The 45,850-nt window shown below is 66.0% G+C and carries 42 protein-coding genes and 1 pseudogene; 26 read left to right on the top strand and 17 right to left on the bottom strand.

The features are described 5' to 3' along the window. Window positions 1-310 precede the first annotated feature (310 nt). Window positions 311-2,533: a sensor histidine kinase gene (locus CKO23_RS15770; RefSeq protein ID WP_200332775.1), complete on the bottom strand. Its 2,223-nt coding sequence runs from the start codon at window positions 2,531-2,533 to the stop codon at window positions 311-313. 46 nt (window positions 2,534-2,579) lie between these two features. After that, a complete protein-coding gene (locus CKO23_RS15765) occupies window positions 2,580-3,281 on the bottom strand; it encodes a response regulator transcription factor (RefSeq protein ID WP_200332774.1) in 702 nt (233 codons plus the stop codon). Window positions 3,282-3,734: 453 nt separating this feature from the next. Between CKO23_RS15765 and CKO23_RS15760 the strand changes: the two genes are divergently transcribed. The 3 genes from CKO23_RS15760 to CKO23_RS15750 are packed head-to-tail and all read left to right on the top strand — an operon-like array spanning window position 3,735 to window position 6,095. Further along, window positions 3,735-4,280, top strand: coding sequence for a PspA/IM30 family protein (locus CKO23_RS15760; RefSeq protein ID WP_200332773.1), 546 nt, complete (start codon window positions 3,735-3,737; stop codon window positions 4,278-4,280). Then, entirely contained in the window at window positions 4,277-4,834 is a 558-nt protein-coding gene (locus tag CKO23_RS15755) for a hypothetical protein (RefSeq protein WP_200332772.1), read from the top strand. Before CKO23_RS15760 ends, CKO23_RS15755 begins: the two co-directional genes overlap by 4 nt. Window positions 4,835-4,877: 43 nt before the next feature. Next, window positions 4,878-6,095 (top strand): vWA domain-containing protein, encoded by a 1,218-nt coding sequence (locus CKO23_RS15750; RefSeq protein WP_200332777.1) that lies wholly within the window; start codon window positions 4,878-4,880, stop codon window positions 6,093-6,095. 63 nt (window positions 6,096-6,158) lie between these two features. Here CKO23_RS15750 and CKO23_RS25715 read toward each other — a convergent pair whose 3' ends face one another. The 4 genes from CKO23_RS25715 to CKO23_RS15730 form a co-directional block, all read right to left on the bottom strand. Then, window positions 6,159-6,353: a Fe-S-cluster oxidoreductase gene (locus CKO23_RS25715; RefSeq protein ID WP_242482481.1), complete on the bottom strand. Its 195-nt coding sequence runs from the start codon at window positions 6,351-6,353 to the stop codon at window positions 6,159-6,161. 131 nt (window positions 6,354-6,484) lie between these two features. Beyond that, the gene (gene asd, locus CKO23_RS15740; protein WP_200332770.1) at window positions 6,485-7,369 is read right to left on the bottom strand and encodes an archaetidylserine decarboxylase; all 885 of its coding nucleotides are present in this window, start codon (window positions 7,367-7,369) and stop codon (window positions 6,485-6,487) included. Continuing rightward, window positions 7,366-7,983, bottom strand: a complete 618-nt coding sequence (locus tag CKO23_RS15735) for a hypothetical protein (protein WP_200332769.1) — start codon at window positions 7,981-7,983, stop codon at window positions 7,366-7,368. The genes asd and CKO23_RS15735 overlap by 4 nt, the downstream gene beginning before the upstream one ends. A 12-nt stretch (window positions 7,984-7,995) precedes the next feature. Next, window positions 7,996-9,192 carry a pyridoxal-phosphate-dependent aminotransferase family protein gene (locus tag CKO23_RS15730; RefSeq protein WP_200332768.1) on the bottom strand — a complete coding sequence of 399 codons (1,197 nt, stop codon included), beginning with the start codon at window positions 9,190-9,192 and terminating at the stop codon, window positions 7,996-7,998. Window positions 9,193-9,462: 270 nt separating this feature from the next. Between CKO23_RS15730 and msrB the strand changes: the two genes are divergently transcribed. Beyond that, window positions 9,463-9,864, top strand: a complete 402-nt coding sequence (msrB, locus tag CKO23_RS15725; protein WP_200332767.1) for a peptide-methionine (R)-S-oxide reductase MsrB — start codon at window positions 9,463-9,465, stop codon at window positions 9,862-9,864. Between the two features lie 153 nt (window positions 9,865-10,017). Here the strand turns inward: msrB and CKO23_RS15720 are convergent, their stop codons facing one another. Continuing rightward, on the bottom strand, window positions 10,018-10,671 hold the full coding sequence (locus CKO23_RS15720) for a hypothetical protein (RefSeq protein ID WP_242482480.1): 654 nt from the start codon (window positions 10,669-10,671) through the stop codon (window positions 10,018-10,020). Window positions 10,672-10,942: 271 nt separating this feature from the next. On the opposite strand from CKO23_RS15720, the gene CKO23_RS15715 reads away from it, so the two are divergent. From CKO23_RS15715 to CKO23_RS15700, 4 genes are all read left to right on the top strand, one after another. Further along, complete coding sequence (locus CKO23_RS15715; RefSeq protein WP_200332766.1) at window positions 10,943-11,791, top strand: LysR family transcriptional regulator; 849 nt, start codon at window positions 10,943-10,945, stop codon at window positions 11,789-11,791. Further along, window positions 11,788-12,288 carry an ATP-dependent zinc protease family protein gene (locus CKO23_RS15710; protein WP_200332765.1) on the top strand — a complete coding sequence of 167 codons (501 nt, stop codon included), beginning with the start codon at window positions 11,788-11,790 and terminating at the stop codon, window positions 12,286-12,288. The genes CKO23_RS15715 and CKO23_RS15710 overlap by 4 nt, the downstream gene beginning before the upstream one ends. 158 nt (window positions 12,289-12,446) lie before the next feature. Further along, complete coding sequence (locus tag CKO23_RS15705) at window positions 12,447-13,913, top strand: circularly permuted type 2 ATP-grasp protein (RefSeq protein WP_200332764.1); 1,467 nt, start codon at window positions 12,447-12,449, stop codon at window positions 13,911-13,913. 12 nt (window positions 13,914-13,925) lie between these two features. After that, window positions 13,926-14,888: an alpha-E domain-containing protein gene (locus tag CKO23_RS15700; protein ID WP_200332763.1), complete on the top strand. Its 963-nt coding sequence runs from the start codon at window positions 13,926-13,928 to the stop codon at window positions 14,886-14,888. 233 nt (window positions 14,889-15,121) lie between these two features. Here CKO23_RS15700 and CKO23_RS15695 read toward each other — a convergent pair whose 3' ends face one another. After that, window positions 15,122-16,480, bottom strand: coding sequence for a YihY/virulence factor BrkB family protein (locus tag CKO23_RS15695; RefSeq protein WP_200332762.1), 1,359 nt, complete (start codon window positions 16,478-16,480; stop codon window positions 15,122-15,124). A gap of 274 nt (window positions 16,481-16,754) precedes the next feature. Between CKO23_RS15695 and CKO23_RS15690 the strand changes: the two genes are divergently transcribed. From CKO23_RS15690 to CKO23_RS15670, 5 genes are all read left to right on the top strand, one after another. Further along, window positions 16,755-17,219 carry a hypothetical protein gene (locus CKO23_RS15690; RefSeq protein ID WP_200332761.1) on the top strand — a complete coding sequence of 155 codons (465 nt, stop codon included), beginning with the start codon at window positions 16,755-16,757 and terminating at the stop codon, window positions 17,217-17,219. A 602-nt stretch (window positions 17,220-17,821) separates the two neighbouring features. Next, a complete protein-coding gene (gene dnaE / locus CKO23_RS15685; RefSeq protein ID WP_200332760.1) occupies window positions 17,822-21,400 on the top strand; it encodes a DNA polymerase III subunit alpha in 3,579 nt (1,192 codons plus the stop codon). A 36-nt stretch (window positions 21,401-21,436) separates the two neighbouring features. After that, the gene (gene arfB, locus CKO23_RS15680) at window positions 21,437-21,859 is read left to right on the top strand and encodes an alternative ribosome rescue aminoacyl-tRNA hydrolase ArfB (protein WP_200332759.1); all 423 of its coding nucleotides are present in this window, start codon (window positions 21,437-21,439) and stop codon (window positions 21,857-21,859) included. Between the two features lie 183 nt (window positions 21,860-22,042). Next, a complete protein-coding gene (locus CKO23_RS15675) occupies window positions 22,043-25,900 on the top strand; it encodes a DUF3683 domain-containing protein (protein ID WP_200332758.1) in 3,858 nt (1,285 codons plus the stop codon). 37 nt (window positions 25,901-25,937) lie between these two features. Then, window positions 25,938-26,291 (top strand): cupin domain-containing protein, encoded by a 354-nt coding sequence (locus tag CKO23_RS15670; protein ID WP_200332757.1) that lies wholly within the window; start codon window positions 25,938-25,940, stop codon window positions 26,289-26,291. Between the two features lie 104 nt (window positions 26,292-26,395). On the opposite strand, the gene CKO23_RS15665 is transcribed toward CKO23_RS15670, so the two are convergent. The 8 genes from CKO23_RS15665 to flgA all read right to left on the bottom strand — a co-directional run bounded on the left by CKO23_RS15665 (window position 26,396) and on the right by flgA (window position 32,235). Beyond that, window positions 26,396-26,830 (bottom strand): hypothetical protein, encoded by a 435-nt coding sequence (locus CKO23_RS15665; RefSeq protein WP_200332756.1) that lies wholly within the window; start codon window positions 26,828-26,830, stop codon window positions 26,396-26,398. 136 nt (window positions 26,831-26,966) lie between these two features. After that, a complete protein-coding gene (locus CKO23_RS15660; protein WP_200332755.1) occupies window positions 26,967-27,317 on the bottom strand; it encodes a DUF1640 domain-containing protein in 351 nt (116 codons plus the stop codon). Between the two features lie 104 nt (window positions 27,318-27,421). Then, window positions 27,422-27,742 carry an EscU/YscU/HrcU family type III secretion system export apparatus switch protein gene (locus CKO23_RS15655; protein ID WP_200332754.1) on the bottom strand — a complete coding sequence of 107 codons (321 nt, stop codon included), beginning with the start codon at window positions 27,740-27,742 and terminating at the stop codon, window positions 27,422-27,424. A 28-nt stretch (window positions 27,743-27,770) separates the two neighbouring features. Beyond that, window positions 27,771-29,264, bottom strand: a complete 1,494-nt coding sequence (gene fliK, locus CKO23_RS15650; RefSeq protein ID WP_200332753.1) for a flagellar hook-length control protein FliK — start codon at window positions 29,262-29,264, stop codon at window positions 27,771-27,773. A gap of 96 nt (window positions 29,265-29,360) precedes the next feature. Continuing rightward, entirely contained in the window at window positions 29,361-30,116 is a 756-nt protein-coding gene (locus tag CKO23_RS15645) for a flagellar brake protein (protein WP_200332752.1), read from the bottom strand. Window positions 30,117-30,487: 371 nt separating this feature from the next. Next, window positions 30,488-30,964 (bottom strand): flagella synthesis protein FlgN, encoded by a 477-nt coding sequence (locus CKO23_RS15640; RefSeq protein WP_200332751.1) that lies wholly within the window; start codon window positions 30,962-30,964, stop codon window positions 30,488-30,490. A gap of 123 nt (window positions 30,965-31,087) precedes the next feature. After that, window positions 31,088-31,393 carry a flagellar biosynthesis anti-sigma factor FlgM gene (gene flgM, locus CKO23_RS15635; protein WP_200332750.1) on the bottom strand — a complete coding sequence of 102 codons (306 nt, stop codon included), beginning with the start codon at window positions 31,391-31,393 and terminating at the stop codon, window positions 31,088-31,090. 101 nt (window positions 31,394-31,494) lie between these two features. Next, entirely contained in the window at window positions 31,495-32,235 is a 741-nt protein-coding gene (gene flgA / locus CKO23_RS15630; protein WP_200332749.1) for a flagellar basal body P-ring formation chaperone FlgA, read from the bottom strand. 311 nt (window positions 32,236-32,546) lie between these two features. Between flgA and CKO23_RS15625 the strand changes: the two genes are divergently transcribed. The 13 genes from CKO23_RS15625 to flgL all read left to right on the top strand — a co-directional run bounded on the left by CKO23_RS15625 (window position 32,547) and on the right by flgL (window position 45,551). Beyond that, the gene (locus CKO23_RS15625) at window positions 32,547-33,470 is read left to right on the top strand and encodes a chemotaxis protein (protein ID WP_200332748.1); all 924 of its coding nucleotides are present in this window, start codon (window positions 32,547-32,549) and stop codon (window positions 33,468-33,470) included. Between the two features lie 125 nt (window positions 33,471-33,595). Further along, window positions 33,596-34,408, top strand: coding sequence for a CheR family methyltransferase (locus tag CKO23_RS15620; RefSeq protein ID WP_200332747.1), 813 nt, complete (start codon window positions 33,596-33,598; stop codon window positions 34,406-34,408). A 172-nt stretch (window positions 34,409-34,580) separates the two neighbouring features. Beyond that, on the top strand, window positions 34,581-34,985 hold the full coding sequence (flgB, locus tag CKO23_RS15615; protein ID WP_200332746.1) for a flagellar basal body rod protein FlgB: 405 nt from the start codon (window positions 34,581-34,583) through the stop codon (window positions 34,983-34,985). 4 nt (window positions 34,986-34,989) lie between these two features. After that, on the top strand, window positions 34,990-35,409 hold the full coding sequence (gene flgC, locus CKO23_RS15610; protein ID WP_200332745.1) for a flagellar basal body rod protein FlgC: 420 nt from the start codon (window positions 34,990-34,992) through the stop codon (window positions 35,407-35,409). A gap of 20 nt (window positions 35,410-35,429) precedes the next feature. Beyond that, window positions 35,430-36,098, top strand: coding sequence for a flagellar hook assembly protein FlgD (locus CKO23_RS15605; protein ID WP_207168571.1), 669 nt, complete (start codon window positions 35,430-35,432; stop codon window positions 36,096-36,098). Between the two features lie 39 nt (window positions 36,099-36,137). Further along, window positions 36,138-37,490, top strand: a complete 1,353-nt coding sequence (gene flgE, locus CKO23_RS15600) for a flagellar hook protein FlgE (RefSeq protein WP_200332776.1) — start codon at window positions 36,138-36,140, stop codon at window positions 37,488-37,490. A gap of 28 nt (window positions 37,491-37,518) precedes the next feature. Further along, window positions 37,519-38,259, top strand: coding sequence for a flagellar basal-body rod protein FlgF (gene flgF / locus CKO23_RS15595; RefSeq protein WP_200332743.1), 741 nt, complete (start codon window positions 37,519-37,521; stop codon window positions 38,257-38,259). Window positions 38,260-38,288: 29 nt separating this feature from the next. Beyond that, window positions 38,289-39,077 carry a flagellar basal-body rod protein FlgG gene (flgG, locus tag CKO23_RS15590; protein ID WP_200332742.1) on the top strand — a complete coding sequence of 263 codons (789 nt, stop codon included), beginning with the start codon at window positions 38,289-38,291 and terminating at the stop codon, window positions 39,075-39,077. A gap of 27 nt (window positions 39,078-39,104) precedes the next feature. Further along, window positions 39,105-39,815: a flagellar basal body L-ring protein FlgH gene (gene flgH / locus CKO23_RS15585; protein WP_200332741.1), complete on the top strand. Its 711-nt coding sequence runs from the start codon at window positions 39,105-39,107 to the stop codon at window positions 39,813-39,815. Window positions 39,816-40,013: 198 nt separating this feature from the next. Beyond that, the gene (locus tag CKO23_RS15580; RefSeq protein ID WP_200332740.1) at window positions 40,014-41,192 is read left to right on the top strand and encodes a flagellar basal body P-ring protein FlgI; all 1,179 of its coding nucleotides are present in this window, start codon (window positions 40,014-40,016) and stop codon (window positions 41,190-41,192) included. 7 nt (window positions 41,193-41,199) lie between these two features. Beyond that, window positions 41,200-42,288: a flagellar assembly peptidoglycan hydrolase FlgJ gene (gene flgJ / locus CKO23_RS15575; RefSeq protein WP_200332739.1), complete on the top strand. Its 1,089-nt coding sequence runs from the start codon at window positions 41,200-41,202 to the stop codon at window positions 42,286-42,288. Window positions 42,289-42,370: 82 nt separating this feature from the next. Continuing rightward, complete coding sequence (flgK, locus tag CKO23_RS15570; RefSeq protein WP_200332738.1) at window positions 42,371-44,287, top strand: flagellar hook-associated protein FlgK; 1,917 nt, start codon at window positions 42,371-42,373, stop codon at window positions 44,285-44,287. Between the two features lie 16 nt (window positions 44,288-44,303). Beyond that, window positions 44,304-45,551: a flagellar hook-associated protein FlgL gene (gene flgL, locus CKO23_RS15565; protein ID WP_200332737.1), complete on the top strand. Its 1,248-nt coding sequence runs from the start codon at window positions 44,304-44,306 to the stop codon at window positions 45,549-45,551. Window positions 45,552-45,710: 159 nt separating this feature from the next. On the opposite strand, the pseudogene CKO23_RS25705 reads toward flgL, so the two are convergent. Next, window positions 45,711-45,850, bottom strand: a pseudogene (locus CKO23_RS25705) (PD-(D/E)XK nuclease domain-containing protein); the annotation flags it as partial.

The following is a 45,850-nucleotide window of genomic DNA, read 5'->3' as shown; positions in this document are numbered from 1 at the left end:
ATCAGATCGAGATGTGGTTCTCGATCCTGGCGCGCAAAGTCCTGCGCCGTGGCAACTTCACCTCCATCGACGACCTTCAGAAACGCATCAGCGATTTCATCGACTTCTTCAATCGCACGTTGGCCAAGCCCTTCCGCTGGACCTATGAGGGAAAGCCGCTCGCAGCATGAATGATTAAACAGTCTCGGGATTTCCACTCTGTTGCACTAGGTAGGTTGGTTGTTGGTAGGTTGGTTGTTGGTAGGTCGGTCATGGGAGCAGGGCGCAAGGATGCGCCGTTTTTCAGGGATCGCGTCTCGATGGATCTGTATCAGGCTTTTGGTCGTGTCTCCGGTGGTTGTGTCTCCGATCGTTGTGTCTCTAGTCGTTGTGTCTCTAGTCGTTGTGTCTCCAGACGAGGGCGCCGCCGCGGCGACGCCTTCGTGCTGGGTATCTCGATTCTGAATTCGGCGCCAGGGTCGCGCTGACTCACCTCGATCCGCCCACCCATGGCCTTGGTCAGGCGCTGCACCAGCGCCAGTCCGATACCCGTCCCGGAAATTGCCTCGGTCTTAGCCTCCGTCCCCCGATAGAAGAGTTCGAAGATGCGTTGGCGTTGGTCCTTGGGAATGCCGGGACCAAAATCGCGCACGCCGATGCGCACCCAACCGCCTTCCGTGAGGTCGCAGCCGATCTCCACGCGGCGGATCGGCGCGCGCGCGGTGAACTTGAGCGCGTTGTCCACCAGGTTGATGAGGATCTGAACGAAGGCGTCCGGATCGGCCAGGATCTCCGCCTCCAGATCACAGCGCATCCTCAGGGTGAAACCGGCGCGCTCCACCTGGCTTGCGACCCGCTCTTGCACCATCGCCATCAGCTCCCGAATCGTCATGGGCCTGGGCTCCAGCACCAGGGCGTCCCGTCCGATGCGGGCGAGCTGGAGCACGTTGGCGATCAGGCGCGACAGCCGCTCGCTCTCCTCGTGAATGAATCGGTAATAGGTCGCCTTGCGCTCCTCGGTGGCGAAGCCGGCGCGCAGCATTTCGGCGTACATGCGAATGGAGGTCAGGGGCGTCTTCAGCTCGTGGCTCACGGCCGAGACGAAGTCCTGCTGCTGGCGCACCAGCGCGAGCTGACTGCAGCCCAGGCGGTACATCAGCCACCCGCCGGCGAGGAGCACCAGGGCGAGCGCGGCCGCCATCCATCCGATCACGCCAGCACCCGGCGGGAGGGGCAGGCGGCTGACGCTGTAGATCAGCTCCAGCCCACCGAAGGGCTCCTGCATCCGGGTGCGGTAGAGCAGGGCGCCGCTCAGCGGGGGCGGCCCGCTCCTCAAGGGCGTGGAGCCGAGTCGGTAGTCGCCCTGAGGTTCGGCCCGGAAGCTCGCCAAAACCTCGCCGCGATAGGCGACGATGAGGTGTGTGGTGCGGGCCAGCACCGTGCTGCCCAGCGGCTGGGCGATCAGGGCCTCCAGGAAGGGCGCCTGCGCGATCAGCGCGCCCTGAATGATGCGCTCGCCCCCGCGCCAGACGCTGCGAAAGAGCAGCAGGTGCCCGGAGTCGAGCAGGCCCACCTCGAAGGGCTCGACCGCGTTCTCGAACAGCTGAACCGCTTTGCGCTCGCGCTGGGGCGCGGTCTGCTTCTCGATCCGGATCTCGTCCGCCGGCGCGATGGCCGCGGAGACGGCGTCAGAGGTTTCCGTTTCGACGAGCCCGCCCTTGTCGAGGCGCCCTGACCGCTGGCGCTGGCTGCGCACCGCCAGATCCTCGTCCAGCTTCAGCTCCTCGGTGCGGGCCGGACGTCGCGCCTTGAGTGCCTCCAGGCGCGGTTCCGCCTCCTTCGCCGCCAGCCGCTCGAAGGCCGCCTGGGAGAGGCGAGGATCGGTTTCGAGCTTGGGCCGAGCGGCCTGCTCCCGAGATTCGGCCATGTTGGCCGACGCGCGCGGCGCTTCCAGGTCGGCGACCGCTCCGAGCCGGTCAGACGCGAGGCGCGGCCCCGAGCCGCCGACGGCTGGCGCGGCCGGTAACGGCGCGGCGACCTCGGGGGCGAGTTCCCGGGTGCCGCGCTCGACCAGCCGATTGCCGACCAGGATGCCCTGAATCTGCTGTGCCCGTGCCTGGCGCATGGCCAAGTCCGCTGGGTCGACGCCATAGTCCGCCGGTGAGACTCCGGAGTCTGGCACCAGGGGTGAGCTGAAGCTGCCGTCGGGCGCCACCTCGAACCAGCCGATCAGCCCGGGGATGGTCGCGCCCACCGGCAGATCGGCCAGGGGCGAGCGCCTGGTGTAGGGGGTGCCTGGATCGCCCGAACTGACCAGAAAGCCGTAGTCCTCGATCGGCCGGGCATCCTCCGCCAGGATCAGCCGCGTGAGCGACTGGTCGATGCGGTCCGCGAGATCCTCGGCGATCAGCTGCTGTTGGCGGAAGGACTCCCACTTCATCTGATCGTAGGCCTTGTGGACCAGGAGCAGACTCGGGACCGCGAGGGCCAGGATGAAGAGGCCGATGCCGAGCCGCAGGCGGTTGCGCGCGCGATGGTGATCCGAGCCTTTCATGATGCAGGCTCTGGGTCGCGCGACGGGTCGCCGCAGATCCCGTCCATCAGGACTGACCCAGCAGGCGATAGCCGACGCCGCGCACCGTGACGAGCCATTGCGGCTCGGCCGGTTCGGGCTCGATCTTGCGCCTGAGCTTGGCGATGTGGATGTCGACCGTGCGGGTCTCCAGCCCGCAGTCCCTGGCGTAGCCCCAGACCTTGTTCAGCAGCTCCTCGCGCGAGACGGGCCGCTGCGCATTGGCCGCGAGGTATTTGAGGATGTCCACCTCGCGCTGGGTGAAGGGGATCTCCTTGGCGCCGCGTCGCCCGCTCAGGTTGCGCGTGTCGATCTCCAGGTCGCCGATGCGGATGCGATTCACCTCGACGTCCAGCGCGCCGCTGCGCCGCAGCACCGCCTGCACGCGCAGCACCAGCTCGGTCACCGAGAAGGGCTTGGCGACGTAGTCGTCCGCCCCGAGCCTCAGCCCCTGAATGATGTCGGCATCCGCGGTGCGGGCCGTGAGCATGATGATCGGCTGCGCCCGGTCGACCGCGCGCACCTGGTCGCAGATGGCGAAGCCGTCGAGTCCGGGCAGCATGATATCCAGCAGGATCAGATCGAAGGTGCCCGTGAGCGCCTTGGCGAGCCCGCCCGGACCCTCGGCCGCGGTCTCCACCTCGAAGCCGTGAAAGACGAAGAGATCCTCCAGCCCGACCCGGATCGGTTCTTCGTCCTCGATGATGAGTAGGCGTGATTTGCGGGACATTTCGGAAGTTTTCAGTTGTCAGTTGTCAGTTGTCAGTTGTCAGTTGTCAGTTGTCAGTTGTCAGTTGTCAGTTGTCAGTTGTCAGTTGTCAGGGTCATTCTCGTGATACCGCTCCGTGGTGTCACGTTTGCTGTGGCGCTCTGCGCCGAGCAGGTCACGCCGACGATCGCCGCCCACAGGGCGCCTCTCGATAACCGATAAAACGCGCGGACTGAGCCGCTCAAGAAATGCTTCACAGCCCAAGAGCTGGCTACAAGCTCTTGCTGCCACCTGCCACCTGCCACCTGCCACCTGCCACCTGCCACCTGCCACCCTATCTCCCCCGTCCTCGCCCCTTCGTAAATTCCTCGTAAAACATCGCCTCTCGCTTTTACCAAGCCCTGTCTACGACTCCTGGCGACGGCTCCCTAGACTGAATGCGTCAGTCAACGAAGTCCCGAGGAGGTCACGAAGATGGCATTCATCACCCGGTTGTCGCGTCTCATGCGCGCCGATCTTCACGCCATGCTGGATCGCCTGGAGGCGCCGGATCTAGTGCTGGCCCAGGCCGTGCGCGAGATGGAGCAGACCCAGGATCAGGATAGACGCAGCCTCACTCGGCTGGAGCGCGAGCGTGCCCGGCTGCGGGATCGCGAGGCGGAGCTGGGCCGCATCCTGCGCCAGACGGCGGAGGCGCTGGACGACTGCCTCGCGGCCGATCACGACGACCTGGCCCGGCCCGTCATTCGGCGCCGACTGGAGACCGAGCGCCAGGTCGGGGCACTGCAGCAGCGTCTGCGGGCACTGGACGCGGAGTGCGAGGCGCGCCATCGACAGCTCGCCGAGCAGGAGGCGCGGCTCCTGGATCTGCGCGCCCGCGCGGCGCTCCATGACGAAGGCCGCGACGCCGACGAGGGGAGGGTGAGCGACTCCTGGTCCTCACCCGGCGAGACGGTCCGCGAGGCGGATGTCGAGGTGGCCCTGCTGCAGGCCAAGCGCCAGCGGGGGACAGGGGCATGAGCAGACCCGGATTCGCCGAGGGTGTCGTGGTCGCCCTCATCGCCGCCTTGGGGGCGACGATCGTGCAGGCCGGCCTTGGCCTCTTCCTGCCGCGCGCGGACCTCGCCCAGGTGCTGTGTATCGGCCTGGGTCTCGGCTACGGCCTCTATCTGATGGGTCGCAGCGGTGAGCGGGTCGGGCGGGTCGTGCTGGTGGTCGCCTGGGTCGCCATCAGCCTCTTCGTCGGAGCCCTCTTCGCGGGACTTTGGCCGCAGATCCTCACCCAGCTGGCACTGGTCTGGCTCACGCGCACCCTTTACTACCACGCCGCGCCGACGGCCGCCTTGCTGGACGCCGGACTCCTGCTGCTGGGATGCGCCGCGGCGGTCTGGGCGCTCCAGCGCACCGGGAGCCCCTTCCTGATGGTCTGGACGCTCCTGCTGGTGCAGGCCCTCTTCACCATGATCCCGACAGGCGTCGGCTCGGTTGCGGGCGAGCGTCAAGCCCCCGACCCCTTCGCATCCGCCGAGCGCGCCGCCGAGCGTGCGCTACGCCGGCTCTCCGCCCGCCGCTGACGACGAGCAAAACCCGATCCACATCCAACCCGAGGAAGACATGATGAACATCCGGTCAAGAACCACGCTCGCCGCCCTGACGCTCATGGGCGTGACCGCTGGTGCCGTGTTCTATTACCCCAGCCTCCAATCCGCCGAGCCGACGCCACCGCCCGTCGTCGTCGACCCGGCGCAGCTGCCGCAGATCGGGCAGCATCCGGTCATCGAGGCTGTCTTCGTCCTGGACACCACCGGCAGCATGGGTGGGCTCATCCAGGCCGCCAAGGACAAGATCTGGTCGATCGCCTCCACCATGGCGATGGCGCAGCCCGCGCCCGAGATCCGCATGGGCCTGGTCGCCTATCGGGACCGTGGCGACGACTATGTGACCCGGGTCGTCGACCTCTCCAAGGATCTCGATGGCGTGCATAGCGAGCTGATGCAGTTCCAGGCCCAGGGTGGCGGCGACGGTCCGGAGAGCGTCAATCAGGCGCTGCACGATGCCCTGTACCGGATCGGCTGGAGCCAGGACCCGAGTGTCTACCGCGTCATCTTCCTGGTCGGCGATGCCCCTGCACACATGGATTATCAGGACGACGTGCCCTATCCGCAGACCCTGGCGGCGGCCAAGCAGCGCGGTATCCGGGTGAACGCCATTCAGTGCGGGACCCTGGGACAGACGGCCACGGAATGGCAGCGCATCGCCCAGCTCGGCTTTGGCAGTTACTTCCAGGTCGAGCAGGGCGGCAGCGCCGTCGCCATGACGACGCCCTACGACGCCAAGCTCGCGGCGCTGTCGGCCGAGCTCGACGAGACGCGCATCTACTACGGCAAGACCGAGGAGCGTGCCAAGCGGCGCGCGAAGCTGGATTCGGAGAAGGCTGCCAAGGCCGCCGCATCGCCCGCCGCCCTGGCCAGCCGGGCGGGCTTCGTCACCTCGGAGAGCGGCAAAGCCAGCCTGCTGGGTGAGCGAGAGCTGGTGGACGAGGTCGCGAGCGGTCGCGTCGACGTCGCCGATCTGCCGGCGGAAGAGCTCCCCTCGTCCCTGGCGGATATGGATGTCGGCGCGCAACGTGCCGTCATCGCCGAGAAGGCCGAGACGCGGAACGCGCTGCGCGAAGAGATCCAGGTGTTGTCCAAGCAGCGCTCCGAGTACCTCAACGCCCAGGTCGAGGCGAAGGGCGGTGCCAAGGACTCACTGGACCACAAGATCTTCAGCGCCGTGCGTGAGCAGGCCGCCGATAAGGGGCTGAGCTACGACAAGGCCGCGCCTGTCTACTGAGCGGTTGCGTGGGAACCCCCGACCGACGATCGACGGGGGTGGTGTTGCCCGAAGCGCCTAAGTCTAGGCGCTCGGGCAGGTGAGGCGTTCGAGCTCGGTCAGGGTGGCGAAGGCTTGCTCCCGGTTCAGGCCGCACATGTCCAAGGTCGGCGCCAAGGATGCGCAGACGCTGGGTCGCTGCGTGGAGCCGAACAGTCCGCAGGAGAGGTCCGCCGTGAGCTGGACGCAAGGGACGCCCGCGGCTTTGCCATCCGGCATGCCCGGAATCGGGCTGCTGATCGAGGGCGCAATGCAGCAGGCGGCGCATCCGGGGCGACACGCGATGGCGTCTTGGCGAGGGCCGGCGTGTCCGCCCGGGCCGGCTGAAGCGTCCATCGGCCCGCCTGCCCTCAGCGTCGCACGCCCAGCCGTTGGCCGAGCTGGACCTTGTGTCCGGCCTCCAGCCCCTGCTCCCACTGCACGCGATCCGGCGGGAAGAGCAGGATGACGGTGGAGCCGAGGTTGAAGCGGCCCATCTCGTCGCCGGCCTCGAGGCGGATGTGCTGGCAGTCGTCGGAGTAGTCCCAGCGCTGGATGTCGCGGCCGCGGTGGGGCGGGGTGATCTCGCCGGCCCAGACGGTCTCCATGCCGCCGACGAAGATGGCGCCGACCAGGATCAGCCCCAGACTGCCGGCCTCGGTGTCGAAACGGCAGACGACGCGCTCGTTGCGGGCGAAGAGTCCGGGGACGAGCCGCGCGGTGGTGCCGTTCACGCTGAACAGCTGGCCCGGTACATGGATCATCTGCGTGAGATCGCCGCGCAGCGGCATGTGGATGCGGTGATAGTCGTTCGGCGAGAGGTAGATGGTCGCGAACTGACCGCCGTCGAAGGGGTGCGTCTCATCCGCCCCGAGACCGAGCAGATCCCGCACGCTGTAGTGGTGGCCCTTGGCCTGAATGAGCCTGCCGTCGGTGATCGGGCCGATCTGGCTGATGGCACCGTCGACCGGGCAGAGGATGGCGCGTGGATGCGGATCCAGCTGGCGCGCGTCCGCCCTGAGCGCGCGGGTGAAGAAGGCGTTGAAGTGCGGATAGGCCGCAAGATCCGGCTCCAGCGCCAGACGCATGTCGATGCGGTAGAGCCGCGCGAAGACCCGGATGATGAGTGACTTGAGTGGCCGCCAGCGCACGCGCGCCAGCCGATACATCTGCTCGGAGAGCCAGCGTTGGGGGATGAGGTGCTGGAGCGCGACGAAGAGGCGCTCACCGAGTCCAGGCGTGGTGGATGCTGTCATGGCTGCTCTGCAAGCAAGGTGGCGGCGTCGGCGAAGATGGCCTTGAGATCCTCGGCGACCGCGCCGCCGGTCTCGGTCGCCGGGAGGAGTGCGATCAGCTGGGCGCCGGGACCGAAGACGAAGAGCGTCGGCTCTTCATCCTCGCCGAGGCCGAGTGCCGCTCGGAGTCGGGCGATCTCCTCGGCCCCGCCGCCGAGGATGCGCAGGGCCGGCGAGAGCCGGGCGAAGTCGCGCGCAAGCGCGGGTGCATCCCGCGTCTCGACCAGCACGAGCTGCAGCGCGCGTCTGAGGTCGGCCTGATCCGCGACCCGATTGGAGGCATCGACCAGTCGTTGCACCGCGCGCTGTCCAGACGCCTGCGCCAGATCGCCGAAGGCCATCAGCGTCCAGTGCTCGGCAAGATGGCCCTGGTCGAACGCTTGGCCGAAGGGATCGCGCAGCGCGAAGTTGGGGATGGCCCCCGACGGGCGGACGAGCACACCGTTGATGCGGGTGGGCTCGCCGCCATCGCGCTGATGCTGGTTGCCCCACTGATAGCCGAACACGAAGAGGGCCATGGCCCCCAGGGCGAAGACCAGGCGCAGCCAGAGGTTGTGGCGATTGCGTAGCAACATCCCTGGTGCCGCCTAGGGTGCGTCGAAGCCCTGGTCGAGCACGGCGCGCGCCGCCGCGAGGGCGGCGCCCGCGTCCCCGTGGTGCCCCATGGCCTCCAGCTCGGTCGCGAAGGCGCCGAGGCAGAGCAGGATGTTCGCCGGCCGGCTGCTGTAGCCCATGAGTCCGATGCGCCAGATCTTGCCGGCGAGGTCGCCCAGTCCGGCCCCGATCTCTAGGTTGTAGCGCTGCAGCAGGCGCGCACGCAGGACCGCCTCGTCGATACCGGTGGGGACCGAGACGCTGTTGAGCTGCGCCAGACGCTCCGCCTCCGGCACGATCAGCTCCAGACCGAGCGCCTCCAGTCCGGCGCGCAGGGCGAGATGGTGGTGGCGGTGGCGCTTCCAGGTCTGCTCCAGTCCTTCCTCCGCCAGCATCACCAGGGATTCGTGCAGGGCGTAGAGGGCGTTGACCGGCGCCGTGTGGTGGTAGGTGCGCTTCTGCTCGCCGCTCCAGTAGCCCATCACCAGGTTCAGGTCCAGGAACCAGCTCCGCACCTTGGTGGTGCGGGCGCGTACCTTCTCCAGGGCGCGCTCGCTGAAGGTGACCGGCGCCAGCCCCGGGGTGCATGAGAGACACTTCTGCGAGCCGGAGTAGACCGCGTCCAGGCCCCAGGCATCGACCTCGACCGGCGAGCCGCCGAGCGAGGTGACGGTGTCGACGATGGTCAGGCAGTCATGTCGGCGCGCGATCGCGGCCAGTGCCTTGGCGTCCGAGCTGGCGCCGGTGCTGGTCTCCGCGTGCACGAAGGCGAGGATGCGCGCGCGCGGATGCTGCCCCAGGGCGCTCTCGACTTGATCCGGATCGACCGCGCGTCCCCAGGTGCCCTGCACCACGATGGGCTTGCCGCCCGCGCGCTCGACGTTCTCCCGCATGCGCCCGCCAAAGACGCCGTTGACGCAGACGACCACCTCGTCGCCGGGCTCGACCAGATTGAGGAAACACATCTCCATGCCGGCCGAGCCGGGCGCCGAGACCGGCATCGTCAGCGCGTTCTGGGTGCGGAAGGTCGCGCGCAGCAGCGTCTTGAGCTCGTCCATCATGGCGACGAAGGCGGGATCCAGGTGCCCGATGGTCGGTCGGGCAAGGGCCGCGAGCACGCGCGGGTGGACATCGGCCGGGCCAGGCCCCATCAAAGTGCGGGGAGGCGGGTTGAAGGAGTGAATGGTCATGAGGGCCTTCCGGAGATCTGTCAGCAGGCGTCGCGGCGGGCGAGAAGCCCGATTGAGTGAGCCGTACCCGAGCTGGACGCAAGTGGGCTGGATACAAGTCGACCAGAGAGTATAAGGGAAGCGCCGATTCAGTGCGTTTCTCATGCGGCCCGCGATGCCGGGGCCGGTCGAAGGCCAGCAAGGCTGTTGGTCAGCCTCATCCCATCGGTTGCGGCGGCGCGGCTGGGTAGCGTGCGAAATCGATCCGACAGGATCCAACGAGAGGTCAAGATGAGCAGACGAGTCGAGAAGCCAGACGCCGAATGGCGCGCCGAGCTGACGCCCGAGCAGTATCAGGTGTGCCGGCAGAAAGGCACCGAGCCGGCCTTCACCGGCAAGTACTTCGACCTGAAGGCATCGGGCGTCTACCGCTGCAGCTGCTGCGGCGAGCCGCTCTTTACGTCGGAGGAAAAGTTCGACTCCGGCACCGGTTGGCCGAGCTTCTGGCAGCCGACGGACCCGGCCGCCGTCGGCACCGAGGAAGATACCGCCTACGGCATGCGTCGAACCGAGGTGCACTGCAACGGCTGCGGGGCACACCTTGGTCATGTCTTTCCAGACGGCCCGAGACCAACCGGCCTGCGCTACTGCATCAACTCGATCTCGTTGGACTTCACGTCCAACGAGCAGTGAGTTCCGCATCGAGTTCGGTCGCTCGGTAGGATGGGCAAAGCCCGTGCGATGCGCTTCGTTCGGAGCGCTGGTGCTCGACGGGCGTGCCCATCATCCCAGCGCGGTTCCTTGCAGGATGGAATCGGGATTGCCGGTCTGTCGGTTCGCGGTCCCCTAATCCGCCTTGTCGGTCGGCTCGGCCAGCTCGGTCGGCAGCTCGATCTCCGTCCCGTCCTCGGACTTTGCGGCCTCGCCGTTCTGCTCGGGCTCGTTTGGACCCGTGCCCAGGATGCCGGTTGCCGCATTCTTGCCCGGGACCTCGAAGCGCATCTCGGGCCAGATCGCCAGACCCTTGGCGGCGGAGATGGTTCCCCCCGCCTCTTGATCGATGGCCGTGCCGCTGAGCGCCGTGCGCACGATCATCGGGCTCTCGCCCGTGATGCCGGTGAGCTTGCCCGTGCCCCCGGTGAGGGTGAAGGTGCCTTTGCAGGCGCCCGGCGCCCCGTCGCAGTTGAATTCGGCGTAGACGTAATCCCCCGTTGGACTCTCCAGAGTGCAGTAGCCGTGTCCCTGCAATTGATTGGTGAGGACGTGGATGATCTGCGTCGAGGGACAGGTGAAGAGCGCGGTGTCGAAGAGACCGTCACCATGCTCGATGTACATGATGCCCTCGAAGGTGCCGATGAACTGCAGCTTGTCCACCGCGACCTGGAACAGCTGCCCGTTGGCCTCCCAGGGCGCCAGGATCTTGGCCGTGCCTTGCTCGGCGGCGAGTGGCGGCGCGAGGCAGAGGAGGGAGAGGACGAGTGACAACGCTTGGCGCTGCATAGGGGCTCCGGGTCGAGGTGAAGTTAATCGGTTGAATCGGCGGTGATTCTAGGGCAATGGAGGCGGCGGCGTCGATGGCCTTCCGGCGCCGAGGCTCCGCGGCAGCATGCACTGTGATGCGTCGGGCTTCGCCATGTGTCCGGGTTTCCGGCGCGACACCCCCCTCGGCTCCAGCCCAGCCGCCATGGGCCTGTCGATCCGATGCTGACCGCCGAGGCGGTCATGGGTTAGATTCCCGTCCAGGATCGATTCTCCGGAGCGCCGAAGACGCGTGGACCAAGCCCTGTTGCGGACATTCCTGGAAGTCGCGCGCACGCGCCACTTCGGGCGGGCGGCGGAGGCCCTGTGCATCACCCAGTCCGCGGTGAGTGCGCGAATCAAGCAGCTCGAGTCGACGCTGGGCGTCGAGCTGTTCAACCGGCGCCGCAACGACATCCAGCTCACGGCGGCCGGGCAGCGTCTGCGCTGGCATGCCGAGCTGATGATGCGGGCCTGGGAGCGCGCCTGTCTGGAGGTGGCACAAGACGGCCGCGCGGGCCGCGTCCTGGCGCTGGGCTGCACGCCCGATCTGTGGTCGGTGCTCGCGCGCGACTGGGTGGTCCGGCTAGACTTGGCGCGCCGCGAGTTCGGGCTGCAGATCGAGCTGCTGTCGCCGGCCGACCTCTCGCAACGGCTGCGGGTCGGCTTGCTCGATGTGGCGTTCACCTTCGAGTCGGCCTGCGATGCCGAGCTCGAGCTGGAACGGATCGGTTCGGTCGACCTCGAGCTGCTGGCGTCGCGACCTGGGCTGCGCCCGGATGAGGCCTTCGGTGACGGCTATATCCAGGTCGACTGGGGGAGCGCCTTCATGGTGGCGCACGCGACCGCCTTTCCGCAGGTGCCCGCGCCCGCGATCCGCGTTTCGCACGGGCTGATCGCCCGCGACCTGCTGGAGCCTCTCCAGGGGGCGGCCTATCTGCCGCGCGCGCTCGCCGAGCCCTTGGTCGCGGCGGGGCGGCTGTTCTACGTCGAGGGCGCGCCGGCCTACCATCGCCGGCTCTACCTCATCTATCGGCCTGGAGGGGCGGTTGCCGAGCTCATCCAGCGGACACTGGTCGAGCGTCGCGAGGAGGCGGTATGACCGAAGAGAGGACCGAGACCCAACCCTGCCTGCTCGGTTGGCGCGAGTGGCTGGCGCTGCCCGAGCTGGGGCTTGCGCGTATCAAGGCGAAGGTGGATACGGGTGCGCGCACCTCGACCCTGCACGCCTTCTATGTGGACACCTTTCGCCGCAAGGGACAGCTCCATGCGCGCTTCGGCGTGCACCCCATTCAGCATCGCAACGATATCGTCGTCCACGCCGAGGCCGCCGTGATCGATCAGCGCCATGTCCGCGACTCGGGCGGGCATCGCGAGGAGCGCTACATCATCCAGACGACGCTGGCGCTGGCGGGGCAGGCGTGGCCAATCGAGGTCACGCTGACCAACCGCGAGAGCATGCTGTTCCGAATGCTGCTGGGCCGCACGGCCATCGCCGGAAACGCCCTGGTCGATCCAGGCAGATCCTTTGTGACGGGACGCGTCCGCCGCCCCTGGGATGCCTATTGTGCTGAGCCGCCGGCCGTGACGCCGTGCTGAGCCGCGCCGGTTTCTGCGGGGGATAGACTTCACCTAGCGCGCTCCAGCATACTCGGCGCCAGATAGGCCATGCCATGGCCATTGGGAACGCCTCTGGGGCGCTGTTCCGATGGTCCGGGCGCGACCCTGGCCGGCAGTGGGCTTGCGAGCAAGAGACTATGAGCATCGACTGGAACGATTATCCCTGCGACGAATTTTATGACGAGCTGGTCGCCGCGCCGGGGAAGGGGCGCGAGGCGGTCGAGGGCCTGCTGGCCGATCTCGAGGAGCTCGGTCCGGACGAGCTGGTGGCGCGACAGGAGGCGGCCGACGTCGCCATCAAGGAGATGGGCATCACCTTCACGGTCTACTCGGAAGAAGGCGGCGCCATCGACCGTACCTGGCCCTTCGACATCATCCCGCGCATCATCCCGCAGGCGGAATGGGAGCGGGTGGAGGCCGGCCTCAAGCAGCGCGTCCAGGCGCTCAACCTTTTCATCGACGACCTCTATCACGACCAGCGCATCATCAAGGACGGTGTCTTTCCCGCCGAGGTGCTCGCCAAGTCGGTCAACTTCAGGCCGCAGTGCGTCGGCATCGACCCGCCGCTCGGGATCTGGGCGCACATCTGCGGATCCGACCTCGTGCGTGACGGCGATGGCACCATGTACGTGCTGGAAGACAATCTGCGCGTCCCCTCGGGCGTCTCCTACATGCTGGAGAACCGCCTGGTCACCAAGCGCGTCTTCCCCGAGTTGTTCGAGCATTACGCGCCCCTGCCGGTCGACGACTACGCCTCGCAGCTCTTCGATACGCTCGCCGCGCTGTCGCCGCGTCCGGCCGACTACCCCGAGGTGGTCGTGCTCACGCCCGGCATCTACAACTCCGCCTACTTCGAGCACGCCTACCTGGCGCAGCAGATGGGCTGCGAGCTGGTCGAGGGCCGCGACCTCTTCGTCGACGATGAAGACTGCGTCTACATGCGCACCGTCGACGGCGCCGCGCGGGTGGATGTCATCTACCGCCGGATCGACGACCTCTTCCTGGATCCGGAAGCCTTTCTGCCCGAATCCGCGCTCGGCGTGCCCGGCCTGCTGCGGGCCTGGAAGGCGGGCAATGTGGCCCTCGCCAACGCCCCGGGCGCGGGTGTCGCGGACGACAAAGTGGTCTACTCCTTCGTGCCCGAGATCATTCGGTACTATCTGGACGCGGAGCCCATCATCCCCAACGTGCCCACCTACCGTTGCATGGATCCCGACTCCCTGGTCTACACCCTGGAGCACATGGAAGAGATGGTGGTGAAGCCGGCCAATGAGTCCGGCGGTTACGGCATGCTGGTCGGGCCGGCCTCGACCAAGTCTGAGCGCGAGAAGTTCGCCGAGCTGATCAAGAAGGATCCGCGCAACTACATTGCCCAGCCCGCGCTCAAGCTCTCCACCGTGCCGACCATCGTCGGCCGCAAGCTGGAGCCGCGCCATGTCGATCTGCGGCCCTTCATCCTCTCGTCCGATCGCCAGCAGGTCACCATGGGTGGGCTCACGCGGGTGGCGCTGCGCAAGGGCTCGCTGGTGGTCAACTCATCTCAGGGCGGCGGCAGCAAGGACACCTGGATCCTGCCCGAGCAGTCTGAAGCCAACCAGTCGTAGGGAGCGGATTCGATGCTGTCGCGTGTCGCGGAAAATATCTATTGGCTGTCCCGCTATGTCGAGCGCACGGAGAACACCGCGCGTATCGTCACCGTCAACGCCAATCTCCTCATGGACCTGCCGAAGGGCATCGCCCCCGGTTGGCGTCCACTGATCGATATCACGGGCGCCAACGCCCTCTTCGAAGAGCACTACAAGGATTACGGCGAGCGTCAGGTCCTGAAGTTCCTGATCGGCGACGAGCGCAATTCGGGCTCCATCCTCTCCGCCTTGGAGGCGGCTCGCGAGAACTGCCGGACCATCCGCGACTTCGTTCCCCGCGAGGCCTGGGAGCTGCTCAACGAGCTGCATATCTTCGGGCGGGAGCAGCTCGCCAAGGGGCTGACGAAGGGCGGGCGGCACGCCTATCTCAAGCATATCGTGCAGAGCATCCAGACCATCACCGGCATGCTCTCCGGCACCATGATGCACGACCAGGGCTATGACTTCCTGCACCTGGGCCGCTTTCTGGAGCGCGCGGACATGACCTCGCGCATCATCGACGTGCGCTCGGCGAGCCTGTTGCCGGCGGAGGCGACCGAGCTGCGGCCCTTCGAGACCATTCAATGGGTGAGCGTGCTCAAGTCGCTCACCGGCTATCAGGCCTACCGGCGCAGCGAGCAGGTGCGGGTCCAGCGTGGTCCCGTGCTGCGCTTCCTGCTGCAGCATGCGGCCTTCCCGCGGTCCGTGGGCTATTGCCTGGACACCGTCCGGGTCAGCCTCGAGAAGCTCCCGCGCAATGAGGCGAGCCTGCGCGTCCACGGGCGTCTCAAGCGCAACCTGGAAGGCGTGGTGCCTGGCCGCTTGAGTCATCAGCAGCTGCACGCCTTCCTCGACGAACTCCAGGTCGGTGTTGGCGATCTTCATGGGGAGATCGCCAAGACCTGGTTCCCGCCGCCACTTGAGAGCCAATCGCAGTCCCAGACCCAGGGTTGATCACGTCTCAGGTGATTTCCGGTAGGCAATCTCTCAACAGCATCGATCGCGTAGGATGGGCAAAGCCCGTGCGATGAGCTTCGTTCGGAGCGCCGGGGGTTGGCGGGCGTGCCCATCATCCCAGCTCGGCGCCTTGCAGGATGGGCACGTCCGTCCAGCGCCGAGGTGACGCTCAAGCCCGGAGCGCGGACTTTGCCCATCCTACTAACTGCCGCGGGCGTTGGGCGGCCGACTCAGGGCGCCGAACTGTCCGGCGGGCTGGTCAGCCCCATGGCGAGATCCTTCAGGGTCACGCCCTCGAGCGCCTTGGCGCGTGCCGACTCCAGACTGGCTTCGAGACGCTGCATGCCTGGCGCCGGCGGCATGCCGCGAAAACCGCTCTGGCGCTCTTCGTAGCTCCGCACCCGCTCCAGCAGCTCCATGAGCCCGATCCCCTCCGGCGCCTGTGCGAGCACGAAGCCGGGCGTCTCCGGGTTCGCCGACAGCGTTCGGACGATATAGCCCGCGTCTTCGAGCATGTTCAGCACGTAGCGGATGTTGAGGCTCGGCAGCTGTGCCTCCTTCGACAGCTGCTCGCAATCCCAGGGCGGCGCGCCGTTGAGATGTCGGTGCGCGATCTCCGCGGCGATCGAGAGCGCCAGACGCTCGCGCAGCCGGTTGCTCAGTCGGATCTCCCGGCTCCCCGTCGTCAGGAATTCCGGGTGCTGGTGATAGAAGGCGACGCTGGTGCCGATGAGCAGGATCAGCCAACCCAGGTAGACCCAGATCATGAAGAGCACCAGGATGGCCAGGCTCGAATAGATGGCCGTGTAGCGGGTCGAGCCCGCCATAAAGGTCGCGAAGACGTCGCCGATCACCTCCCAGAGCAGGCCGGCGAGGAGGGCGCCAATGAGCGCGGAGGTGACCTGAACCCGTGTGTTGGGCACGAACACATAGACGAAGGCGAAGGTGAGGGAGATCATCACATAGGGTGCGAGCACGCTCGCGATCTCGATCAGCGTGCCCATGGGCGCGAGGTGCATGACCGACTGCACAAAGGTGTTGCTGCCCAGGGACGCGGAGATCCCGAGGGCCGAGAAGAAGAGCACCGGCCCGATCGTGAGCACGCTCAGGTATTGCGTGAAGCGCTGTCCCAGCGGGCGGACCTCCGTGACGCGCCAGGCGTAGTTGAAGGCGCCCTCGATCTTCTGAATCAGCGAGACCACGGTGTAGAGCAGCATCGCGAGACCGACCGAGCCCAGCACCCCGACCTGCATGTTGTCCACGAAGCTGATCAGCTGAGCCGTGATCTCGCGCCCGGACTCGCCCAGCGGGGCGAGGGCGTTGGTCAGCAACGGCTCCACCTGGTTGTGGACGCCGAAGCCCTTGAGCACGGAGAAGCTCACGGCGAGGAGCGGCACCAGGGACAGCAGGGTCGTGTAAACGAGACTCATGGCATGGAGCGACAGATTGCCCTGGGTCAGATCCCGTGCGATGGCGTATACGAGGCGCCCGCCCCAGATGAGCGTCGTCTTCCAGCGCGGCATTGGGGCCGCGTCCTGGCTCCAGAGCAGGTCGTTGATGCGTTTGGATAAGGTAGTGTCGTGCCCCATGGATACGTGGCCCCGGCTGGTCGTGTCAGTGTCGGTGGTCGAATTGTGGCACGGGTACCGCCCCCGCGCCTTTGTTGGTTGACCGTGCTGCGTTTGTCCACCCGACAGAAGACGACTGTTTCGAGGCATGATCGACGCCAAGCTGTTGCTGGCGCCGTGGCGGCTGTCGTCGAGCGGGTGCCAAACACAGATCCGCAGGCCCTGAACTAGACTGAGAGCGGAATCCGTCGCGCGAGGCCGCGGTGGCTGGTGTCAACTGCTAGAGGAGATTGCCATGTTCAGGGTCTATTCGATTCGGATCGCGACCTTCGCCGCCCTTGGCGTGCTGTCGGTCCTGTGGTCGGCCATGGCGGCCGGCCAAGCGCCCAGGGCGGGTGCGGCGGCGACGCTCGAGGTCAAGGTGCTGGAGGCTCAGGTATCGCCGGACGCGGGGCAGGGGGAGCGCCCCGAGGCAATCTATCGCATGGAGGTCATCTCGGTGCTGAGCGCCACCATCCGCGTGAAGCCGGGGGACATCATCATGGTGCGCACCCAGGCCCCGAGCACGGCGGCTCAGGATAAGGGCCTTCGGCCTCGCGGCTGGATCGGTGTCGCCTATCTCAACCCAGACCCCAAGGCCGGCGGCTCCGAGGCACCTTCGCGATTCGTCGCCGCTGCAAACGGCAGGAGTTTCGAGGATCTCCCGCCCACGCCCCCTTCCCTGAAGTGGACCGAGTACCCTCGACAGGGCGCCGAGTGAGCTACCGCCTCCGCGCGCCTCGAGTCGCTCGCTTCGCCCTGGGGCCTGGCCTATCGAGGCCTTAGCCTCGGTCGGCGGGGGCGGTCAGACAGTTCAGACCGGCCTGTGATTGCAGCGCGAAGCGACGCAGCCGGTCCAGCGCGCGCGAGGCAGTCGACCTCGGCTCCTCGACCGCCCTCGTCAGGAATTCTCCATCTCCCTCATTCTCCACCGAGTTGCGTACACTTCCGCCTGAACTGACGGCCCGAAGTCGGGCTAGCCTCCCCAGAAGTCCGCTCCAACGCCACGCCGCCACGCAACGTGAATCTGCTAGGGAAGCGCATACGAGCTGGTTTGGGACGCGTCGCTTGTCCTGGATCAGGTGTGCGCCTGGTAGTGTGCGGACCTCTCCGTGTCCTTGGCCGGTGGCCGGTCTGGTAACTGGCTGATCCATCTCCCTGTTTTTCAGCGCCCTTCGTCCAGGCTGTGCAGCGCCTATCCGGCGGCCCGTTTCGATGGATATTTCCGTCTCCGCAGACGCCGGGGCAATGGGTAGACTAGCGGCCCGCACGCGTCTGCGTCGCGTCATCGTATCCCGCTCCACTGCGCACCACAGGGCACCCGTGAATCCTAGCTTCGTTCATCTGCATCTCCATTCCGAGTATTCGCTGGTCGACGGACTGGTCCGAATCAAGCCGCTGGTGAAGGCGTCGGCGGCGGCCGGGATGCCGGCCGTGGCCGTGACGGACCAAGGCAATCTCTTCGCCCTGGTCCGCTTCTACAAGGCGGCGGTGGGCGCGGGCCTGAAGCCTATCGCCGGCGCGGATCTGTGGGTGCGCAATCCAGACGACCTCAACCAGCCGCACCGCTTGGTCGTCCTGGTCCAGAACGCGAAAGGCTATCTGAACCTCACGCGGCTCATCTCGCGCAGCTTCGTCGAGGGGCAGCACCTGGGGGTGCCGCAGGTCGAGCGCGACTGGATCCTCGGGGCCAACGAGGGGCTGATCGCGCTCTCTGGCGGTCCGCGCGGAGACGTCGCCCAAGCCTTGCTCAAGGGCCGTCCGGCGCAGGTGGATGCCGTCCTCGCGCCCTGGCTGCGGGCCTTTGGCGACCGCTATTACCTCGAGCTGATCCGCACCGGCCGCGCGCAGGAGGCGGAGCTGATCGAGTCGAGCGTGGACCTGGCGATCCGCCAGGGTGTCCCGGTCGTCGCGACCAACGATGTGCGCTTCCTCGCGGCCACCGACTTCGAGGCCCATGAGGCGCGGGTCTGCATCTGCGAGGGGCGGACGCTGGACGACCCGCGCCGTCCGCGCAATTACAGCGAGGAGCAATACCTGCGCACCCCGCGGGAGATGGCGGAACTCTTCGCGGACCTGCCGGAGGCGCTGGAGAGCTCGGTGGAGATCGCCAAGCGCTGCAACCTGGAGCTCAAGCTCGGCGAGAACTACCTGCCGGTCTTCCCGGTGCCGGAGGGCATGACGACCGACAGCTTCTTCGCCGAGGCGTCGCGCAAGGGGCTGGAGTGGCGGCTCGAGCGCATCCTCGACCGCCAGGCGCCGGACTTCGCCGAGAAGCGCCGGGTCTACGACGAGCGGTTGCGGGTGGAGCTGGACGTCATCCTCCAGATGGGCTTTCCCGGCTACTTCCTCATCGTTGCGGACTTCATCCAGTGGGCCAAGGACAACGGCATCCCGGTCGGGCCGGGCCGTGGCTCGGGCGCCGGCTCGCTGGTCGCCTACGCGCTCAAGATCACCGACCTGGATCCCATCGAGCACGACCTGCTGTTCGAGCGCTTCCTCAACCCCGAGCGCGTCTCCATGCCCGACTTCGACGTCGACTTCTGCATGGAAGGCCGCGACCGGGTCATCGACTATGTGGCGCGCAAGTACGGCCGCGAGGCGGTCTCGCAGATCATCACCTTCGGCACCATGGCCGCCAAGGCCGTGGTGCGCGATGTCGGCCGGGTGATGGGCCATCCCTACGGCTTCGTCGACAAGATCGCCAAGATGGTGCCCTTCGAGCTGGGGATGACGCTCAACAAGGCGCTCGCCGAGAGCGAGGATCTCAAGAAGGCCTATGAGGACGACGAAGAGGTCCGCGCCCTCATCGACATGGCGCGCAAGCTCGAGGGGCTCACCCGCAACGCCGGCAAGCACGCCGGGGGCGTGGTCATCGCACCGACCCTGCTGACCGACTTCGCGCCGCTCTACTGCGAGCCGGGCGGCGAGAACCTGGTCACCCAGTTCGACAAGGACGACGTCGAGCAGGTCGGCCTGGTGAAGTTCGACTTCCTCGGCCTGCGCACCCTGACCATCATCGACTGGGCGCTCAAGACGGTGAACGAGGGCCGCGCGGCCAAGGGTGAGCCGCCGGTCGACATCAATCGGATCGAGGCCCATGACGAAGCGGCCTTCGCGCTGCTGAAACGCTGCGAGACCACCGCCGTCTTCCAGCTCGAATCGCGTGGCATGAAGGAGCTGATCAAGAAGCTGCAGCCGGACAGCTTCGGCGACATTACGGCACTCGTGGCCCTGTTCCGCCCCGGTCCGCTGCAGTCCGGCATGGTGGACGACTTCATCGACCGCAAGCACGGCCGGGCGGACGTCGCCTATCCGCACCCCGACCTGGAGCCCATCCTCAAGCCGACCTACGGCATCATCCTCTACCAAGAGCAGGTCATGCAGATCGCCCAGGTGCTGGCCGGCTATTCGCTCGGCGGCGCCGACCTGCTGCGCCGCGCCATGGGCAAGAAGAAGCAGTCGGAGATGGACAAGCAGCGCGCCATCTTCATGGAGGGCTCGGGCAAGCGCGGCGTCGAGGCGGACACCGCGACCTATATCTTCGACCTCATGGACAAGTTCGCGGGTTACGGCTTCAACAAGTCGCACTCGGCCGCTTACGCCCTGGTCAGCTACCAGACGCTCTGGCTCAAGGCGCATTATCCGGCCGCCTTCATGGCCGCGGTGCTGAGCGCCGATATGGACAACACCGACAAGGTGGTGACCCTGATCGACGAGTGCCGGGAGATGAAGCTCAGGGTGGAGCCGCCGACCATCAATCACTCCGCCTACCGCTTCACCATCGCCGACGAGGGCACCGTGATCTACGGCATGGGGGCGATCAAGGGCGTCGGCGAGTCCGCGATCGAGGCCATGCTGGAGGCCCGCCGGCAGGGCGGGGCGTTCCGCGACCTCTGGGACTTCTGCTGCCGCATCGATCTGCACAAGGTCAACCGGCGCGTGCTGGAGGCGCTGGTCCGCGCCGGTGCCCTGGACGAGCTGGGTCCGAACCGCGCCACCCTCATGGCCCATCTGCCGCTGGCGCTCAAGGCCGCCGAGCAGCACAACGCCACCCGGGAAGCGGGGCAGGTGGACCTCTTCGGCGCGCTGGAGCCGACCTCGGCCCCGGCGCCCGATCCGCAACTGGTCAGCGAGGTCAAGACGGACTGGGAGGACGAGCAGCGCCTCCAGGGCGAGAAGGAGACCCTGGGTCTCTATCTCACCGGCCATCCCATCGACCGCTATGACGCCGAGCTCAAGGCCATGTCCGCCGTGCGCATCGCCAAGCTGCTGGAGACCGACCGCGAGCTGGGCCGGCGCGACCGGCGCGACCGCGAGAAACGCACGGTCGCCGGGCTGGTGGTCAGCGTGCGGCACGGCAAGACGCAGCGCGGGCGCATGGGCTCGGTCGTGCTCGACGACCGCACCGGGCGCATCGAGGTCGCGGTCTTTTCAGAACTCTATGAGCAGACCCGCCAGCTCCTGGTCCCCGACCAGATCCTCAGCGTGACCGGCAGTCTGAACTTCGATGAGTTCCGCGACGCCTGGTCGATCCGCGCCGACAACGTGCGCACCTTCGAGCAAGCGCGCGAGTCCGCGGCCGACCACCTGCAGCTCAGGCTGGACCTGTCCCGGCCCGCCGACCACGCCGAGGGCTTGGCCCGGCTGCAAGCCCTGAAGGAGGCGCTGGCCGCCTTCCGTGAAGGCGATACGCCGGTGCGCCTCAGCTATCGCCGTCCCAGCGCCGAGGCCGAGTTGGCCCTGGGCAATGCCTGGCGCGTGCGGCCCTCGGACGCCTTGCTGAAGCGTCTGCGCACGCTGCTCGGCGGCGACGGGGTCGCGGTGTCCTACGAGCGCGCGGCCTCGCCTGCCGCTCACGGCGTTGAGCGCGAGCTGCCGCCGCTTCGGGCGGCCTCCTAACTTGTTCGATCTCGGGCCGCGGCTCAGAATCCGCCCATGATCCAAGTCACCCCAGGCATCCGCATCCCCGAGTCCGAGCTGTCCGAGCGCTTCATCCGCTCACCCGGACCGGGCGGGCAGAACGTGAACAAGGTCGAGACCGCCGTGCAGCTGCGCTTTGATGCCGCGCGCTCCCCCTCGCTCCCGGAGGACGTGCGCCAGCGTCTGCTGCGCTTGGCGGGGCGGCGCGCCGATGGAGAAGGCGTGCTGACCATCGAGGCCCACCGTTTTCGCACCCGCGAGCGCAACCGCGACGACGCGCGCGAGCGTCTGGCGGAGCTCATTCGTCAAGCGGCGCATCGGCCCAAGCCGCGTGTCGCGACCCGGCCCACCCGTGGCTCGAAAGAGCGGCGCCTGGCCGCCAAGCGGCTGCGCGCCGGCGTCAAGCAGCGCCGCTCGACGCGCCCAGGAGAGGACTGAGCCCCGAGCGCGTCGGACCTGCCCATGACTCCAGCTCGGAGCCTCTCGCTGTGGGAATGGTCTTGTGGGAGCGGCGCCCCGCCGCGACCAGCATCCGCTCATGAACAAATGCCATGGTTATTCCCCCCGTACTTTGCAGTACCATTTTGTGCACTGCAATAGCCGAGCCTTGATGCCTGTCCGATGATGTCCGACGCCCAGCCCCGTATCCGCGAAATTCCCTACAACTACACCTCCTTCTCCGATCGGGAGATCGTGATCCGCTTCCTCGGCGAGCCCATGTGGGACTTGATCGAGGAGCTGCGCGGCAGCCGTCGCACCGGACGCTCGGCGCGGATGCTGTTCGAGGTGCTGGGCGATATGTGGGTGGTGACCCGCAACCCCTACCTGCAGGACGACCTGCTGGAGAACCTGGATCGCCGGCGCCTGCTGCTGCAGGCGCTCGCGCACCGGCTCGATCAGTTCGAGCAGCGCCTCAACGACAACCAGCGCGCCGCCGAACTGCTCGCTGCCGCGCGCGCCGCGGTGGGGCGTTTCGGCGACTGGTTCGAGACCGAGCGCGTGCAGCGCGAGCGGCTGCGCAAGGCGCTCGGCGGCATCACGCGCAAGGACAACCTGGATTTCGGCGGTCTGGCGCGCGTCTCGCACGCGACCGATGCGACCGACTGGCGCGTCGAGCTGCCCTTCGTCGTCATCTCGCCGGATACCGAGGCGGAGGTCGCCCCCATCGTCAGCGCCTGCATCGACTGCGGTCTGACGCTGATCCCGCGCGGGGGCGGCACCGGCTACACGGGCTCGGCGGTTCCGCTGCACCCCCTGACGGCGGTCATCAATACCGAGAAGCTGGAAATCCTCTCCGGCGTCGAGCGCGTGGCGCTGCCCGGCGTGGCGGGGCTGGTGGCGACGGCGCGGTGCGGCGCGGGCGTGGTGACGCGGCGCGTCTCCGACCTGGCCGACGCGAATGGACTCGCCTTCGCCGTCGACCCGACCTCTCAGGACGCCTCCTGCATCGGCGGCAACATCGCCATGAACGCGGGCGGCAAGAAGGCCGTGCTTTGGGGCACGGCACTGGACAACCTGGCCTCCTGGCGCATGGTGACGCCGGATGCGGATTGGCTGGAGGTCGAGCGGCTGGACCACAACCTGGGCAAGATCCATGACCAGGAGCGAGTGCGTTTCCGCCTCACCCGCTTTGCCGCGGACGGCAAGACAGCGCGCGGCGAGCCCGAGATCCTGGAGATGTCGGGTCAGTCCTTCCGCAAGGTCGGTCTCGGCAAGGACGTGACGGACAAGTTCCTCTCGGGCCTGCCGGGCGTTCAGAAAGAGGGCTGCGACGGCATCATCACCTCGGCGCGCTTCATCCTGCATCGCATGCCGGATCAGGTGCGCACGGTCTGCCTGGAGTTCTTCGGGACCGATCTCGACCTGGCGGTGCCCGCGATCGTGGAGATCAAGGACTCCATCCAATCCCAGCCCGGCGTGCAGCTGGCCGGTCTGGAGCACCTCGACGAGCGCTACGTGCGCGCCGTCGACTACTCCACCAAGGCGGCCCGTCACGAACTGCCCAAGATGGTCCTGATCGCGGATCTGGTGAGCGACGACGCGGACGCGGTCACGGCCGTCGCCGAGCAGGTCGTTCGGCTCGCTCAGGCGCGCAACGGCGAGGGCTTCATCGCGGTGAGTCCGGAGGCGCGCAAACGCTTCTGGCTGGACCGGGCGCGCACGGCGGCCATCTCGCGGCACACCAACGCCTTCAAGATCAACGAGGACGTCGTCATCCCGCTCGCTCGGCTCGCCGATTACAGCCGTGGCATCGAGCGGATCAACATCGAGCTGTCCATCCGCAACAAGGACGCCAGCATGGCGGCCGTGCTCGAGTATCTCGACTCCGAGATGCCCGAGCTGCGCGTCGAGGGGGAGTATGAGGACTCGGACGAGAGTCGCGCCATCCTGCGGGCCAAGCGCGATGCCGCGCGCGACTCCATCGGCCGGGTGCGTGCCCGCTGGCAGGCCATCCTGGCGCGGCTCGACCAGCCCGCGGCCGACAACCTGGCGCTGCTCGAAGACGCCGAGACGGCGCGCATGCGCGAGGGCGACACCCTCATCGCCATGATGCTCCGCCGCGACCTGCGCCAGGCGCTCAAGGGCGAAGTGGCGGACCGGCTCGACGAGATCTTCTCGGGCCAGGCGCTCGCCCGCGTGCGCGAGCGGTTGCGGGAGATCCACCGGGGGGTGAAGGATGCCCGTCTCTTCGTCGCCCTGCACATGCATGCCGGCGACGGCAACGTCCACACCAACATCCCGGTGCACTCGTCCGACTACGCCATGCTCCACGAGGCCGATCGCGTCGTCGCCCGCATCATGGCGCTGGCGACCGGGCTCGGCGGCGTCATCTCGGGCGAGCACGGCATCGGCATCACCAAGCTGCAGTTCCTCGAGCGCGAGAAGCTCGACGCCTTCGTCGCCTACAAGCAGCGGGTCGACCCCGAGGCCCGCTTCAATCGCGGCAAGCTGATGCCCGGCTCCGGGCTGGATGGCGCCTACACCCCCTCGCTGCGCCTGGTGCAGCAGGAGGCCATCATCCTGGAGGAGACCGAACTCGGCGCCCTCAACGATGACGTCAAACACTGCCTGCGCTGCGGCAAGTGCAAGCCCAAGTGCATGACCCACGTGCCGCGCGCCAATCTCAGCTACTCGCCGCGCAACAAGATCCTCGGCACCGGACTCATCATCGAGGCCTTCCTCTACGAGGAGCAGACGCGGCGCGGGCTCTCGCTGCGTCACTTCGCCGAGATGAACGATGTCGCGGATCACTGCACCATCTGCCACAAGTGCCTGCCGCCGTGCCCGGTGGATATCGACTTCGGCACTGTGACCACCCGCATGCGGCGCATCCTGGTCGAGCGACGCCAGCGCAATTTCAGCCCGGGCGCCTGGGCGGCCATGCAGTTCCTCAACATCACGGACCCGCGGGCGATCCGCCTCATGCGCAAGGGCCTGGCCGAATGGGGCTTTGCCGCCATGAATCTGGCCCATCGCGCGGCCAAGCTCCTGCGTCTGACGCAGCAGCGCACCCAGCATCCGGGCGCGACCACCGGGCGACCGGCACTCAGCAGTCAGGTCGTGGAGCTGGTGAGCCGGCCGGTGCGCGTGGATCTGCCCAAGCAGACCTTCCGCCATCTGCTCGCCCTCGAGGACCGCAGCCAGGTGCCCATCCTGCGGGATCCCAAGGTCGTCACCGACGAGACCGAGGCGGTCTTCTACTTTCCCGGCTGCGGCTCCGAGCGGCTCTATTCGGACATCGGGCTCGCCACCCTGGCCATGCTCTGGGAGCAGGGCGCCCAGACCGTGCTGCCGCCGGGCTACCTGTGCTGCGGCTATCCGCAGAGCTCGGCCGGGCTGGAGGACCGCGGGCGTCAGATCACCATGGAGAACCGCGTCCTCTTCCACCGCATCGCCAACACCCTGAACTATCTGGACATCCGCACCGTGCTTGTCTCCTGCGGCACCTGCATGGACCAGCTGCTCAAGTATGAATTCGAGCGCATTTTCCCCGGCTGCCGCCTGCTGGACATCCACGAATGGCTGATGGAGAAGGGCGTGAGTCTGCACGGCGTCGAGGGCGTTCAGTACCTCTATCACGACCCCTGCCACACCCCCATGAAGCTCTATGCGCCGACCAAGGTCGCGAGCAGCCTCATCGGCCAGGGCGTCGGCCTGTCGGACCGCTGCTGCGGCGAGGCGGGCACCCTGGGCACCGCGCGGCCGGACATCGCCAACCAGGTCCGCTTCCGCAAGCAGGAGGAGCTGGCCGCCGGCATCCGAAACCTGACCGGCGGGAATCGGGTCACGGATGGCGAGGTGAAGCTCCTGACCTCCTGCCCGGCCTGTCAGCAGGGACTCGGCAAGTATCAGGACGACACCGGCCTCAAGACCGACTACATCGTCGTCGAGATGGCCAGTCGTCTGCTGGGGGAGGGCTGGCAAACGCACTTCATCGAGCGCGTCCGGCACGATGGAATCGAGCGCGTGCTGCTCTGAAACGCCCCTGTCTCACCTCCCAGGACAGGAGATGCCGATGCCTGACAATGGAGATCGGATTGGCGGCAACCTCTTCGAGCATCTGCCCGAGCCGCGCCAAGGCGAGGTCTTTCAGGATCTGCTCCGGCGCGGCAGGGTCCAGATCGAGCGCATCGTCAGCAGCGACCAGCCGGACCAGACCCTCTACGACCAGTCGCAGGACGAATGGGTCTGTCTACTGCAAGGACGGGCGCGGCTCTGGATCGACGGCGCGGAGATCGCCCTTGGTCCCGGCGATTACCGCTTCATCCCAGCGCACACGCCGCACCGCGTCCTGAGCACCAAAGGGTATCCCGCCTGCATCTGGCTGGCGGTCCACATCCATCCGCTCGGGTCGGCTGACTCCGACTGACGGGGGTGCCACCATCGCTGATGCCGCGCGCCCCCGGCGCTCTGCGCCAACCCCAGCGAGTCTTGCGACGGCGTTGGTGGACGGCTGGGAGCGAGGCCCGGGCGTCAGATCAGGAAGATCGCAAGCAGCAGCAGATAGAGGATCGCGGCAATCCCGACCGCGTTGAAAAACTGGTCGATACGTCGATGGCGGCGGCGCCGACGGTCCGTCTCCGTTGCCAGCATGGGCTCCCCGGCGATGGCGGCGTCCAGGTAGATCCGCTCGTGGCGGAGATCGATGGCATCGATGGCGGCCACCGCCGTGACAAGGTCGACCCGATAGAGGCCCGCCTCCGCATCCAGCGTGTGACGCCGCAGCGCGGTGTGGGCATGCATCCGGGCGACGTGAAGGTTGCCGAAGCGGACGACGAAACGAACTTCGGGTGTGTCGGGTGTGTCGGCAGGCCGGGGCAACGGCTCTGGAGGGCTATCGCTCGCCAGGATCCGAACCACCCCCGCACGGTCGGCGCGCGTCTCGATGACGAGATATCCGGCAGGCATGCCAATCGATCCTCGTGGTTTGGGAAGGCTGATGATCGTCAGTCTACCTCGGGGAAGGCGCTCACTCTGGGAAAGTGCTCACTCTGGGAAAGTGCTCATGGGAGGCGAGAGGCGCGCCCTTGCTTCGGAAAACGCCTTACAACAGCTTCACGAGTGCAGCGATTGCCGCGACTTGCGCGAACATCAGCGGGACGAGCCATTGGAGGAGAGAGACCTTCACCTGCGCGATCTCTTTCTGCAGGCGCAGCTCGGTCTGGCGCAGCTCGGAGCGGACCTGCTCGATGTCCGTCTTGAGCTCGGCGCGCACCTGCTCGATTTCTTTTTGCAGGCGCAGCTCCGACTCGCGGACGTGCCCCTGGGTGGCCAGGTCAGGCAAATGCGGATACCGCTCTTCCAGGCGCTCGAAGGCCTCGGCGATCACGCGGGCGCGCGTGCGGTCGTCGGGGGCCGTGGTGAGGGCTTCGTAGAGTGCGACGCTCGATATCATGCGCCGAACTATGCGGTGACGATCGATGATTGGCAAGGCCGCCTGCTGAACGCTCGGGCGGTGACCGAGGCGCGTGATGATGGACCTGTGGCTCGACGCAGAGCTCAGGCTTTTCCTTCCGGCCGCTCCGCCGGGAGATAGGTCGGCTGGCGAGGATCGATGCCTTCCAGCATGAAGACGAAGGTGAGGACCTCGGCGACGGCGACATAGAGGGCACGGGGGATCTCGTCGCCGACCGGGATCTGCGCCAGTGCCTCGACGAGGACCGGATCCTGTTGCAGCGGGACGCCATGCGCCTCGGCGATCTGGCGAATCTGCTCGGCGGTCGCACCCGTGCCCGAGGCCGTGATCCGCGGCGCCTGCTGACCGTCCCAGTGGAGCGCGACGGCTTTTGGAGGCTTGGGTGCTCGGGGCTCGTCGCTCATGTCGGATCAGTGCGGTTGCGCTGTACGCTCATGCCTCTTCACTCACCAAGGGCGCGTCGAAGGGCGGTGGTCGGCGCGCGCTTGGCCGAAAGCCGGCATGCAGGCTGGCGACTTGGATCTCGCGTGCCTCCAGCTGCGCTCGCAGTGTGCTGAGGTTCTGTTTCAGGGTGGCCGCGCCCAGCTCGGTGCCGGCCTGCAGGCTGGCATTGAGCTGCTCCGCACGCAGTTTCAGTGTGATCGTCAGGGCGCCCAGCCGGGGTAGGTCGAGGTGGATCTGCATGCTCCAGCCCTCCTCGGACGCATCAGCGGCCTGTTCACGCTGGATGTCGGCCTCCAGTGTGATGAGGCCGGTGGGCGTTCTGAAGGGCATCTCCAAGACCCAGTGCGGCTGCGCCGGCGTGGTGTCCAACGCCTGGAGCTGATGGGTCACGATCTGCTTGATCATGCCGTCGACCTCGCGTGCCAGGCCGGCCGTCAGCGACGTCGCCGAGCCACGCGGCGCCGGTGTCTGGGCGTCTTCCTGCGGGGGCGGCTGGTTGGCTGTGGCTGTGAGTAGGCGCGTGGAGGCTTGTCCCTCTGCCCCAGCCGCCTGCTGGGCGAGCGTGCTCGCCGCGTGCTGGGTCGGCGGGGCGGGCGGCGTTTGCGGCAGCGCTGGGCGTCCCTGGGGTGTGCCTTGGGATCCGGTGGGTGCGTCCAGACGTGCGGCGGTTCTGGCGGATGGCTCACGTCTCTCGGACCTCTGCTCGGTTCGATTGGCGTCGCGGATCTGGTGGGCGAGCGCCAGTAGCTGTGCCTTGAGATCCTGGCCGAGCGCGGCCCCGAGACTTGGGTTGGTGATCGCTTGAGCGAGGGTGGACTCGAGCCAGAGACCTGATTTGGCGAGCGCGCTGGAGAGTCGATCAGGGTCGGTGAGATCGCTGTGCGCCGATAGCCGATCAACGAGGGTGGCGACGGACTGCTGAACGCTGGCTTTCATCGCGGCATCCGGCCCTGGCAGTGCTCGGGCCGTTTCGCCCGGTGCGCCGAGGCGATCGACCAGGGTCTGCAGCGTCGGGGCGAGCAGTCGAGATTCGGGCCAATGCTGGCGCAGCTGCTGCCCGAGCCAGGCGCGTGTGCCGGGGGGCGGTGTCGCGCCGGTCTGGGCGGTCTGGGGTGACTCGGGCGAGAGCAGGCGCAGCACCAGCGCCGGTTTGACGGCGACCACCTCGGCCTGTAACCGCGTGGCGTCGAGAGACGCGGGACTGGAGCCAGATGCCAGCTGTTGGCTCAAGGGATTCGGAAGCGGTGTGACCAGGCGCGCTTGCGTGGGTGCGCTCCAGGTTTGGCTGACGTCCATGCCGCGGATGCGGACCTCCAGCACCTGCGCCGACAGCTGCCTGCTCGGCTGGATCTCGATACGCATGCCCGCCCTGAGTCCGTCCGCGAGGGCCGGCCGAGCCGCGGCGGTTTCGCGCAGCCCGGGCGCGGTGAGCGATGGCGCGCTGGCTTGACCAGGGGGGATGGGGGCGAGGGGCTCGCTCATCGGAGACCTTGGAACCCCGGAGGCCGGCGACTCCTTGGTGTTTCCTCGTCCGCTATGTGCACGGCAATCGGCGACCGTGGGCGGGGGCGAGGGTGGTCAGGCGCCTGTCTTGAGGGTGTCACGCTGGTAGTAGAGCGCGGCTCGCATGAGCGAGCGTTCGATCAGGGGGTCCAGATCCGTGATGGCAAATCCGGCGGCGAGGAATCCGCAGGTCGGTGACGCCCTCAGATTCACCAGCACCGCTTCGCCCGCCAGCGGGGTGCGGGTGTCCGGTAGGTCCATGCCAAGATACTGGTAGGTGGAACCCACTTGGGAATGACTGATCTCCGATGCCTTCACTTCGAGACAGAAACCGCGCACCGAGAGGTCTAGGATGCGCGCGATGATCTCCGGGCCTTCCGCCTGAGGGCGGATCTTGACCGAGCGGTGCTCGTGCCGCGGCAGCGGAACGCGGAAGAGCTCGCGTCGCTGCAGGTAGAGCATCCGTTCCGGATATGGGCAGGCGTAGAAGCGGTCCGTCTCGGTTGGCAGGACATCGTCGATCGTGACGGTGAAGCGCACGGCGATCCCGCGCATGGTGGCGAAGACATAGAGGTCTTGGCCGGGGCCGATGTCCGTCTGTGCGTCGCTGGGCTCGAGCTGGCTGAGGTAGAGGAGCTCGCGGTCTTCATCGAGCCGTACGACACGGGAGTCGTACAGTGGGCCTTCGGCGTCCAGTCGGACACTGACGAGCACGAGATGGCGATTGATTTCGGTCAATGCCGCAGCGATGCGCGTTGGGTCGGAGACCAGGTCGTAGTTCTCGAAATCCCCGTGGTGCCCCGGGTTGTCTTGGCTCTGTTTCTGGTTCAAGAGATGCCGACCCTCTAAGTAGCCGCAGGAGAAGCCGATTCCCGGTCGCTCGCGCCGGGAAAGCGACGTGAAGACACGCATCGGGGCGCTGGCGAGGCGAGGCCTCGGACCGACTGCGGGTCTCTTGAGAGTGCGATACACCGCGCGCTAGCCCGCGCGATGAATCGACAGCGTTCAAAGGATACTCAGAGACCTCGTCGTCAGCCAGGCTCAGATGACTATCCACGGGCATTGGCGGATTGCGGAGGACGTCAGGTCTTGACGCCTGCGCGGACCGATCGACACGACTGGATCGGCGCAGCGCTCGGAGATCTGACATCGGTTGGGGCGTTCTGTCCGGCGGACCACGCGCGAGCTATGGGACGTTCGGCTCACGCCTGGCTGATATTGCGGCTTTTCTGATGGCCGGTCTCGGGTCGGCCGCGGGGGTCGTAGGTCGATGCCTGGCCATCCTCGCCCTTGAGGATGCGCAGCGACATGGCGATGCGCTTGCGATCGCGCTCGATGAGGCGGGCGTTGCTCTTGTTGAGGCGGTCGCAGCGCCCGATGCATTCGCGCAGCTCGGACCAGCGTTCGCGCAGCGTGGCGTTCTGATCGAATGCGGCGATGAGCGCCTCGATCCCATCGGGCGTGAAGCTGCAGCCTTCGAGCTCGACCCAGATCTTCTGCTGCGTCGTTTCGGCCTCGAGAGCGTTCACCAGTGCCAGTTTCGTGGCGACGATCTCTCCCAGCGCCTCTGGCGCGTGGGATTCGATCGCGCGCATCTCCTCAAGCATCACCGCTTCCAGTCGGCGGATCAGTCCGATGGAGCGATCAAGGGATGCGTTGAGCTGGTGCATGCGATCCATAGGCCGTGGGTCTCGTATCCTGGGGCGCGGAGGCGCGGTTGAGCCGCCTCGACGAGCCTGCCGTGATTGCCGGGAAATAACCGATCAGCGTCTCCCTGGCGAGGGTCATTTCCGCACTTGGCCTTAGGCCAGCTGCTGCTCGAAGCTGAGTAGGCGGCTGGCGAGGCGTTCGTTGTCGATCGGGTAGCGTCCTTCGGTAATCGCGGCCTTGATCTCCGCGACCTTGGTCTCGTTGAAGGGCACCATGCTTGCGTTTTCCTCGGCGGCCTTCAACGTCTTGGCTGCTTGCGTCAGGGTCAAGGATTCGCCGACCACAGGTTTCGACACGGACTTGGGCTGTTCGTCAGCCGCCGTGACAGTGCGCGACTTGGTGCCCGATGCGGGTCCATCAGGTCGCATGTTGGATCCAGTCAGCGTTTTGATATCCATGGGTCTGATCCAGGGTCGGTGGGGGTTTGCCTAGAATAACGGCCGCGCTACGCCAAACTGTAGCCGATTCGGCAAAAAGATCCCCCTGGTGTGGCCCTGGATCATAAGGCGACGCGCACCGCGCCGGAAGGCTCGACGTAGCCTTCGACGATCCGCTTCGATGAACGGTTGCGCACGCGGATGCGCTCGCCCTCCGAGCCGTTTTCCAAGGCTTCGCCCTTCATGCGCACCGTCAGCCCTGGCCGCATGGCGTAGATGGTGACCTCCTGACCGCGTTTGATCAGCTGGCGCGGCGCCACCTGCGTCTGCGTCAGCACCTGGCCTGGGATCAGACGGCGTTTGGCTTCCAGGCCGACCACCGCGCTCAACTCAGTGAAGTAGCCACTGGTCAGGGACGAGGTTTCCTGGCGTTCGAGGCGCACGTCGGCGGGCTGGATGACCTGCTGGCGCCCGAGCGCGCGCGCGGTGGTCACGACCTGAAGGTGCCGTTCGATGCTCACGGGCACGAAGATCGACCAGGTCACTGGCCCGGCGCAGCGCACGTTGACCGTCGTGTTGCCTGCCTGCCGGGCGCCTGGCGCCCATTGCCCCGAGGGTGGCTGTGCGCAGCGCGCGAGCCTGAGCCGGCTATCGAGCTGACCGATCTCGATGCGGGTCTCCGCGCCCGGGACATCGGTCAGGCTTTGGGCGAGAAAACTGCGCGCGGTCTCGAGGATGCGCGCCAGTGGCTCGGTGTCGGCCGCCATGGCCGCCTGGCTTGCCAGGACGAGTGCGGCGTAGGCCGCCACGCGGGTGGCGGTCCGCGGGCGGCGGTCGCCGCTTCTCTGTTGGGCCGAGGTCATGATGTCGGGATCTCCTCTTCATGCTGGTCTGGGGAATGGGATGCAGGAAGTGCGCCGTTGCCGCGGAGTTGGCGCCAGCGCGCCGCGCATGCCTGACGCGGAGGCTGGCAAGCGGGCTGCTAGACTTGCCGCGTGTCGTCGAATCTCTGGAATTGCCAATCGAGTCAACATTTCCGGAGCGCGTTTGTGGTGATCTTGGCCGGGTCGCCAGCGACCGCTCGCAGAGGGCGGCGATCGATGGGGGTCGATGTCAATGTCATGGGCCACGAGAAGCACTCGTGATGCCGACGATTTCAGTGGGAGGCGGTGGGATGAGTCAGTTTATTGACGATGTCGATCAGCGAACACGTCTTGTCGGGCAGAATCGGATGGAGCTGCTGCTCTTCCATCTCGGCGGCGCGCAGTCCTTCGGGATCAATGTCTTCAAGGTCAGGGAGGTCATCGCCAAACCGAAGCTGCGCCACATTCCGGGTTCCAGCCCCGTCGTCTGCGGCGTCGCCAACATCCGTGGCCGCACCGTCTCCGTCATCGACCTCGCGCAGGCCATCGGATTCCCGTCGCTTGCGGTGGAGGAGGGGGATGACGCCAAGGTCATCGTCACCGAGTTCAACCGCTCCGTGCAGGGGTTCTGGGTCTCGGCCGTCGATCGCATCGTCAACGTCAACTGGGAGGCGGTGAAGCCGCCGCCTCGGGGCACCGAGAAGGACAGCTACCTGGTCGCCGTGACCGAGGTCGATGGCCGCTTGGTCGAGATCATCGATGTCGAGCGTGTCTTCGCGCAGGTGAACCCGGTGAAGGCGGACGTCTCCGACGCGGTGCAGAAGCAGGCGGAGGAGATGCCGCACGATCGCCGCATCCTCGTCGTCGACGACTCCTTGGTCGCGCGCAAACAGGTCGAGCGCGCCATCAGCGAGCTGGGGTTCCGCACCGAGTCGCGCTCCGATGGCAAGGCCGCCCTGGAGTACCTGGAAGAGCTGGCGGCGGCCGATATGGTCGACGCCTCGATCGAACTCATCATCGCCGACATCGAGATGCCGCGCATGGATGGATATACTCTGACACGTAAGATCCGGGAGAACAGCAAGCTCAAGGGTCTGCGGGTGATCCTGCATTCGTCGCTGAGCGGTCAGTTCAATATCGACATGGTGAAGCGCGCGGGTGCCGATGATTTCCTGCCGAAGTTCGACCCCGAGGAGTTGGCCGAGACGGTGCTCAGGCACGTGCGACGCAGCTAGCCGGTTTTCATGGGTGTGCTTGGGAGACTTGGCATGCCGTCAGGAGGGTGAAGTGGTGGCTGAGGTGTGGCTGGGTTCAATGTGCAGGCTCGTCGTCATGAGGGGAGTCATCCCAAGGGTTTGCCGTGATTGATGCGCAGGACTATGCCGAGTTCGCTCGGTTTCTCTCTGACTGCTGCGGGTTGGTGCTGGGTGAGAACCGTCAGTATCTCGTCTCCAGCCGGTTGTCGCGTCTGCTCGACGAGTTCGGGTTCAAGAAGGTCGAGGAACTGCTCCGGGCCATGCGCCAGTCCTCGAGTCCGCGGCTGAAGTCGCGCGTCATCGACGCCATGACCACGAACGAGACCTCCTGGTTTCGTGATACCTATCCCTTCGAGATCCTGCGTCAGGTGGTGCTGCCCGAGCTTGCAGCCAAGCAGCGCCCGATCAAGGTGTGGTCGGCGGCCTGCTCCAGTGGCCAGGAGCCCTACAGCATTGCCATGGTGGTCGCGGAGTGGGAGGCGTCCTTCCCGCCCAAGACGACTCCGGTCAGCATCGTCGCAACGGACCTCTCCGAGACGGTGCTCGCCGAGGCGCGCGCAGGGCTGTACGACGGCCTGAGCATCGCGCGCGGGCTGAGTCCGGAGCGCCGCCAGAAGTTCTTCGAGACCGTTGAGCAGGGTCACCAGATCAAGCCGGACATCCAGCGCCGGGTTCGCTTCCAGAAGCTCAACCTCATGGATTCGTACAGCCTCTTGGGCAAGTTCGACATCGTCTTCTGCCGCAACGTCCTCATCTACTTTTCCGCAGAGACGAAGCGACGGATCTTTGACGGCATCGCACGCCAGATGGATCCGGGTGGCTACCTCTTCGTCGGCGCCTCCGAGGCCGTCGGCTCTTACACCAACGCCTTCGAAATCGTCCGCACCCCCCAGGGCACGGTGCTTCGCCGGCGCTGACGGCGCCGATCAGCCAGGTCCCGCCAGCTCCGCAGCGTATTCCTGATGCCGTGATCCGCAAACGTCGGCGGATCGTCCTGTCGGGCATCCGCCCGCGCCCGCGCAGCCCCGCTCGACGCATGGCACACAGGATGCATAACGAATTGCAACTCAATTCGCGGAAGCATCTGCCATGAGCCTGTCACTCGACAAAGCACTGGGAATCCTGCCGGCATCGGTGATGCTTCAGGCGCGTCGTACGGAGCTGCTGGCCTCCAATCTGGCCAATGCGGATACGCCCGACTACAAGTCTCGCGATTTCCACTTCAGCGAAACCTTGGCGGCCATCGAAGGCACGGGCGATGGGCTGAAGCTGGCCAGGACGCAAGCCACTCATTTGACGCTTCCAGGTCAGGACACCTCGCTCGAGCCCGACGTGCTCTACAGAATTCCCGCGCAGCCGTCGTTGGATGGCAATACGGTCGACCCTCAGCTGGAACGCGCCGCCTTCGCCGAGAACTCGATGCACTATCAGAGCACCCTGGAGTTCCTCAACCGACGTGTTTCCGGCATCCGCGCCGCCCTGCGCAAGGAGTAACGCCATGAGCGATCTGTTTCGTCTTTTCAATACCTCCGCGTCGGCCTTGACAGCCCAATCCGTGCGCCTGAATACCGTCGCCTCCAATCTGGCGAACGCCAGCACGGCGGCCTCGACGCCCGAAGCGGCCTACAAGTCCAAGCAGGTGCTCTTTCAGACGGTCTTGGACCAAGAAGACCCCGACGGGGTCGCCATGCCGGTGCGCGTCGCGGGCATCGTGGATGCGGACGCCGAGCCCTTCCCGTCCTATGAGCCCAATCATCCCCAGGCGAACAATGATGGCTATGTCTTCAGACCCGCGATCAATGTGGTGGAAGAAATGGCCAACATGATGTCCGCCTCGCGCAGCTATGAGGCCAACCTCCAGGTGATGGATACCACCCGCCAGTTATTGCAGAAAACCCTTCAAGTCGGCCAAAGCTGAGGTAAGCAAACGTGACTGACATGACTTCGGATTACATCAGCAGCCTTGGGCTGACCAGCTATGGCACGCAGACGACGGCCGCCGCGGACAGCTCTCTGGGTCAGGACGATTTCCTCAACCTCATGCTTGCGCAGTTGAAGAATCAGGATCCAACGGACCCGGTTACGAACGAGGACTTCGTCGCCCAACTGGCGCAGTTCTCGACGGTGTCCGGGATCGAGGGCCTCAGCGCCTCGTTCGCCGAACTCTCGCAGACGCTGAGTCAGAACCAGACCCTGCAGGCGGCCTCGCTCGTCGGCAACAGCGTGCTGGTTCCGGCGCGCTCGATCGCGTTGGAAGAAGGGCAGAGCGTCACTGGTGCCGTCAATCTGTCGTCGTCGGCGGGGGGCGTGACCTTGAATGTCTATGGTCCTGGGGGCGACCTGGTGCGCAGCGAGGGCCTTGGCACCCTGGCGGCTGGGTTGCAGGAGTTCTCCTGGGACGGCCTGCTCGACGACGGGACTCCGGCCCCGGCTGGGAGCTATGAGATCGAAATCGTTGCCGAGACGGATGGGGCGAGCGAGTCACTCCAGCCGATGCTCGACGGTCAGGTGCAGAGCGTGACCATGGACAACAACGGCGGGGGATTGCTGCTGAACGTGTTGGGCGTCGGCAGCGTGAGTTTTGCAGACGTCTATCGCATCGGTTGACGCCGTTTTGGCGCCAAGTCACGACACACGGGAGATCGCATCATGTTTCGGATTGGGTTGAGTGGTTTGAACGCGGCCTCGGCCGACCTGCAGGTGACGGGCAACAATATCGCCAACACGGGAACCGTTGGCTTCAAGGAGTCGCGCGCCGAATTCGCGGACGTTTATGCCCACGCCTACGGCTGGATGAGTAAGACCGAGATCGGCTCAGGTGTCCGTCTCGCGTCCAATACCCAGCTGTTCTCACAGGGAAACATCGAGGCGACCGGCAATGCCATGGATCTGGCGATCAACGGGGAAGGCTTCTTCGTCATGAATGACAACGGATCACAGGTCTACACGCGGGCAGGGGCCTTTCAGGTGGACCGCGATGGCTATGTCGTCAATTCATCCGGTCAAAGGCTCCAGGGCTATCCGGCGGTGGATAGCATGACGAGCCGCACCAGCGCGAACTTCAGTGTCGGCAACCTGGGTGATATGCAGTTGCCGCTGAATGAGGAATCCAGCGCGCTCGCCACCACCGAGGTGACCGCGAGTGTCAATCTCAGCTCGAATGCGTCCGAGCCCATCGATCCGACGACGGGCGCGGCCTACGGGGCTGTCGATATCAGTAACCCCGATACCTACAACTGGTCGAGTTCGTTGACCGTCTATGACTCGGAAGGCGCCGCCAGGGCCATGACACTCTACTACGTCAAGACAGCCAATCCGCTGGAGTGGACGGTGTATGCCGAGCTCGATGGGATGACGCCGGCACCGGCGCCGCCGGTGACGCCGGCGAATACCTTTACCATGACCTTCGACACGAACGGAAATCTCGATACCACGGCGACGACGGTGCCGCCGCTGTCGTTCGATCTGGCGCTGTATGAGCCGCTCAACGGGGCCACCATCGGACCGCTCGATCCGACCACGGCGACGGCGACCTCACCGAACGGTCTCGGCGTGAACCCCGGAGAGATCACCCTGGATATCTCGGGTATCACCCAGTACGGCTCGAATTACTCGGTGAACGATCTCTCTCAAGACGGTTACGCCAACGGCAAGCTGACCGGACTGGATGTCGACCAGAACGGCATCGTCTTTGCCCGCTTCACCAATGGCCGATCCGAGGTGCTCGGTCAGGTCGCGATCGCGAACTTCTCCAATCCTCAGGGTCTGCAGCAGCTTGGCGACAATAACTGGGCGCAGAGCTACGGCTCGGGGGATCCGATCTTGGGTAGTCCGGGCGACGGCCGCTTCGGCTCGATCCAGGCCGCCGCCTTGGAGAGCTCGAACGTCGACCTGACCGAGGAGCTCGTCCACATGATCGAGGCGCAGCGCAACTATCAAGCGAACGCCAAGACTATTTCCACCGCGGATGAAATCACGCAGACCATCATCAACATGTGATGCTCCGCCGTCTGGCCAAGGGTGAGTCATGGATCGTTTCCTATACCTGGCGATGTCCGGCGCGAAAGAGAATCTCTATGCGCAGGCCATCAACAATCACAACCTGGCGAATGCCACCACTCATGGCTTTCGCGAGTCGCTCGCGGACGCCTACACGACCCCCGTGCGGGGACCGGTGTACGACTCGCGAGACTATGTGCAGGTCAGGGACGAGGCCATCGACTTCACCCACGGCGCGCTCCAGAGCACCGGGCGGGATCTGGATGTCGCCATCGAGGGAGAGGGTTTCATCGCCGTCCAGGCTCCAGACGGCGGTGAGGCTTACACCCGCGCGGGTAACCTGCATATCGACGTCAACGGCATGCTGCTCAACGATCGCGGGCTGCCCGTGCTCGGCGATGGCGGCCCCATCACCATCCCGCCCAATGAAAGTCTGCTGATCGGCACGGACGGGACCATCACCGTCCGTCCGTCGGGATCCAACCCGAACGCCCTGGCGGCGGTCGATCGCATTCGCCTGGTGAACCCGGACACCAAGACCCTGAAGCGCGGGGAAGATGGCTTGATTCGTGCTGAGAATGGTCAGGCACCTGCGGCGGACGCCAATGTCCGCGTGGTGACCGGGATGCTGGAGACCAGCAACGTCAATACGGTGGCGGCCCTGACACGGATGATCGAGCTCTCGCGCAGCTACGAGACGCAGATCAAGATGATGGAAACCGCCAACGACCTCGAAGAAAAGCACAACCGCTTGCTGGGCGCCAGTTAGCCGAGCCGGGTAGACAGAGGAGCTAGACCATGAACCAAGCACTTTGGATCGCGAAGACCGGCCTCGACGCGCAGCAGACCCGTATGTCCGTGGTCTCGAACAACCTGGCCAACGTCAACACCAATGGGTACAAGAAGGGCCGGGCGGTGTTCGAGGATCTCATCTATCAGACCATTCGCCAGCCGGGCGCGCAGGCCACGCAGGAGGCCCAGTTGCCCTCGGGCCTGACGCTCGGCACCGGCGTGCGCACGGTCGCCACCGAGAAGCTCTTCGCCCAGGGCAACATCATCCAGACCGAGAATTCGCTGGACATCGCCATCCAGGGGCGCGGCTTTTTCCAGATCCTCATGCCCAACGGCGAACTCGGCTACACCCGCGACGGTGGCTTTCAGCTCAACGCCAACGGCGAGGTGGTCATGTCCAACGGCTACGCCCTGCAGCCGGGTCTGGTGGTGCCGGAGAACGCCCAGACCATCACCATCGGTACCGATGGCACCGTCAGCGCCCAGCTGCCGGACCAGGCCGCGCCGGTCCAGCTTGGGAACATCCAGCTCGCGGACTTCGTCAATCCCGCGGGGCTGCAGGCGGTCGGCGAGAACCTCTACCTGGAGACCGCCGCCTCCGGCAATGCCCAGCAATCCAACCCCGGACAGAATGGCGTCGGCACCGTCATCCAAGGGGCGTTGGAGACCAGTAACGTGAACATGGCGGAGGAGCTGGTCAACATGATCGAGACCCAGCGCGCCTACGAGGTCAATTCCAAGGCCATCTCCGCCGCCGACGAGATGCTGCAGTTCGCGAACAACCACCTTGGCTGATAACCGATCATCGAACGCGAGATCGCCATGATCACCTCACTCACCCGCACACGACTCACCCGCGGCCTCTGCATCCTGGCCGTCACGGGCCTCTCTGCCTGCAGCACGCTCAATCCACCGAAGCCCGGCGATGCGGCGGAGTACCGTCCGTCGGCACCCATCGCGCCCAAGCCCGCGGCCGCCAACAATGGCGCCATCTTCCAGGCGGCGCAGTCCCAGGGACTCTTCGAGGACTCCAAGGCGCGGCGTGTCGGCGATCTGGTCACCGTGGTCTTGGCCGAGAAGACCAACGCCAAGAAGTCGTCGGCGACCTCGACCTCCAAGGATTCGAGCATGGACATGGCCGTCGGCGACATCACGGTCGCCGGCAAGACGTTTCTCGACAATGATCTGTCGCTCTTCGGCGCGTCGTCCACGGGTGGACGAACCTTTGACGGTTCTGGCGACTCGAGCCAGAGCAATCAGTTGAGTGGTGAGATCACGGTCACCGTCGCCGAGGTCCTGCCGAACGGGAATCTGGTCATCCAGGGCGAGAAATGGCTGGGCATCAACCAGGGCAACGAGTATGTGCGCATCCGCGGCATCATCCGCCCGGCCGATGTCACGACCGACAACACCATCCAGTCGACCCAGGTCGCCAATGCCCAGCTCTACTACGGCGGAACCGGTGCGCTCAGCGACAGCAACGCCCAGGGCTGGCTGTCGCGTTTCTTCAACAGCCCCATCTGGCCGATCTGAGCCGACGCGTCACTGGCGCAAGGCAACTGGCCCGAGCTTTGCTGTCTTCTTTAGTAGGGTGGGCAAAGCCCCCGGCAGATCGGTGTGAGTGGGAAGGCCGCTCATGGGGCGTGCCCATCGAGGTCGCTGCGCCTCGCCCACCCGACGGTGCCACGCTTCCAGAACATCGCCTGACGTGCAGGACAATCGAGGTCGATCATGAACAGGATCATCACATTCAGCCGCGCAATGCTCCTCGCCATGGTCGCCGCCGGTTCCACGGGCCTGACGCTGGCGGGCAATACGGTCGCGGTCGACGACTATGGCGCCGAGAACGACTGGAGCAGTGTCGGACTGGAGCGCATCAAGGACCTCGCCACAATCGCCGGTGTGCGTGATAACCAGCTGGTCGGCTATGGCCTGGTCGTGGGCCTCGACGGCACGGGCGACCAGACCACCCAGGCACCCTTCACGGTCCAGAGCCTCAAGAACATGCTGGTGCAGCTCGGCATCACGGTGCCGGACAACGTCAATCCCCAGACCAAGAACCTGGCCGCGGTCATCGTGACCGCCGACCTGCTGCCGTTCTCCAAACCCGGCCAGCGCATGGACATCACCGTCTCCTCGCTCGGCAATGCCAAGAGTCTGCGCGGCGGAACCTTGCTGATGACGCCCCTCAAGGGCTCGGACGGGCAGGTCTACGCCATGGCGCAGGGCAATCTGACCGTGAGCGGTTTCGGTGCTGGCGGGGCCGACGGCAGCCGCATCACCGTCAATGTGCCCAGCGTCGGGCGTATCCCCAACGGGGCCACGGTCGAGCGCGAGGTCCCGAGCGGCTTCGCCCAGGGCGATTACCTGGTGCTGAACCTGCGCCGCCCGGACTTCACCACGGCCAATCGGGTCGCCGAGGTCATCAACGAAAACCTGGGTGAGGAATACGCCCGGCCGTTGGACGGCTCGTCCATCCAGGTGCGCGCCCCGAACGACCCCAGTCAGCGCGTCTCCTTCGTCTCTGTCATCGAGAACCTGCCCGTCGAGGCCGCCGAACCGCCCGCGCGCGTCATCATCAACGCGCGCACCGGCACCATCGTCATCGGCGAAGGCGTGACCGTGAGGCCGGCGGCCGTCTCCCACGGCAACCTGACGGTCACCATCAGCGAGAACCCGCAGGTCTCTCAGCCCGCTCCGTTCGCCGGCGGCCAGACGGCCGTGGTGCCGCAGAGCAATGTCGAGGTCAAGCAGGACAAGAACCGCATGTTCCTCTTCGCCCCCGGCACCTCGCTCGGCGATATCGTCCAGGCCGTCAACGAGGTGGGCGCCGCCCCTGGCGATCTCGTCGCCATCCTCGAGGCCCTGCGCGAGGCGGGTGCCCTGCGCGCCGAGCTGATCGTCATCTGAGTCGGCCATGCTCTCATCCAGCGACAAGCTCGGCCTCGGCACGGCCGCCAGGGCGCAGACCGGGCTGGTGAGCGACCCGACCTCCTACAACGGCCTCGCGCGTTCGGCGCGCAACGACGGGGCGGCGGGGCTGGATGCCGCGGCGCGGGCCTTCGAGTCCCTGCTGGTCGGGCAGATGCTCAAGCACATGCGCTCAGCCGGTCTGGCGGACGGGCTCTTCGACTCCAGCCAGACGCGGCTCTACCAGGATCTGTACGATCAGCAGATCGCGACCGTCCTCAGCGAAGGCGATGGCATGGGTATCCGCAAGGCCCTGTTGCGCCAGCTGGCGCCCGAGCTGAGCGGAGACCCCGAGACGCGCGATCCCAAGGATCTGACCGTCCCGGAGCGCAACCCCTGGCTGCGCAGCATGAAGCGACGCAAGCTCGACGTGGCCGTGGAGGCCGTCAAGACGGCGGGGTCGGAATCGGACGCGAGCCCCCAAGTGAGTGCGGCGGCCACGTCCAAGACCGGCTCCATTCAGGTCGGCGCCAAGGGGCAGTGGCCACCGAGCAGCCCGGAGGAGTTCGTCGCCTACCTCAAGCCTTACGCGGACGAGGCGGCCGAGCGGCTTGGCATGGATACCAGCGCACTCCTGGCGCAGAGCGCGCTCGAAACGGGTTGGGGCAAGCACGTCCCGCGCCGCTCCGACGGCAGCAGTAGCTTCAATCTCTTCGGCATCAAGGCGGACCGCAGCTGGAAGGGCGATAAGGTCGGGGTGGGTACCCTGGAGTACCGCAACGGCGTGGCACGGCGCGAGCAGGCAAAATTCCGAGCCTACAGCAGTCCGGCGGACTCATTCGTCGACTACGTCGCCTTTCTGCGCCGCAATCCGCGCTACGGTGAAGCCCTGGAGAGCGAGACGGCGGAGGACTTCGTGCGCGGACTGCAGAAGGCCGGTTATGCCACCGATCCGCGCTACGCCTCCAAGATCCTCGGCATCCGCGACCGTCTGCTGCGCATCAGCGCCGCCCTCGAGTCCCAACCCGGCGAGTCCCAAACCGAGGCCGAGATTCAAGTTTCGGTGAGTGATGCCGATAACCTATCGGAAGGGTGAGCAATCGCGTGCACGACCGGAAGGACCGGCGGAGCGGTCAGGCGAACTGAAATCATGACGCAGGGTTGAACCAATGAGCATCATGGGAACTGCCGTCTCTGGACTGCTGGCCTATCAGCGTGCCCTGGCGACGACGAGTCACAACATCTCCAATGCCGCGACTGAGGGCTATAGCCGTCAGCGGACGCTCTTGGAAACCCAAAACCCGTACATGCTGGGCGGTAAATACATCGGGCAGGGCGTCCAAATCACAGCCATCGAGCGGATGCAGAGCGATTTGGTCAATAACCAATTGCGCAGCAGCACCTCCAACAATAGCTATGCGACCGTGCTCGCTGGTTTTGCCGAAAACGTCGATCTCGTCCTCGCCGACGAGACCACCGGGCTCGAGCCCGTGCTGGAGAGCTTCTTCAACTCGCTTCAGGATGTCGCCGGAGATCCGAGATCCGTGCCGAACCGCACCGTCATGCTCAACGAGGCGGAGACCTTAGTGGAGCGCATGAGCCAGCTCAATCGCGTATTCGATCAGCAGCGGTCCATGGTGAACGGCCAGATCGAGGTGACGGTCGATGAAATCAACCAATATTCCAAGTCCCTGGCGGATCTGAACAACCGGATCGTCTCGGACTACACGCGGGGATCGGCTCCCAACGATTTGCTCGATCGGCGCGATCAACTTCTGAGCGAGCTGTCGGAGAAAATCGATGTCAGCGTCAACCAGCAGGACGACGGATCCGTCTCGGTCTTCATCGGCAATGGTCAGGCGCTGGTCATGGGTGCCACCGCCAATGCACTGGTCGCGGATCACCTCTCGGCCGATCGGGAGAATCTGCGGATCGGGCTCAAGACCAGTGCGGGCAATGCGCCCATCGACGTGACCCGTTTCATGAGTGGTGGCGAAATCGGCGGGCTGCTCCAGACGCGCGAGCAGATGCTCGACGGACCCCAGAACGAGATCGGTCTCATTGCATTGAATCTGGCGACGCAGCTCAACGCGCAAAATCGCTTGGGGCTGGACCTCAATGGCGAGCAAGGGCAGGACATCTTTACCCTGCCTCCCGTGGCGGTGAACGCCAAGACCACCAACACGGCGTCGGAATCGCCGACGGTGACCATCTCCAACGTCTCCGAGCTGACCGCGAGCGATTACCGGCTCTCCTATGACGGGTCGAACTACCGCATGCTGCGCCTGCCCGAGAACGCGGCTGTCGCTCTCAATGAAACGGTGCCAGGCAGCGGCATTTTCGAAGCGGAAGGAATGACGATCGACACCTCGGCGATGGCGACGCCGCCTGCTAGCGTGCCGGCGAGCGGCGACAACTGGCTGATCCAGCCGACCCGCTTCGCCAACAGTGGGCTGGAGGTCGCGATCAAGGATCCCGCGAAGATCGCCGCTGCCGGTGCCATCACCGCCGAGCCCTATCCGCTCAACGCCGGTGAGGGTCGCATCGTCAGTGCGCGTGCGGTCGATGCCGATACGCTCGATCTCAGTCGTGTCGTGCTGACCTTCGACGGCACTGACTTCACGGCGGTCGCCGAAGATGGCAGCTCCACTGTCCTTGTTCCGGACTACGATGCGACGACCAACACCATGACGGTCGCGCTCAACGGCTGGGAGGTCGAGATTCAGGGCGACATGGTGGCCGGCGATGAGTTCGTCGTCGAGAGCAATGCGGGCAACGGCGGTGACAACCGCAACATGCTCGCCATGGCGGACATCCAGAATCTCCGCACCGTCGAGGGCAAGTCGACCATCCAGGGCAGCTACAACAACATCCTCGCCACAGTCGGCTCCCAGACTCGACAAGCTCAGATCTCGCGTGACTCCAGCGCCACACTGTTGGCGGCAGCACAGGCCCAACGCGAGTCAATCTCCGGCGTGAACCTGGATGAGGAGGCTGCCGATATGCTGCGCTACCAGCAAGCCTATGAGGCTTCCGCGCAGGTGATCGCCGTCGCTAGCCAGATGTTCGACACCATCATCAACGCCGTGCGCTGACTGGGAGACTTGGCCCATGCGTATTTCGACCACCCAGATGTTCAACGCCGGCGTTTCGGCGATGCAGCGCGCCCAGACGCAGCTCAACCACACCAGCCTGCAGCTCGCGACCGGTCGACGCATCCTCACGCCGGCAGACGATCCGAGCGGGGCGACCCAATCCGTGCGTTTGCAGGCTGCCATCAACGCGACCGAGCAGTACCAGCGCAACGCGGACTTCGCCAAGCCCCGGCTGGAGCAGGAGGAGGGGCTGGTTACCGCCTTCGACACCGCGCTGCAGCGCGCCAGAGAGCTCGTCGTTGCGGGGAGCAATGACACCTACAACCAGGAAGACCGCGCCACCATCGCAGCGGAGCTGCGCCAGATCAAAGATCACATCCTGGGACTCGCCAACAGCAAGGATGCCAACGGGGAATACCTCTTCGCCGGAACCGACTCTTTCACCAAACCCTTTACGCAAGACGATGCTGGCGTCGTCTCCTACGTCGCGGCAAGAGGGGAGGGCGACGTGCGTGACGTCGCCATCACCGACACCCGTTCCATCATGGTGGGCGACACGGGTAAGTCCGTCTTCATGGACATCCCCGAGATGACGGGTCATCTGCTGGAAGGCGTCATGGGGGTTCTCAATACCGGCACCCTGGTGGTCGAGGAGACCGGGATCGCCGATCTTGAGACCTTCGACCAGACCCCCGAGGAGGTCTTCACCATCAGTTTCACGGACAACGCTGGCATCATGGAATACGCCGTTACGGATTCCGACGGCAATCCGGTGCTGAACGAGGACGGCGATCCCATTGAGGGGATCTACGAAGCGGATGTCCCGATCAAGTTCGCGGGGCGGACCATGACCCTGAGCGGCACGCCCGGTAATGGAGACACCCTCAGCTCACGCCCAGCACCCGAAGTCAGCATCTTCGACACCCTGGACGCCATGGCGACGGCGTTCGAACGGCCCATTACGACTGATGAGGGCCGGGGCGCCCTGTCCGAGGCGGTCGAGATGGCCTTGGTCAACCTGGACTCCAGCCTCGGGCGCGCAAACGAAGTGCGTACCACGCTCGGTCTGCGGCTGAATGTGTTGGATACCCAGGAAGGCATCAACGACCAACGCCTCGTCGATCTCCAGTCCACGCTCTCCGATGTCCGGGATCTCGACTTCGCGGAGGCCATTAGCCGCTTCCAATTGCAAGAAGTCGTGCTCCAGGCTGCTCAACAGAGCTATGTCCAGACCAGCAGGCTGTCGCTGTTCGATTTCCTTTGAGGCCGGTGCGATAGGCGATTCGCACCACAGATCGATACTACCGTCTCGACGAGCATGGCGTCTTAGGTCAGCTAGAGGTCGTGAAGTTGGAGGGCACGACCGCCGTCAGCTTGGTCGAACCAGGTTGGTCAGGGCGGATGGGCTGCAGGACGGACAGCCTTAGCCACCCCCAGCCGGCTCCAGCGTCTCCACCTCGAACCCCACCACCGCGCGGCGCTCGCGGCTGAACTCCACCCCGATCAGGTGGATCGGCTGAGCGTCCGCGCGGTACTTGTCGGCATAGCCACGATCCTTGATCT

It is taken from the genome of Thiocystis violacea (genome assembly GCF_016583565.1).
Taxonomy (GTDB): Bacteria; Pseudomonadota; Gammaproteobacteria; order Chromatiales; family Chromatiaceae; genus Thiorhodococcus; species Thiorhodococcus violaceus_A.
This window is presented reverse-complemented; position numbering and strand designations above follow the sequence as displayed.

Coding starts and splice junctions, on each gene's coding strand:
- CKO23_RS15770 (WP_200332775.1), bottom strand. CDS start 2,533: ATGAAAGGCTCGGATCACCATCGCGCGCGCAACCGCCTGCGGCTCGGC.
- CKO23_RS15765 (WP_200332774.1), bottom strand. CDS start 3,281: ATGTCCCGCAAATCACGCCTACTCATCATCGAGGACGAAGAACCGATC.
- CKO23_RS15760 (WP_200332773.1), top strand. CDS start 3,735: ATGGCATTCATCACCCGGTTGTCGCGTCTCATGCGCGCCGATCTTCAC.
- CKO23_RS15755 (WP_200332772.1), top strand. CDS start 4,277: ATGAGCAGACCCGGATTCGCCGAGGGTGTCGTGGTCGCCCTCATCGCC.
- CKO23_RS15750 (WP_200332777.1), top strand. CDS start 4,878: ATGAACATCCGGTCAAGAACCACGCTCGCCGCCCTGACGCTCATGGGC.
- CKO23_RS25715 (WP_242482481.1), bottom strand. CDS start 6,353: ATGCCGGATGGCAAAGCCGCGGGCGTCCCTTGCGTCCAGCTCACGGCG.
- asd (WP_200332770.1), bottom strand. CDS start 7,369: ATGACAGCATCCACCACGCCTGGACTCGGTGAGCGCCTCTTCGTCGCG.
- CKO23_RS15735 (WP_200332769.1), bottom strand. CDS start 7,983: ATGTTGCTACGCAATCGCCACAACCTCTGGCTGCGCCTGGTCTTCGCC.
- CKO23_RS15730 (WP_200332768.1), bottom strand. CDS start 9,192: ATGACCATTCACTCCTTCAACCCGCCTCCCCGCACTTTGATGGGGCCT.
- msrB (WP_200332767.1), top strand. CDS start 9,463: ATGAGCAGACGAGTCGAGAAGCCAGACGCCGAATGGCGCGCCGAGCTG.
- CKO23_RS15720 (WP_242482480.1), bottom strand. CDS start 10,671: ATGCAGCGCCAAGCGTTGTCACTCGTCCTCTCCCTCCTCTGCCTCGCG.
- CKO23_RS15710 (WP_200332765.1), top strand. CDS start 11,788: ATGACCGAAGAGAGGACCGAGACCCAACCCTGCCTGCTCGGTTGGCGC.
- CKO23_RS15705 (WP_200332764.1), top strand. CDS start 12,447: ATGAGCATCGACTGGAACGATTATCCCTGCGACGAATTTTATGACGAG.
- CKO23_RS15700 (WP_200332763.1), top strand. CDS start 13,926: ATGCTGTCGCGTGTCGCGGAAAATATCTATTGGCTGTCCCGCTATGTC.
- CKO23_RS15695 (WP_200332762.1), bottom strand. CDS start 16,480: ATGGGGCACGACACTACCTTATCCAAACGCATCAACGACCTGCTCTGG.
- CKO23_RS15690 (WP_200332761.1), top strand. CDS start 16,755: ATGTTCAGGGTCTATTCGATTCGGATCGCGACCTTCGCCGCCCTTGGC.
- arfB (WP_200332759.1), top strand. CDS start 21,437: ATGATCCAAGTCACCCCAGGCATCCGCATCCCCGAGTCCGAGCTGTCC.
- CKO23_RS15675 (WP_200332758.1), top strand. CDS start 22,043: ATGATGTCCGACGCCCAGCCCCGTATCCGCGAAATTCCCTACAACTAC.
- CKO23_RS15670 (WP_200332757.1), top strand. CDS start 25,938: ATGCCTGACAATGGAGATCGGATTGGCGGCAACCTCTTCGAGCATCTG.
- CKO23_RS15665 (WP_200332756.1), bottom strand. CDS start 26,830: ATGCCTGCCGGATATCTCGTCATCGAGACGCGCGCCGACCGTGCGGGG.
- CKO23_RS15660 (WP_200332755.1), bottom strand. CDS start 27,317: ATGATATCGAGCGTCGCACTCTACGAAGCCCTCACCACGGCCCCCGAC.
- CKO23_RS15655 (WP_200332754.1), bottom strand. CDS start 27,742: ATGAGCGACGAGCCCCGAGCACCCAAGCCTCCAAAAGCCGTCGCGCTC.
- fliK (WP_200332753.1), bottom strand. CDS start 29,264: ATGAGCGAGCCCCTCGCCCCCATCCCCCCTGGTCAAGCCAGCGCGCCA.
- CKO23_RS15640 (WP_200332751.1), bottom strand. CDS start 30,964: ATGGATCGCATGCACCAGCTCAACGCATCCCTTGATCGCTCCATCGGA.
- flgM (WP_200332750.1), bottom strand. CDS start 31,393: ATGGATATCAAAACGCTGACTGGATCCAACATGCGACCTGATGGACCC.
- flgA (WP_200332749.1), bottom strand. CDS start 32,235: ATGACCTCGGCCCAACAGAGAAGCGGCGACCGCCGCCCGCGGACCGCC.
- CKO23_RS15625 (WP_200332748.1), top strand. CDS start 32,547: ATGAGTCAGTTTATTGACGATGTCGATCAGCGAACACGTCTTGTCGGG.
- flgB (WP_200332746.1), top strand. CDS start 34,581: ATGAGCCTGTCACTCGACAAAGCACTGGGAATCCTGCCGGCATCGGTG.
- flgC (WP_200332745.1), top strand. CDS start 34,990: ATGAGCGATCTGTTTCGTCTTTTCAATACCTCCGCGTCGGCCTTGACA.
- CKO23_RS15605 (WP_207168571.1), top strand. CDS start 35,430: ATGACTTCGGATTACATCAGCAGCCTTGGGCTGACCAGCTATGGCACG.
- flgF (WP_200332743.1), top strand. CDS start 37,519: ATGGATCGTTTCCTATACCTGGCGATGTCCGGCGCGAAAGAGAATCTC.
- flgG (WP_200332742.1), top strand. CDS start 38,289: ATGAACCAAGCACTTTGGATCGCGAAGACCGGCCTCGACGCGCAGCAG.
- flgH (WP_200332741.1), top strand. CDS start 39,105: ATGATCACCTCACTCACCCGCACACGACTCACCCGCGGCCTCTGCATC.
- CKO23_RS15580 (WP_200332740.1), top strand. CDS start 40,014: ATGAACAGGATCATCACATTCAGCCGCGCAATGCTCCTCGCCATGGTC.
- flgJ (WP_200332739.1), top strand. CDS start 41,200: ATGCTCTCATCCAGCGACAAGCTCGGCCTCGGCACGGCCGCCAGGGCG.
- flgK (WP_200332738.1), top strand. CDS start 42,371: ATGGGAACTGCCGTCTCTGGACTGCTGGCCTATCAGCGTGCCCTGGCG.
- flgL (WP_200332737.1), top strand. CDS start 44,304: ATGCGTATTTCGACCACCCAGATGTTCAACGCCGGCGTTTCGGCGATG.